The sequence below is a fragment of the Enterobacter cloacae complex sp. I3 genome (genome assembly GCF_014896175.1).
GTDB lineage: Bacteria > Pseudomonadota > Gammaproteobacteria > Enterobacterales > Enterobacteriaceae > Enterobacter > Enterobacter bugandensis.
Genome location: NZ_JADBQZ010000010.1, coordinates 114,803 through 168,128, shown reverse-complemented (window position 1 = coordinate 168,128; position 53,326 = coordinate 114,803). Strand labels below are relative to the sequence as shown.

General features: G+C 56.0%; 55 protein-coding genes (1 of these 55 only partly in view). 22 read left to right on the top strand and 33 right to left on the bottom strand.

From position 1 onward, the window contains the following. The 9 genes from IM271_RS10060 to fkpA all read right to left on the bottom strand — a co-directional run. Positions 1-156 (bottom strand): GTP-binding protein (locus IM271_RS10060; RefSeq protein ID WP_227537769.1); only part of this gene is annotated, 156 nt, incomplete at its 3' end. Between the two features lie 69 nt (positions 157-225). Continuing rightward, complete coding sequence (fusA, locus tag IM271_RS10055) at positions 226-2,340, bottom strand: elongation factor G (RefSeq protein WP_028014637.1); 2,115 nt, start codon at positions 2,338-2,340, stop codon at positions 226-228. 96 nt (positions 2,341-2,436) lie between these two features. After that, positions 2,437-2,907 (bottom strand): 30S ribosomal protein S7, encoded by a 471-nt coding sequence (gene rpsG / locus IM271_RS10050; protein ID WP_003861706.1) that lies wholly within the window; start codon positions 2,905-2,907, stop codon positions 2,437-2,439. A gap of 96 nt (positions 2,908-3,003) precedes the next feature. Continuing rightward, on the bottom strand, positions 3,004-3,378 hold the full coding sequence (gene rpsL / locus IM271_RS10045; protein WP_000246815.1) for a 30S ribosomal protein S12: 375 nt from the start codon (positions 3,376-3,378) through the stop codon (positions 3,004-3,006). 124 nt (positions 3,379-3,502) lie between these two features. Further along, a complete protein-coding gene (gene tusB, locus IM271_RS10040) occupies positions 3,503-3,790 on the bottom strand; it encodes a sulfurtransferase complex subunit TusB (RefSeq protein ID WP_063438502.1) in 288 nt (95 codons plus the stop codon). A gap of 7 nt (positions 3,791-3,797) precedes the next feature. After that, on the bottom strand, positions 3,798-4,157 hold the full coding sequence (gene tusC, locus IM271_RS10035) for a sulfurtransferase complex subunit TusC (protein WP_063438501.1): 360 nt from the start codon (positions 4,155-4,157) through the stop codon (positions 3,798-3,800). Continuing rightward, positions 4,157-4,543, bottom strand: coding sequence for a sulfurtransferase complex subunit TusD (gene tusD / locus IM271_RS10030; protein ID WP_126345927.1), 387 nt, complete (start codon positions 4,541-4,543; stop codon positions 4,157-4,159). The genes tusC and tusD overlap by 1 nt, the downstream gene beginning before the upstream one ends. Then, entirely contained in the window at positions 4,543-5,265 is a 723-nt protein-coding gene (locus IM271_RS10025) for a transcriptional regulator (protein WP_014885489.1), read from the bottom strand. Before IM271_RS10025 ends, tusD begins: the two co-directional genes overlap by 1 nt. A 165-nt stretch (positions 5,266-5,430) precedes the next feature. After that, a complete protein-coding gene (gene fkpA / locus IM271_RS10020; protein WP_193052529.1) occupies positions 5,431-6,252 on the bottom strand; it encodes an FKBP-type peptidyl-prolyl cis-trans isomerase in 822 nt (273 codons plus the stop codon). 238 nt (positions 6,253-6,490) lie between these two features. Between fkpA and IM271_RS10015 the strand changes: the two genes are divergently transcribed. Further along, the gene (locus tag IM271_RS10015; protein WP_028014642.1) at positions 6,491-6,709 is read left to right on the top strand and encodes a protein SlyX; all 219 of its coding nucleotides are present in this window, start codon (positions 6,491-6,493) and stop codon (positions 6,707-6,709) included. A 51-nt stretch (positions 6,710-6,760) separates the two neighbouring features. Here IM271_RS10015 and slyD read toward each other — a convergent pair whose 3' ends face one another. The 4 genes from slyD to kefG form a co-directional block, all read right to left on the bottom strand. Beyond that, positions 6,761-7,351: a peptidylprolyl isomerase gene (gene slyD / locus IM271_RS10010; protein WP_003861691.1), complete on the bottom strand. Its 591-nt coding sequence runs from the start codon at positions 7,349-7,351 to the stop codon at positions 6,761-6,763. A 94-nt stretch (positions 7,352-7,445) separates the two neighbouring features. Further along, the gene (locus tag IM271_RS10005; RefSeq protein WP_003861689.1) at positions 7,446-7,646 is read right to left on the bottom strand and encodes a YheV family putative zinc ribbon protein; all 201 of its coding nucleotides are present in this window, start codon (positions 7,644-7,646) and stop codon (positions 7,446-7,448) included. Positions 7,647-7,659: 13 nt separating this feature from the next. Next, complete coding sequence (gene kefB, locus IM271_RS10000) at positions 7,660-9,465, bottom strand: glutathione-regulated potassium-efflux system protein KefB (RefSeq protein ID WP_193052528.1); 1,806 nt, start codon at positions 9,463-9,465, stop codon at positions 7,660-7,662. Beyond that, entirely contained in the window at positions 9,465-10,016 is a 552-nt protein-coding gene (gene kefG, locus IM271_RS09995) for a glutathione-regulated potassium-efflux system ancillary protein KefG (protein ID WP_006812200.1), read from the bottom strand. The genes kefB and kefG overlap by 1 nt, the downstream gene beginning before the upstream one ends. Before the next feature lie 132 nt (positions 10,017-10,148). Here kefG and IM271_RS09990 point away from each other — a divergent pair, with 132 nt between their 5' ends. The 4 genes from IM271_RS09990 (at position 10,149) to IM271_RS09975 (ending at position 14,302) form a co-directional block, all read left to right on the top strand. Next, a complete protein-coding gene (locus IM271_RS09990; RefSeq protein ID WP_126300763.1) occupies positions 10,149-12,053 on the top strand; it encodes an ABC transporter ATP-binding protein in 1,905 nt (634 codons plus the stop codon). A 111-nt stretch (positions 12,054-12,164) separates the two neighbouring features. Then, on the top strand, positions 12,165-13,187 hold the full coding sequence (locus tag IM271_RS09985; RefSeq protein ID WP_063155645.1) for a hydrolase: 1,023 nt from the start codon (positions 12,165-12,167) through the stop codon (positions 13,185-13,187). After that, positions 13,184-13,402, top strand: coding sequence for a YheU family protein (locus IM271_RS09980; protein ID WP_013099053.1), 219 nt, complete (start codon positions 13,184-13,186; stop codon positions 13,400-13,402). The genes IM271_RS09985 and IM271_RS09980 overlap by 4 nt, the downstream gene beginning before the upstream one ends. Before the next feature lie 30 nt (positions 13,403-13,432). Beyond that, positions 13,433-14,302, top strand: a complete 870-nt coding sequence (locus tag IM271_RS09975) for a phosphoribulokinase (protein WP_028014646.1) — start codon at positions 13,433-13,435, stop codon at positions 14,300-14,302. Positions 14,303-14,368: 66 nt separating this feature from the next. Here the strand turns inward: IM271_RS09975 and IM271_RS09970 are convergent, their stop codons facing one another. Next, positions 14,369-14,773, bottom strand: a complete 405-nt coding sequence (locus tag IM271_RS09970) for an OsmC family protein (RefSeq protein WP_008503018.1) — start codon at positions 14,771-14,773, stop codon at positions 14,369-14,371. Between the two features lie 311 nt (positions 14,774-15,084). Here IM271_RS09970 and crp point away from each other — a divergent pair, with 311 nt between their 5' ends. Together crp and IM271_RS09960 are read left to right on the top strand one after the other, a co-directional pair. After that, positions 15,085-15,717, top strand: a complete 633-nt coding sequence (gene crp, locus IM271_RS09965; RefSeq protein WP_000242758.1) for a cAMP-activated global transcriptional regulator CRP — start codon at positions 15,085-15,087, stop codon at positions 15,715-15,717. Between the two features lie 57 nt (positions 15,718-15,774). Next, positions 15,775-17,862, top strand: coding sequence for a YccS/YhfK family putative transporter (locus IM271_RS09960; RefSeq protein WP_193052532.1), 2,088 nt, complete (start codon positions 15,775-15,777; stop codon positions 17,860-17,862). Here the strand turns inward: IM271_RS09960 and IM271_RS09955 are convergent. The 4 genes from IM271_RS09955 to ppiA form a co-directional block, all read right to left on the bottom strand. Further along, positions 17,859-19,079: an aspartate aminotransferase family protein gene (locus IM271_RS09955; RefSeq protein WP_193052527.1), complete on the bottom strand. Its 1,221-nt coding sequence runs from the start codon at positions 19,077-19,079 to the stop codon at positions 17,859-17,861. The two genes, IM271_RS09960 and IM271_RS09955, sit on opposite strands and share 4 nt — an antisense overlap. Positions 19,080-19,165: 86 nt before the next feature. Then, positions 19,166-19,729 carry an aminodeoxychorismate synthase component 2 gene (pabA, locus tag IM271_RS09950; RefSeq protein ID WP_193052526.1) on the bottom strand — a complete coding sequence of 188 codons (564 nt, stop codon included), beginning with the start codon at positions 19,727-19,729 and terminating at the stop codon, positions 19,166-19,168. A 30-nt stretch (positions 19,730-19,759) separates the two neighbouring features. Continuing rightward, complete coding sequence (locus IM271_RS09945) at positions 19,760-20,344, bottom strand: putative adenosine monophosphate-protein transferase Fic (RefSeq protein WP_193052525.1); 585 nt, start codon at positions 20,342-20,344, stop codon at positions 19,760-19,762. 105 nt (positions 20,345-20,449) lie between these two features. Beyond that, entirely contained in the window at positions 20,450-21,022 is a 573-nt protein-coding gene (gene ppiA / locus IM271_RS09940) for a peptidylprolyl isomerase A (protein ID WP_041911929.1), read from the bottom strand. A gap of 278 nt (positions 21,023-21,300) precedes the next feature. Between ppiA and tsgA the strand changes: the two genes are divergently transcribed. The 5 genes from tsgA (at position 21,301) to IM271_RS09915 (ending at position 27,435) form a co-directional block, all read left to right on the top strand. Then, complete coding sequence (gene tsgA, locus IM271_RS09935) at positions 21,301-22,485, top strand: MFS transporter TsgA (RefSeq protein WP_045259345.1); 1,185 nt, start codon at positions 21,301-21,303, stop codon at positions 22,483-22,485. A 259-nt stretch (positions 22,486-22,744) separates the two neighbouring features. Further along, entirely contained in the window at positions 22,745-25,288 is a 2,544-nt protein-coding gene (gene nirB, locus IM271_RS09930; RefSeq protein ID WP_028014653.1) for a nitrite reductase large subunit NirB, read from the top strand. Next, positions 25,285-25,611 carry a nitrite reductase small subunit NirD gene (gene nirD / locus IM271_RS09925; RefSeq protein WP_045259347.1) on the top strand — a complete coding sequence of 109 codons (327 nt, stop codon included), beginning with the start codon at positions 25,285-25,287 and terminating at the stop codon, positions 25,609-25,611. Before nirB ends, nirD begins: the two co-directional genes overlap by 4 nt. Positions 25,612-25,746: 135 nt before the next feature. Then, the gene (gene cysG, locus IM271_RS09920; RefSeq protein ID WP_193052524.1) at positions 25,747-27,120 is read left to right on the top strand and encodes a siroheme synthase CysG; all 1,374 of its coding nucleotides are present in this window, start codon (positions 25,747-25,749) and stop codon (positions 27,118-27,120) included. A 144-nt stretch (positions 27,121-27,264) separates the two neighbouring features. After that, a complete protein-coding gene (locus IM271_RS09915) occupies positions 27,265-27,435 on the top strand; it encodes a YhfL family protein (RefSeq protein ID WP_008503029.1) in 171 nt (56 codons plus the stop codon). A gap of 71 nt (positions 27,436-27,506) precedes the next feature. Here IM271_RS09915 and trpS read toward each other — a convergent pair whose 3' ends face one another. The 12 genes from trpS to IM271_RS09855 all read right to left on the bottom strand — a co-directional run bounded on the left by trpS (position 27,507) and on the right by IM271_RS09855 (position 37,475). Then, positions 27,507-28,511, bottom strand: coding sequence for a tryptophan--tRNA ligase (trpS, locus tag IM271_RS09910; RefSeq protein WP_028014657.1), 1,005 nt, complete (start codon positions 28,509-28,511; stop codon positions 27,507-27,509). Then, positions 28,504-29,265: a phosphoglycolate phosphatase gene (gph, locus tag IM271_RS09905; protein ID WP_193052523.1), complete on the bottom strand. Its 762-nt coding sequence runs from the start codon at positions 29,263-29,265 to the stop codon at positions 28,504-28,506. Before gph ends, trpS begins: the two co-directional genes overlap by 8 nt. Then, complete coding sequence (rpe, locus tag IM271_RS09900) at positions 29,258-29,935, bottom strand: ribulose-phosphate 3-epimerase (RefSeq protein ID WP_023333698.1); 678 nt, start codon at positions 29,933-29,935, stop codon at positions 29,258-29,260. Before rpe ends, gph begins: the two co-directional genes overlap by 8 nt. Before the next feature lie 41 nt (positions 29,936-29,976). Continuing rightward, on the bottom strand, positions 29,977-30,789 hold the full coding sequence (gene dam / locus IM271_RS09895; RefSeq protein WP_028014659.1) for an adenine-specific DNA-methyltransferase: 813 nt from the start codon (positions 30,787-30,789) through the stop codon (positions 29,977-29,979). A gap of 67 nt (positions 30,790-30,856) precedes the next feature. Beyond that, positions 30,857-32,158 (bottom strand): cell division protein DamX, encoded by a 1,302-nt coding sequence (gene damX, locus IM271_RS09890; RefSeq protein ID WP_193052522.1) that lies wholly within the window; start codon positions 32,156-32,158, stop codon positions 30,857-30,859. A gap of 92 nt (positions 32,159-32,250) precedes the next feature. Then, the gene (aroB, locus tag IM271_RS09885; protein WP_041911921.1) at positions 32,251-33,339 is read right to left on the bottom strand and encodes a 3-dehydroquinate synthase; all 1,089 of its coding nucleotides are present in this window, start codon (positions 33,337-33,339) and stop codon (positions 32,251-32,253) included. Positions 33,340-33,396: 57 nt separating this feature from the next. After that, positions 33,397-33,918 (bottom strand): shikimate kinase AroK, encoded by a 522-nt coding sequence (gene aroK, locus IM271_RS09880; RefSeq protein ID WP_003861630.1) that lies wholly within the window; start codon positions 33,916-33,918, stop codon positions 33,397-33,399. 286 nt (positions 33,919-34,204) lie between these two features. After that, positions 34,205-35,443, bottom strand: coding sequence for a DNA uptake porin HofQ (gene hofQ / locus IM271_RS09875; protein WP_193052521.1), 1,239 nt, complete (start codon positions 35,441-35,443; stop codon positions 34,205-34,207). Next, positions 35,355-35,759, bottom strand: coding sequence for a HofP DNA utilization family protein (locus IM271_RS09870; RefSeq protein WP_193052520.1), 405 nt, complete (start codon positions 35,757-35,759; stop codon positions 35,355-35,357). The genes hofQ and IM271_RS09870 overlap by 89 nt, the downstream gene beginning before the upstream one ends. Then, the gene (locus tag IM271_RS09865) at positions 35,749-36,204 is read right to left on the bottom strand and encodes a HofO (RefSeq protein WP_193052519.1); all 456 of its coding nucleotides are present in this window, start codon (positions 36,202-36,204) and stop codon (positions 35,749-35,751) included. Before IM271_RS09865 ends, IM271_RS09870 begins: the two co-directional genes overlap by 11 nt. A 3-nt stretch (positions 36,205-36,207) precedes the next feature. Next, positions 36,208-36,702, bottom strand: coding sequence for a PilN domain-containing protein (locus IM271_RS09860; RefSeq protein WP_193052518.1), 495 nt, complete (start codon positions 36,700-36,702; stop codon positions 36,208-36,210). Further along, complete coding sequence (locus IM271_RS09855) at positions 36,699-37,475, bottom strand: DNA utilization protein HofM (protein WP_193052517.1); 777 nt, start codon at positions 37,473-37,475, stop codon at positions 36,699-36,701. The genes IM271_RS09860 and IM271_RS09855 overlap by 4 nt, the downstream gene beginning before the upstream one ends. A gap of 120 nt (positions 37,476-37,595) precedes the next feature. Between IM271_RS09855 and mrcA the strand changes: the two genes are divergently transcribed. Next, complete coding sequence (mrcA, locus tag IM271_RS09850) at positions 37,596-40,148, top strand: peptidoglycan glycosyltransferase/peptidoglycan DD-transpeptidase MrcA (RefSeq protein WP_100171214.1); 2,553 nt, start codon at positions 37,596-37,598, stop codon at positions 40,146-40,148. Between the two features lie 79 nt (positions 40,149-40,227). On the opposite strand, the gene nudE is transcribed toward mrcA, so the two are convergent. Then, entirely contained in the window at positions 40,228-40,788 is a 561-nt protein-coding gene (nudE, locus tag IM271_RS09845) for an ADP compounds hydrolase NudE (RefSeq protein WP_028014666.1), read from the bottom strand. Between the two features lie 322 nt (positions 40,789-41,110). On the opposite strand from nudE, the gene IM271_RS09840 reads away from it, so the two are divergent. The 5 genes from IM271_RS09840 to pckA all read left to right on the top strand — a co-directional run bounded on the left by IM271_RS09840 (position 41,111) and on the right by pckA (position 47,274). Then, positions 41,111-43,246, top strand: coding sequence for an intracellular growth attenuator family protein (locus IM271_RS09840; protein WP_028014667.1), 2,136 nt, complete (start codon positions 41,111-41,113; stop codon positions 43,244-43,246). 67 nt (positions 43,247-43,313) lie between these two features. Next, complete coding sequence (gene yrfG / locus IM271_RS09835) at positions 43,314-43,997, top strand: GMP/IMP nucleotidase (protein WP_193052516.1); 684 nt, start codon at positions 43,314-43,316, stop codon at positions 43,995-43,997. Continuing rightward, positions 43,994-44,395: a ribosome-associated heat shock protein Hsp15 gene (gene hslR / locus IM271_RS09830; protein ID WP_028014669.1), complete on the top strand. Its 402-nt coding sequence runs from the start codon at positions 43,994-43,996 to the stop codon at positions 44,393-44,395. The genes yrfG and hslR overlap by 4 nt, the downstream gene beginning before the upstream one ends. A gap of 18 nt (positions 44,396-44,413) precedes the next feature. Beyond that, on the top strand, positions 44,414-45,298 hold the full coding sequence (gene hslO / locus IM271_RS09825) for an Hsp33 family molecular chaperone HslO (protein ID WP_193052515.1): 885 nt from the start codon (positions 44,414-44,416) through the stop codon (positions 45,296-45,298). A 356-nt stretch (positions 45,299-45,654) separates the two neighbouring features. After that, a complete protein-coding gene (gene pckA, locus IM271_RS09820) occupies positions 45,655-47,274 on the top strand; it encodes a phosphoenolpyruvate carboxykinase (ATP) (RefSeq protein WP_045259359.1) in 1,620 nt (539 codons plus the stop codon). A gap of 90 nt (positions 47,275-47,364) precedes the next feature. On the opposite strand, the gene envZ is transcribed toward pckA, so the two are convergent. Continuing rightward, positions 47,365-48,711 carry a two-component system sensor histidine kinase EnvZ gene (envZ, locus tag IM271_RS09815; RefSeq protein ID WP_028014672.1) on the bottom strand — a complete coding sequence of 449 codons (1,347 nt, stop codon included), beginning with the start codon at positions 48,709-48,711 and terminating at the stop codon, positions 47,365-47,367. Continuing rightward, complete coding sequence (gene ompR, locus IM271_RS09810) at positions 48,708-49,427, bottom strand: two-component system response regulator OmpR (RefSeq protein ID WP_001157751.1); 720 nt, start codon at positions 49,425-49,427, stop codon at positions 48,708-48,710. Before ompR ends, envZ begins: the two co-directional genes overlap by 4 nt. Before the next feature lie 228 nt (positions 49,428-49,655). On the opposite strand from ompR, the gene greB reads away from it, so the two are divergent. From greB to feoB, 4 genes are all read left to right on the top strand, one after another. Then, complete coding sequence (gene greB, locus IM271_RS09805; RefSeq protein WP_014885539.1) at positions 49,656-50,129, top strand: transcription elongation factor GreB; 474 nt, start codon at positions 49,656-49,658, stop codon at positions 50,127-50,129. A gap of 86 nt (positions 50,130-50,215) precedes the next feature. Then, positions 50,216-52,546: a Tex family protein gene (locus IM271_RS09800; protein ID WP_045259361.1), complete on the top strand. Its 2,331-nt coding sequence runs from the start codon at positions 50,216-50,218 to the stop codon at positions 52,544-52,546. A gap of 277 nt (positions 52,547-52,823) precedes the next feature. Continuing rightward, positions 52,824-53,051: a ferrous iron transporter A gene (gene feoA, locus IM271_RS09795; protein ID WP_006177893.1), complete on the top strand. Its 228-nt coding sequence runs from the start codon at positions 52,824-52,826 to the stop codon at positions 53,049-53,051. Between the two features lie 30 nt (positions 53,052-53,081). Continuing rightward, on the top strand, positions 53,082-53,326 hold the 5' portion of the coding sequence (gene feoB / locus IM271_RS09790; protein ID WP_028014674.1) for a Fe(2+) transporter permease subunit FeoB. 2,074 nt of this gene lie beyond the right edge of the window; 245 of the gene's 2,319 nt are visible here — the first part of the coding sequence; it begins with the start codon at positions 53,082-53,084; the stop codon falls past the right edge of the window.

Here is a 53,326-nt window from a genome sequence, read left to right as displayed (position 1 = left end):
GTTATCGATCTGGTCGAATGCACGAGCAGAACCACCGTAGGTTTTAGCCAGAACGGTAGTGATTGCAGCGGTCAGGGTAGTTTTACCATGGTCAACGTGGCCGATAGTACCAACGTTGACGTGCGGTTTTGTACGTTCAAATTTTTCTTTAGACACGGCTATATTCCTTACTATAGTGCTCTCCCCTCTGGAGAGAGCACGGGACTTAGGTTTTAATCCTGTGGATTACTTACCACGGGCTTCAATAACGGCCTGAGCAACGTTGTTAGGCGCATCATCATACTTCAGGAATTCCATGGTGTATGATGCACGACCTTTGGTCAGAGAACGCAGCTGAGTTGCATATCCGAACATTTCAGACAGCGGAACTTCAGCGTGGATCTTAACGCCAGTTACTTCGGATTCCTGACCACGCAGCATACCGCGACGACGGCTCAAGTCACCGATAACGTCACCGGTGTTCTCTTCAGGAGTTTCTACTTCAACCTTCATGATTGGCTCAAGCAGAACTGGTTTTGCTTTCTTAAAGCCTTCTTTAAAGGCAATAGACGCAGCCAGTTTAAACGCCAGTTCAGAGGAGTCAACGTCGTGGTAAGAACCGAAGTGCAGACGGATACCCATGTCAACAACCGGATAGCCAGCCAGAGGGCCCGCTTTCAGCTGTTCCTGGATGCCTTTATCAACGGCTGGGATGTATTCGCCAGGAATTACACCACCTTTGATGTCGTTGATGAACTCGTAACCTTTCGGGTTAGAGCCCGGCTCCAGTGGGTACATGTCGATCACAACGTGACCGTACTGACCGCGACCACCAGACTGCTTAGCGTGTTTACCTTCAACATCGGTAACTTTCGCGCGAATCGCTTCGCGGTAAGCAACCTGAGGTTTACCCACGTTCGCTTCAACGTTGAATTCACGCTTCATACGGTCAACGATGATGTCCAGGTGCAGTTCACCCATACCAGCGATGATGGTCTGGTTAGATTCTTCATCAGTCCATACGCGGAATGATGGGTCTTCTTTCGCCAGACGGCCCAGAGCCAGACCCATTTTTTCCTGGTCAGCTTTGGTTTTTGGTTCAACCGCGATGGAGATTACCGGCTCAGGGAATTCCATACGCTCCAGAATGATCGGGTGATCCGGGTCACACAGGGTGTCACCAGTGGTCACGTCTTTCAGACCGATAGCTGCAGCGATGTCGCCCGCACGAACTTCTTTGATCTCTTCACGTTTGTTAGCGTGCATCTGTACGATACGGCCAAAACGTTCACGCGCCGCTTTCACGGAGTTCAGGATGGTGTCACCAGAGTTAACCACACCAGAGTAAACGCGGAAGAAGGTCAGGTTACCCACGAATGGGTCGGTAGCAATTTTGAACGCCAGTGCAGAGAACGGCTCGTCATCACTTGCGTGACGCTCAGCCGGAGTATCTTTACCGTCGTCCAGGATGCCGTTGATCGCAGGAACGTCAACCGGGGATGGCAGGTAGTCAACTACCGCATCCAGCATCGCCTGAACACCTTTGTTCTTGAACGCAGAACCACAGGTTACCAGGATGATTTCGTTGTTCAGAACGCGCTGACGCAGAGCTTTTTTGATCTCTTCTTCAGACAGTTCTTCACCACCCAGGTATTTCTCCATCAGCTCTTCAGAAGCTTCAGCAGCGGATTCGATCAGGTTCTGGTGCCATTCGTCAGCCAGGTCCTGCATCTCAGCCGGGATATCTTCGTATTCGAAGGTAACGCCCTGGTCTGCATCGTTCCAGTTGATGGCTTTCATTTTCACCAGATCGATAACGCCGGTGAAGCCTTCTTCAGCACCAATTGCCAGCTGCAGCGGAACAGGGTTCGCGCCCAGACGGGTTTTGATCTGGCCAACAACTTTCAGGAAGTTAGCACCCATACGGTCCATTTTGTTAACGAACGCGATGCGTGGAACTTTATATTTGTTCGCCTGACGCCATACGGTTTCAGACTGTGGCTGAACACCACCAACTGCGCAATAAACCATTACCGCGCCGTCAAGAACACGCATGGAACGTTCTACTTCGATGGTGAAGTCAACGTGGCCCGGGGTGTCGATGATGTTTACGCGATGCGGTTCGTACTGCTTAGCCATACCTGACCAGAATGCAGTAGTCGCTGCGGAGGTGATGGTAATACCACGCTCCTGCTCCTGTTCCATCCAGTCCATGGTGGCTGCGCCGTCATGAACTTCACCGATTTTATGGTTTACACCGGTGTAGAACAGAATACGTTCGGTAGTAGTGGTCTTACCGGCGTCGATGTGCGCACTGATACCGATGTTACGGTAGCGTGCGATGGGTGTTGTACGAGCCATTTGATTCCTCGTTTGTTTCTTTAGGCGTTCAGTTAAGTTACCCAGAGCGGGCAGCTTCTCTGAAGCGCCCGCCTGGTGACTAATACTCCGAAGGGATTACCAACGGTAGTGTGCGAACGCCTTGTTGGCTTCTGCCATACGGTGAACGTCTTCACGTTTCTTAACTGCAGTACCTTTGTTTTCTGCAGCATCAGAAAGTTCGTTCGCCAGACGCAGAGCCATGGATTTATCACCGCGTTTACGAGCAGCTTCAACGATCCAACGCATTGCCAGGGCATTACGACGAACCGGACGAACTTCAACTGGAACCTGATAAGTAGAACCACCAACGCGGCGGGACTTAACTTCTACAGTTGGGCGAACGTTGTCGAGAGCGACTTCGAAAGCTTCCAGTTCATTTTTACCAGAACGCTGAGCCAGGGTCTCCAGCGCGCTGTATACGATTGCTTCTGCAGTAGATTTTTTACCATCTACCATCAGGATATTTACAAATTTTGCCAGCAGTTCTGATCCGAACTTCGGATCTGGAAGAATTTTACGCTGACCAATGACGCGACGACGTGGCATGGGAATACTCCGTTGTTAATTCAGGATTGTCCAAAACTCTACGAGTTTAGTTTGACATTAAGATAAATCAGTTTGGCCTTACTTAACGGAGAACCATTAAGCCTTAGGACGCTTCACGCCGTACTTGGAGCGAGCCTGCTTACGGTCTTTAACACCTGAGCAGTCCAGCGCACCACGAACGGTGTGGTAACGAACACCCGGAAGGTCTTTAACACGACCGCCACGGATCAGGATCACGGAGTGCTCCTGCAGGTTGTGACCTTCACCACCGATGTAGGAAGTCACTTCGAAACCGTTAGTCAAACGCACACGGCATACTTTACGCAGTGCGGAGTTTGGTTTTTTAGGAGTGGTGGTATATACACGAGTACATACGCCACGTTTCTGCGGGCAGGCTTCCAGCGCAGGCACGTTGCTTTTTGCAACTTTGCGTGCACGTGGTTTGCGTACCAGCTGGTTAACTGTTGCCATTAAATAGCTCCTGGTTTTAGCTTTTGCTTCGTAAACACGTAATAAAACGACCTCATACAATATGAGGACGCGAAATTTTAGGGCTACGTCGAAAAGGTGTCAAGAAATATACAGCGATCTCAAATCACCAGTTCATTTGACTGGCGTGCGTCACAGTAAGATTGACGAAATCAGTATAGCCAACCACGTCAATTTTGGCTGAAATTTGACCAGAAAGACCCCGCGCATCCAGATCGTCCTTCAGCGCAGAGACCGTTATGGGGGCATTCGTGAGAATTTCAACGAAACGTCCACCTTCAAGTGCAGCGAGCACGCCATCCTGAATCAGCAGCAGATCGTCACCTTCGCACAGCATGCTCAACAGCGTGTCGATATCACATTGCCATGGTGAATGGCTGAGAATATGGAGCATGGAAGCCTCAGAAAGTCAGAATGGTGTCGTAGTGGGATAGTTGTTCACGCAGTGCTGCGGCAGGTAAGGTCGTAACATCCAGCACAAAAGGCGTCTGATCGCTTAAACCGCGCGCCGTTAAAGAGTCGGCACAGACATAGCAGGTTTCGATATCGTAAAGCGGCAGCACTTTGAAGGTGGCGATGTAGTCGCGCGCCAGAATGGCCTGCGGCTGTTGGCCCGCCAGAAGCTGAAGCACGCCGTCCCCCAGAAAGAAGACACCGATATCTTCTGTTAACGCCGATGTCGCAAGAAGCGCATCCAGGCCTTCGCGGCCAGAGGTGCTGCCATGCGGCGCAGAAGTAAAAACAAATGCCACACGCTTCATCAGAATTGCACCACTCTGTCGCAGGTTAACGCCGCCTGAGCCAATGCGCCCAGACCACTCAACGTAAAACCAGGCTGCAGGTTAGCGCCTGATAATCCCAGGCGCTCGGCTTCGGCTGCATCCGTCACGCCGCGACGCAGCGCCGCCGCCACGCAGATATGCAGCTCAACGCCCTGCTTTTCATTTAACGCCTGCCAGGCGCGGACCAGATCAAACTCGTCGCTCGCCGGCGACGTAAACTGGTTCGCGTTATACACCCCTTCCCGATAGAAGAAGACGCTCGCCAGTTCGTGTCCGGCCGCCAGCAGCGCATGCGCAAACTGCAGCGCGCTGCTGGCCTGTTGAGTCCCATACGCCGGGCCCGTCACCATTAATGCAAAACGCATTACTTATCCTGCCCCACGAAATCGCCGCTTTTGAACTGACGGATGTAGAGGTAAACTGTATGCTTGGAGATGTTCAGACGATCGGCCACCTGGTTGATGGCATCTTTAATGTCGAAAATCCCTTTCTCGTAGAGATTGAGTACGATCTGGCGATTCTTGGCGTTGTTCGATACGTTGCGGTCAGCATTGACCTCTTCAATGGTGAACTCAAGCGTCTGCGTGACGAGATCTTCAACGGAGGAGGCAAAGTTAACAGAAGAGCCAACGTCTGGCGTTTCTGGCGGAATAAAGGTGCTCATGATCTGCGAGAATGGCACATCAAGGTTCATGTTGATGCACAGCAGCCCAATCACACGATGCTCGCGATTTCGAATCGCGATGGTTTCTGATTTCATCAGCACGCCGCTTTTGGCGCGGGTGAAATAACATTTTGAGACGCTGCTGTCCGCGCCGGTCATGTCATGCAACATACGCAATGCAAGGTCGGTAATTGGCGAACCAATTTTACGGCCGGTATGCTCACCATTAGCAATGCGGATGGCGGAACACTTCAGATCTTGCAGGGAGTGCAATACGATTTCGCAGTGGGAACCAATGAGCATCGCTAACCCGTCCACTACCGCTTCATAGGATTTCAGAATATCGAAGTCGGTCTGGTCAAAAGGACGTTGATCCAGCAAATCAAGTTCACTGGTTTCGTTGGTTAAAAGCGACCTGGACATGAAAAAAACACTCCTTTTCAGGAGCCTGTCGTTAGGTTTTCAGGGCAGGCTCATTATCTACACGGACAACTAAATTAATACAGCGTGCCTAACGCTTTCCAGTGTTAATTATATCTGCCCCACAATAAAAAACCGCCGCCTTAAAAGGCGGCGGTTTGCATCACATTACTTCTTAACGTCTGTCGCAGCTTTCTGATCTGCCTGCGCTTCCGGTTTCGCATCCGCTTTCGGCGCTGGTTTGATGTCCAGCAGCTCTACGTCGAAGACCAGCGTGGAGTTAGCCGGGATACCCGGGACGCCAGTTTTGCCATAGGCCAGATCCGGTGGGATAACCAGCTTGATTTTGCCGCCTTTTTTGATGTTTTTCAGGCCTTCAGTCCAGCCAGGGATCACACCGTCAAGACGGAAGGAAAGAGGTTCACCACGGGTGTAAGAGTTGTCGAACTCTTTACCGTCGATCAGCGTACCTTTGTAGTTCACCACAACGGTGTCGCTGTCTTTAGGCGCATCACCGGTACCTTCTTTCTCAACTTTGTACACCAGACCAGTAGAAGAGGTTTTCACACTCTTCTCTTTAGCAAAGGTGTCGCGGTAGGCTTTGCCTTTCGCTTCGTTGTCTTTAGCGTCCGCTTCCATCTTGGTCTGAGCGGCACCCTTCACGCGCGCTTCGAACGCCTGCAGAGTCTGTTCGATTTCCTGGTCAGACAGTTTGCTCTTATCAGCAAAGGCGTCCTGAACACCCGCGATCAGCTGGGCTTTGTCCAGTTTGATGCCCAGTTTCTCTTGTTCTTTCAGAGAGTTTTCCATGTAGCGGCCCAGAGATGCGCCCAGTGCGTAGGCGGATTTCTGGTCGTCATTTTTGAACGCCGCTTTGCTGTCTGCAGTGGCAGCAGGCTTCGCAGCAGTATCAGCAGCGAATGACAGCGGCGCGTTCAGTGCAACAGCCATCGTCGTCGCCAGCAGCGTTACTTTAAACAGTGATTTCATCCATATCTCCAGGGCCTGGGGACTCTCACCCCAGCGTTAAACGTAAATGAGTGACGTACTATAAAACGTTGCGGAAGAAATCTACAGACAGACACTTCCAATTCTCGCCACTTTTCAGACTATTTTTGTTTAAATAAGTTTCTTGCCAACGGGATAGAGACTGCACTTAAGGATAAACTCAGTTAAACTGCGCCGCCGCTGGGCCAATATGGCGTATCAGATATAAACGAGGTGAATGATGAAGGACACAATGATAGAAGCGAGAATGGCTGAGCTGGAAAGCCGCCTGGCTTTTCAGGACATCACCATCGAAGAGCTTAACCAGACCGTGACCGCGCACGAACTCGAAATGGCGAAACTGCGGGATCATATGCGCCTGCTGACGGAAAAGCTGAAGGCGACGCAGCCGTCAAATATTGCCTCTCAGTCGGAAGAGACGCCACCACCTCATTATTGAGGCGTAAAAAAAGCGGGATTATCCCGCTTTTTTATTTTCCGCATGACGGAATTAGTGGCAACCGCAGCCGCCGTTGCCGCAACCACCTTTACCGTGGCCGTGGTCATGACCATGGTCGTGGCCGTGACCACCGCAGCAGCCGTCGTGGCCGTGATCGTGATCATGGTCGTGACCATGCGCACCGTGAACGTGGCCATGGGCCAGCTCTTCTTCGGTCGCTTCACGGATCGCAACAACTTCTACGTTGAACTTCAGGTTCTGGCCAGCCAGCATGTGGTTGCCGTCAACCACGACGTGGTCGTCTTCAACTTCAGTGATTTCAACAGGAACCGGACCCTGGTCAGTTTCAGCCAGGAAGCGCATGCCAACCTGCAGCTCGTCAACGCCCATGAACACGTCTTTAGGAACGCGCTGAACCAGGTTGTCGTCATACTGACCGTAAGCGTCGTTCGCGCCTACAGCAACGTCGAATTTATCGCCAACTTCATGACCTTCCAGCGCAGTTTCCAGGCCGGAAATCAGGGAACCGTGACCATGCAGGTAGTCCAGCGGCGCACTCACCGGAGACTCATCAACCAACACACCGTCTTCTGTACGTACCTGATAGGCCAGGCTGACCACCAGGTCTTTTGCTACTTTCATGATATCTCCTGAGCGTGGGAAAATTGCTGGCGCAGATTGTAGCGGAAATCTGCACCCGTGTACCCTTAAGCTTAAAAAAACTCAGAGCATATCGCTAGTCTGGATGAAAAATGCCGATCACTTGCTCTTCTTTGCGAACGTGATCGCGCGCTTCTTTGTCGGCCTCACGCATCTGGTGACCGCACTTAACGCACTCAACTATATCAATATTATTTTCGCGCCACATGGCCAGCGTATCTTGAGCCTGGCAAGACGGGCACTTTGCACCCGCGATAAAGCGTTTACGTACAGCCATCTTTCGTTACCTTTTATTCAAATTCATCCCAGCCGTCGAGCTGGCGTCGTTCCTGTTGCATCTCTCGCTGAAAGATCTCCTCCAGCTCGCGCCGCGCTTCCCGCACGCGGGAGATCTGCGCCGTATCGCTATGTACAGGCATTAATTCGCGCAGCATGCGCATATCCAACCGGCGGAAGTGCATCTGGGCGCGCTGCGCCTGGTGAGGATGCATCCCCAAGGAGATTAACGCCTTGCGCCCCAGTTCCAGCGCACTGGAGAACGTCTCACGGGAGAAGTGTTTCACACCTGCCTGCAACAATTCGTGAGCTTCAACACGCCCCCGGGCACGCGCCAGAATATTCAGGTGCGGGAAGTGCTGCTGACATAGCTCCACCAGCTTCATCGTATCTTCCGGATCGTTGCAGGTAATGACGATAGACTCCGCGGCTTCCGCCCCAGCCGAGCGCAGAAGCTCAAGCTGAGTGGCATCGCCGTAATAGACCTTGTAGCCATATTTGCGCATCAGGTTGACCGCGCTGATATCGCGCTCCAGCACCGTAATGCGCATTTTGTTCGCCATCAACAGGCGTCCAATCACCTGCCCGAAGCGGCCGAAGCCCACGACGATCACCTGCGGCTTATCGTCTTCTACCCACGGCGCTTCATCTTCATTGTCTGCCGGATTCAGGCGGCGCGACAGGAGTTTATCCACCATCTTCATCAGCAGAGGCGTGGTCATCATCGACAGCGTTACCGTCACCAGCAGCAGCGCCATCTGGTCATCTTTAAACAGCTTCTGGGAGGAGGCGGTGGAGAACAGCACAAACGCAAACTCTCCACCCTGGCTCAACACGCTGGCAAACTGCATGCGTTCCGAACTGCGCAACCCGTAGATACGCGCCATGACGTACAGCACCAGCATTTTCACCGCCACCAGGATCGCAACACTCACCGCAACCCAGAGCAGATGGGTATAAAGCACGCCAAGATTGAGCGCCATTCCCACCGAAATAAAGAACAGGCCTAACAGCAGCCCTTTGAAGGGATCGATGGCAATTTCCAGTTCGTGCCGATATTCACTCTCCGCCAGCAGCACGCCGGCAATAAAGGTGCCCAGCGCCATCGACAGCCCCAGCGCGTCCATAAACAGCGCCGAGCCGAGCACCAGCAGCAGCGTAGCGGCGGTAAACACCTCGCGCACGCCCGAGGCGGCAATAAAGCGGAACACCGGACGTAGCAGGAAACGTCCGCCAATCAGCATGCCCGCGAAGGCCAGCACCTTCATGGAAATTTTTGCCCAGTCGAAGTGATCGTCGCCCGAGCCCGCCAGCAGCGGCACCAGCGCCAGCGCCGGGATCACCGCTAAATCCTGGAACAACAGCACCGAAAAGCCCAGCTGTCCGGCCTCATTGCGGTTCATCCCCTTGTCGCGCATCAGCTGCAGCGCCATCGCCGTCGACGACATTGCGAGACCAATCCCGCCAATCACCGCCGCCTGCCAGGAAAAGTTGGTCAGCATTAACAGGCCAGCCAGAATCGCGGCGCTAAACAGCACCTGCGCGGCGCCCACGCCAAAGATAGAGCGTCGAAGCTGCCACAGCTTCGAGGGGTTCAGTTCGAGGCCGATGATGAACATCAGGAACACCACGCCGAGCTCCGAGAAGTGGAGAATTTCATCCACGTCGCTGATGAAACCCAGTCCCCATGGGCCAATGGCGATCCCCGCGAGCAAATACCCCAGCACCGCCCCGATGCCGATACGGGCGGCAAGCGGCACCGCGACGACGGCGGCAAATAAAAACAGCACCCCGGCGAGGAGTAAATTCGATCCTTCCATTAACGACCTCCTGCCGGAATCGGTGATGCCAGCCATTCACCGTAGGCTCTGGCGTGGCTTGCCAGCGCTTTCGGGTCCTGACGCCGCGCCCAGTAAACAATAATCGGGCTCATCCAGTGCATGCGGCACATGGCCGCCGTCAGCTCGAATGGCCTCAGGATGTCGCTCATGGGGTAGCGGTTCAGCCCGTCGTGACGGTAAGCGCTTTCGGGTTCACCGGTGGTGATCACACTGCGCCAGTACTTTCCCGCCAGCTGGTTGCCCCCCACCCCGCTGGAGAAGCCCCGGCTCAGCACGCGGTCCAGCCACTCTTTCAGCAGCGCCGGACAGCTGTATGTATAAAGCGGATGCTGGAACACAATCACGTCGTGCTGACGCAGCAGTTCCTGCTCGTAAGGAATATCGATAAAGAAATCAGGATAGTGCGCGTAGAGATCGTGCACCGTGACGTTACTGAGCTGTGTGGCCGGCTTAAGCAGCACCCGGTTCGCCACCGAGTCCTGAGATTCCGGATGGGCATACAGCAGCAGCACTTTCGCTGTCTGAGACATCACTCCCCTCCCGGTTCTGTTTTTGTGTATTGTTGTCGTTTTGGGCTACCATGGCGGCCCGGTGGGGAAAATGGCCCACACCTTACATTATCATAATGACAAATTAACATAGTCGGAACATACGGCGCTTCTATGATTGTTTTCTCCTCGTTACAAATTCGTCGCGGCGTGCGCGTCCTGCTGGATAACGCCACTGCTACCATCAACCCGGGCCAGAAAGTGGGTCTGGTCGGCAAAAACGGCTGCGGTAAATCCACCCTGCTGGCGCTGCTGAAAAACGAGATTAGCGCGGATGGTGGTAACTTTACCTTCCCGGGGAACTGGCAGCTCGCGTGGGTAAACCAGGAGACGCCAGCCCTGAGCGAACCGGCGCTCGACTATGTTATCGACGGCGATCGCGAATACCGTAAGCTCGAAGCGGAACTCAACGCGGCCAACGAGCGCAACGACGGTCACGCCATCGCTACCGTTCACGGCAAGCTGGACGCCATCGACGCGTGGACCATTCGCTCCCGCGCCTCCAGCCTGCTGCACGGCCTGGGCTTCAGCAATGAACAGCTTGAACGCCCGGTCAGCGACTTCTCCGGCGGCTGGCGCATGCGCCTCAACCTGGCGCAGGCGCTGATCTGCCGCTCAGACCTGCTCCTGCTCGATGAACCGACCAACCACCTCGATCTCGATGCGGTTATTTGGCTCGAGAAGTGGCTCAAGAGCTATCAGGGCACTCTGATTCTCATCTCCCACGACCGCGACTTCCTCGACCCGGTGGTGGATAAAATCATTCATATCGAACAGCAAACCATGTTCGAGTACACCGGTAACTACAGCTCTTTCGAGCGCCAGCGCGCAACGCGCCTTGCCCAGCAGCAGTCGATGTATGAAAGCCAACAGCAGCGCGTGGCGCACCTGCAGAGCTTCGTGGATCGCTTCAAAGCTAAAGCGTCAAAAGCCAAGCAGGCCCAGAGCCGCATTAAAATGCTGGAACGCATGGAGATGATCGCCCCGGCACACGTGGATAACCCGTTCCACTTCAGCTTCCGCGCGCCGGAAAGCCTGCCGAACCCGCTTCTGAAGATGGAAAAGGTCAGCGCGGGTTATGGGGATCGCATCATCCTCGACTCTATCAAGCTTAACCTGGTGCCGGGTTCGCGCATTGGCCTGCTGGGGCGCAACGGCGCCGGTAAATCAACGTTAATTAAGCTGCTCGCGGGCGAGCTTAACCCAACCAGCGGTGAAATCGGCCTGGCGAAGGGCATTAAGCTTGGCTATTTCGCCCAGCATCAGCTGGAATTTTTACGCGCGGATGAATCCCCGATTCAGCATCTGGCGCGTCTTGCGCCGCAGGAAATGGAGCAGAAACTGCGCGACTACCTCGGCGGCTTCGGCTTCCAGGGCGATAAGGTGACCGAAAACACCGGGCGTTTCTCGGGCGGCGAAAAAGCCCGTCTGGTGCTGGCGCTGATTGTCTGGCAGAGACCCAACCTGCTGCTGCTCGATGAACCGACCAACCACCTGGATCTCGACATGCGTCAGGCGCTGACCGAAGCGCTGATTGAGTTCGAAGGCGCACTGGTTGTCGTGTCGCACGATCGCCACCTGATCCGCTCCACCACCGACGATCTCTACCTGGTACACGGCGGCAAAGTCGAACCGTTCGACGGCGATCTGGAAGACTACCAGCAGTGGCTGACGGACGTACAAAAGCAGGAAAACCAGCCGGAAGAGTCAGCGAAAGACAACGTCAACAGCGCACAGTCGCGTAAAGACCAGAAGCGCCGCGAAGCGGAACTGCGCACCCAGACCCAGCCGCTGCGTAAAGAGATTGCCCGTCTTGAAAAAGAGATGGAAAAGCTCAACGCCACGCTTGCCGCCGTCGAAGAGAAGCTGGGCGACAGCGACCTGTACGATCAGAGCCGTAAAGCGGAGCTAACGGATTGTCTGCAAACGCAGGCGAAAGCTAAATCCAGCCTCGAAGAGTGCGAAATGGCATGGCTGGATGCCCAGGAACAGCTGGAAGCGATGCTGCAGGCAGACTGAATTTTTACCCCGTTGTGCGAACGGAATCTATCTCTGGTTCGGAAATCCAGGCTAAACGGGGTACAATTCGGAAAGTATAGTGAATTTCTGACAAGAATCAGCATCGTCCTTATGACCCAAATCATTCCATCAGACTTCGACATTACAGCCGAAGACAGCACCGAGTTCGTGCCCATGCGCGGCGTGGCCAACTGCCATTTGCAGACCATGCTGCCGCGGCTGATCCGCCGCAAGGTCCAGTTCACTCCGCACTGGCAACGGCTCGATCTGCCGGACGGTGATTTTCTGGATCTCGCCTGGAGCGAAGCGCCGGAACAGGCTCTTCATAAGCCGCGTCTGGTGGTTTTTCACGGTTTAGAAGGCAGCCTGCACAGTCCGTATGCGCATGGGTTAATTGAGGCCGCCAAAGCGCGCGGCTGGCTCGGCGTGGTGATGCATTTTCGCGGCTGTAGCGGCGAGCCGAATCGTCAGAAACGCATTTATCACTCGGGTGAAACCGAAGATGGCACGTGGTTTCTGCACTGGCTGCGGGAAAATTATGGCGCCGCGCCAACGGCCGCCGTGGGCTACTCGCTGGGCGGTAATATGCTCGCCTGTCTGCTGGCCAAAGAGGGCGACAGCGTACCGCTGAATGCTGCAGTGATTGTCTCCGCACCGTTTATGCTGGAGCAGTGCAGCTACCACATGGAAAAAGGCTTTTCTCGCGTCTATCAGCGCTATCTGCTCAACCTGCTGAAAGCCAACGCGGCGCGAAAGCTGAAGGCCTATCCGGATACCCTGCCGGTAAGCCTGCGCCAGCTGAAAAAGGTACGCTGCATCCGCGAATTCGACGATCTGATCACCGCCAAAATTCACGGCTTCGCCGATGCTATCGACTATTACCGACAGTGCAGCGCCATGCCGCTGCTCAGCAAAATCACGCAGCCGACGCTGATTATTCACGCCAAAGATGACCCGTTCATGGATCATCACTCTATTCCCGCGCAGGAATTCCTGCCTGACAACGTTCACTACCAGCTGACCGAACATGGTGGCCACGTGGGGTTCATCGGCGGCACGCTGCGCAGGCCGAAAATGTGGCTGGAAGCGCGCATTCCTGACTGGCTGACTCCTTATCTGGATGGTGCAAAATGATCATTCCCTGGCAGGATCTGGCTCCCGAAACGCTCGATAATCTGATTGAAAGCTTTGTATTACGCGAAGGCACCGATTATGGTGAACATGAGCGTTCGCTTGAGCAAAAGGTCAACGATGTAAAACGCCAGCTGAAAAGCGGCGACGTGGTGCTGGTGTGGTCAGAACTGCATGAGACAGTCAATATCATGCCCCGCAACGCGTTTCACGGCTGATCTTCCAACCTTTTCCGTCAGGGAGTTGCTATGTCTGCCAGACATCCCATTATTGCCGTTACGGGGTCGAGTGGTGCGGGAACCACCACCACCAGCCTCGCTTTTCGCAAGATTTTCGCCCAGCTGAATCTCCGTTCTGCGGAGGTCGAAGGCGACAGCTTTCACCGCTATACGCGGCCTGAGATGGACATGGCGATCCGCAAGGCGCGCGATCTGGGTAAACACATCAGCTACTTTGGCCCGGAAGCCAATGATTTCGGCCTGCTGGAGCAAACCTTCCGCGAATACGGTCAGAGCGGTACCGGGCAGTCCCGTAAGTATCTGCACACCTACGACGAAGCCGTACCCTGGAACCAGGTGCCGGGCACCTTTACCCCCTGGCAACCGCTGCCGGAACCCACCGACGTGCTGTTTTATGAAGGATTGCACGGCGGCGTTGTCACACCTCAGCACGACGTGGCGCGCCATGTGGATCTGCTGGTCGGGGTGGTGCCGATCGTTAACCTGGAGTGGATCCAGAAGCTGACGCGCGACATGAGCGAGCGCGGCCATTCGCGCGAGGCGGTAATGGACTCGGTGGTGCGCTCCATGGAAGATTACATCAACTATCTCACGCCGCAGTTCTCCCGCACGCACATTAACTTCCAGCGCGTGCCGACGGTGGACACTTCCAATCCGTTCGCGGCGAAAAGCATCCCGTCGCTGGATGAGAGCTTTGTGGTGATCCACTTCCGCAATCTTGAAGGCATTGATTACCCCTGGCTGCTGGCGATGCTGCAGGGCTCGTTTATTTCCCACATGAATACGTTAGTGGTTCCCGGTGGAAAAATGGGGCTAGCAATGGAGCTGATCATGACGCCGCTGGTGGAGCGACTGATGGAAGGGAAGCAGATCGCGTGAACATGTTCCCTCTCCCCGTGGGAGAGGGTTAGGGTGAGGGCATCAACACGCACGATGCCCCAATAATTAAGCCTCGATCACTTCATACGAATGGGTGATTTTTACCGCTTTCTCCAGCATTAACGCCACAGAGCAGTATTTCTCCGCAGAGAGATCCACCGCGCGTGAGACCGCCGCGTCTTTCAGTTCTTTCCCGGTGACAACAAAGTGCAGATTAATGTGGGTGAACAGGCGTGGCGCCTCTTCGCGACGCTCTGAGGTGAGTTTAACCTCGCAATCCGTCACGTCATGACGACCTTTTTGCAGAATCGACACCACGTCAATCGCGCTGCATCCGCCTGCCGCCATCAGCACCATTTCCATTGGGCTTGGAGCTTTATCGCCGGAGTTACCATCCATCAAAATCTGGTGTCCTGATGCGGACTCGCCCAGGAACGTTAAACCTTCAACCCACTTCACGCGCGCTTGCATATTCATTAACTCCAACGTTGCATTTTTGGTGACAGATTACGCGTGCGTTACATTTCTCGCAATGGAAGGCGACCTGCATCATGCTGAAGCGAGACACCAGGAGACACGCGGCAAAAGCTATGCTAAAACACTCAGGATGCTACAGTAATACATTGACGTTACACATGTATGCAGAGGACATCAAACTTTACTGGCTGCGAAACGTTACGACAGCCGACTTCCCAGGGTATGGGTAAGAATTCGATTGCAACCCCAGAGTCCGGATGCATCTGATGACTCTGGTGACAGCTTATAACAGAGGATAACAGCGCATGGTGCTTGGCAAACCGCAAACAGACCCGACTCTCGAATGGTTCTTGTCTCATTGCCACATTCATAAGTACCCATCGAAGAGCACGCTGATTCACCAGGGTGAAAAAGCGGAAACGTTGTATTACATCGTCAAAGGCTCGGTGGCAGTGCTGATCAAAGATGAGGAAGGCAAAGAGATGATCCTTTCCTATCTGAACCAGGGCGATTTTATCGGTGAACTGGGCCTGTTTGAAGAAGGCCAGGAACGTAGCGCCTGGGTTCGTGCAAAGACAGCATGTGAAGTGGCTGAAATTTCTTATAAGAAATTCCGTCAGTTGATTCAGGTAAACCCTGACATCCTGATGCGTCTTTCTTCCCAGATGGCGCGCCGTCTGCAGGTGACGTCAGAGAAAGTGGGTAACCTCGCCTTCCTGGACGTGACTGGCCGTATTGCGCAGACTCTGCTGAACCTGGCGAAACAGCCAGACGCGATGACCCACCCGGACGGCATGCAAATTAAAATTACCCGTCAGGAAATCGGTCAGATCGTCGGTTGCTCCCGCGAAACGGTGGGCCGTATTCTGAAAATGCTGGAAGATCAAAACCTGATCTCCGCCCACGGTAAAACCATCGTGGTTTACGGAACCCGTTAATCCTGCCTAAACGGCGTGCCATCGCGAGGTGTCACGCCGTTTTTGTCTCTTTTCCCCATGTGGCGCAGGCTGATCTATCACCCGGAAGTTAACTACGCACTACGACAAACGCTGGTGCTGTGTCTTCCCGTGGCCGTGGGCCTGATCCTGGGACATCTTCAGCAGGGCCTGCTGTTTTCTCTCGTCCCCGCCTGCTGCAACATTGCCGGTCTGGACACGCCCCATAAACGCTTTTTCAAACGTCTGATAATTGGCGGCTCGCTGTTTGCTGGCTGTAGCCTCGCGGTGCAGCTTCTGCTGGCTCGCGATATTCCCCTGCCGCTGATCCTGACCGTGCTGGCGATGACCCTCGGCGTCACCGCCGAAATCAGCTCGCTCCATGCCCGTCTGCTTCCCGCGTCACTCATTGCGGCCATCTTCACCCTGAGCCTCGCCGGTAATATGCCCGTGTGGGAGCCGCTGTTGATCTACGCCCTCGGCACGCTGTGGTACGGGCTGTTTAACTGGTTCTGGTTCTGGCTGTGGCGGGAGCAGCCGCTGCGCGAATCTCTGAGCCTGCTCTACGTGCAGCTTGCGGATTACTGTGAAGCCAAATACACCCTGCTCACCCAGCATACGGATCCGGAAAAATCCTTACCGCCGCTGCTGACGCGCCAGCAAAAGGTGGTAGATCTGATAAGCCAGTGCTATCAGCAGCTGCATATGCTCGCCGCCAACAAGAACCACGAATATAAACGGCTGTTGCGCACCTTTCAGGTGGGGCTGGATCTTCAGGAGCATATCTCCGTTAGCCTTCACCACCCGCAGGAGGTGCAAAAGCTGGTTGAGCGCAGCCATGCCGAAGCGGTGATCCGCTGGAACGCACAAACCGTCTCCGCGCGCCTGCGGGTGCTGGCCGATGATATTCTCTACCACCGCTACCCCACGCGCTTTAACATGGACAAACAGCTCGGCGCGCTGGAGAAAATCGCCCGTCAGCACTCGGATAACCCGGTCGGCCAGTTTGCCGCCTGGCACTTCAGCCGCATCGCCCGCGTGCTGCGCACCCAGCGCCCGCTTTATTCCCGTGACCTGATGGCGGATAAACAGAAACGTCTGCCGCTGCTGCCGGCGCTGAGAAGCTACCTGTCTCTGAAATCTTCCGCTCTGCGCAACGCTGCAAGGATTAGCGTCATGCTCAGTATCGCCAGCCTGATGGGCATGGCGCTGCATCTGCCGAAGCCCTACTGGATCTTAATGACCGTGCTGTTTGTCACCCAGAACGGCTACGGCGCCACGCGGGTGCGTATTCTGCATCGGGCAGGCGGCACGATGGCGGGGCTGATTATTGCGGGCGTGACGCTGCATTTTCACGTGCCCGAAGGCTATACCCTGGCGGGCATGCTGGCGATCACCCTGGTAAGCTATCTAATCATTCGCAAAAACTACGGCTGGGCGATGGTGGGCTTTACGGTGACGGCGGTATATACCCTGCAGCTACTGACGCTTAACGGCGAACAGTTCATCGTTGCCCGCCTGATCGACACGCTGATCGGCTGCCTGATTGCCTTCGGCGGCATGGTCTGGCTGTGGCCGCAGTGGCAGAGCGGGCTGCTGAGGCAGAACGCCCACGACGCGCTGGAGGCCGATCAGCAGGCCATTCGTCTGATCCTGAGCGACGATCCGCAGCCCTCCCCGCTGGCGTATCAGCGGATGAAGGTCAACCAGGCGCACAACGCCCTGTTTAACTCGCTCAACCAGGCGATGCAGGAGCCGGGCTTTAACTCACACTATCTTGCCGATATGAAGCTGTGGGTCACGCACAGCCAGTTTATCGTCGAGCACATTAACGCCATGACCACGCTGGCGCGCGAGCACACGATGCTGACTCCGGATCTGGCGCAGCGCTATTTGCAGTCGTGTGAAATTGCGTTGCAGCGCTGTCAGCAGCGTCTGGAGTATGACGCGCCGGGCGAGTCGGGGGATTCGAACATTCTGGAGGCACCGGAGACGCTGACCCACGGCCCGATGAGCACCCTGGAGCAGCATTTGCAGCGCGTGCTGGGACATCTGAACACCATGCACACCATTTCGTCGGTGGCATGGCGTCAGCGTCCGCATCACGGCATTTGGTTAACGCGGCGGTTAAAGCGAACCGAGTATTAGTCTTTTACGATCTTCTCGACCGCCGCGGCAAAGCGGGTTAACCCGTCTTCAATATCCTTATCTTCCACCACCAGCGACGGCGCAAAGCGCATCACGTCCGGGCCGGCATTCAGCACCATCACCCCTTCGCGGGCAGCGGCGTGCAGGAAATCGCGCGCGCGGCCTTTGTACTGCGGCTTAAGCTCCGCACCAATCAGCAGCCCCATGCCGCGGATCTCGCTGAACACGTCGTACTGCTCGTCAATCTGCTTCAGGTACTTCACAAACAGCTCGCGCTTCGCGCTAACGCCGTTCAGCACCTCTGGCGTGTTGATGATGTCGAACGCGGCACCTGCCACGGCGCTCGCCAGCGGGTTACCGCCATAGGTCGAGCCGTGAGACCCGACGTGGAACGCAGAGGCAATCTCCTGCGTCGTCAGTACCGCACTCACCGGAAAACCGCCGCCGAGCGCTTTCGCGCTGGTCAGAATATCCGGCGTCACGCCGTAGTGCATGTAGGCAAACAGCTCTCCGGTACGCCCCATCCCGCACTGCACTTCATCAAACACCAGTAGCGCCTGATGTTCGTCGCACAGTTCGCGCAGCCCTTTCAGGAATTCCAGGGTTGCCGCGGTCACGCCGCCTTCGCCCTGAATCGGCTCCACCACCACTGCGCAGGTGTGGTCGTCCATCACCGCTTTCACCGCGTGCAGATCGTTAAACGGCACGTGGATAATGTCGGCTGGTTTCGGACCGAAGCCGTCGGAATACTTCGGCTGGCCGCCAACGGAGACGGTAAAGAAAGAGCGTCCGTGGAAGGCGTTATGGAAGGCGATGATTTTAGTTTTGTACGGGCTGTGGCGCGTGGTGGCGTAGTAGCGCGCCAGCTTAAAGGCGGTTTCGTTAGCTTCGGTGCCGGAGTTCATAAACAGCACGCGCTCGGCAAACGTGGCATCAATGATCTTGCGGCCCAGGCGCAGCGCAGGTTCGTTGGTGAACACGTTGCTGGTGTGCCACAGGGTTTCGCCCTGGGTTTTCAGCGCGTCCACCAGCGCAGGATGGCAGTGGCCCAGCGCCGTGACCGCAATACCGCCCGCGAAATCCACATACTCCTTGCCCTGCTGATCCCAGACGCGGCTGCCTTTCCCCTTCACCGGGATAAATTCAGCCGGTGCATAAATCGGCAGAATCACTTCATCGAATGTCGCGCGGGTAATTGCTGGTTGTTCAGTTGCCATGTCATGCCCATCCATTTTATGTCACATTCATTGTGAAAATATAATCACAAAATATGCATAAAAACTCACAACAAGGCAACAGATATTCAGCGATTGAGGAAATTTGCCAGCAGTGCGTGCCCCTGCTCGCTGAGGATACTTTCAGGGTGGAACTGGACGCCTTCGAGATCCCACTCGCGGTGTCGAATCCCCATGATCTCCTGCGTATCGCTCCAGGCGGTCACGTCAAAGCAGTCGGGCAGCGTCGGTGGGTCAATCACCAGCGAATGGTAGCGCGTCACGGTTAGAGAGTTATTGAGCCCGGTGAATACGCCCGTGCCGGTGTGGGTGACCGGCGAGGTTTTGCCGTGCATCACTTTCGCGGCACGCACGATGGTAGCCCCAAATGCCTGGGCAATCGCCTGATGACCGAGACAGACGCCCAGGATCGGCAGCCTGCCGGCATAGTGGTGAATAACCTCCAGAGAAATGCCCGATTCCGACGGCGTACACGGTCCCGGCGAAATGACGATTTTCTGCGGAGCCAGCGTCTCAATATCAGACAGGCTGAGTTCGTCGTTGCGGCGGACAACCACCTCTGCACCCAGTTCACAAAAATACTGGTAAAGGTTCCAGGTGAAGGAATCGTAGTTATCAATCAGCAGAATCATGGCGGCTCCCGAAAAAAATGCCGCCCTATTCTACTCAGATTCCCGCGCTTCGCTCACTACTTTGGCAAAGATAGCGCTCAGCGCGGTCAAATCGCCCGTGGCACCGCTTCGGTTCGCCGCTACCCACTGCTCGAGATCAATATCCCGCCAGTCCAGCGCGTAATTCGCGTGGATGGCCAGTTGCTCAAAGAAGACGCGCTGAGCAATGCCATTACCGCGCATAAAGGGATGCAGCATGTTGATTTCACAATAGTAATGGCTCACTTTTTCAACAAACGCCGCTTTTTCAAGACCCACAAGATACTTATCACTTTCCAGCGCCGCCATCAGTTCGTTACCCATCGTCTCGATGTACTCAAAATGGCAGAAGGGAATGTCACCCTTAAAAATATCGTCGGTACGGAATTCGCCTGCCTGCTTCATCTCTCTGTGATACAGATGGCGATGAATGAGGCACAGATGCGGTAGCCCGGGCGCTGAAGGCCCAAGCTCCAGCGTCTCAATGCCGGGCTCTGAAGGACCATTACCTTTTTCAAGGAGACAACTGGCCTGAAAATTGACGTTACGCTGTTGCTCCCAGAGACGGGATTTTTGCTTATCGGTGAGTTTTTTCACTTAACGCCTCCCTGAATAGTCCGTTTGCCACAAGTATAAGCAGCAAAACGCGCTTTCGCAGGGAGGGGTCACAACACGGGCGAGGATCGCCCGTGTCAAAGAGGATTACGGCAGAACTTTTGCAGAGATGATAACGACAGGTTTAGACGGCACATTCTGGTATGGACCGACATCGTGGGTCTGAACCTGAGAGATTTTGTCCGCCACGTCCATCCCTTTCACAATTTTACCGAAGACCGCATAGCCGAAGTCGCGCTGGCCGTGGTCGAGGAAAGCGTTATCCGCCACGTTGAGGAAGAACTGGCTGGTGGCGCTGTCTTTATCCGCCGTGCGCGCCATGGAGATGGTGCCGCGCTTGTTCAGCAGGCCGTTATCCGCTTCGTTTTTGATGGGTGGGTTAGGCTGTTTCTGCTGCATCTGCTCGTTGAAGCCGCCGCCCTGAATCATGAAGCCCGGGATCACGCGGTGAAAGGTGGTGTTGTTGTAGAAGCCGCTGTTCACATAGTCGAGGAAGTTTTTCACAGAAACCGGAGCTTTCTGGCTATTCAGTTCCAGCTCAATATTCCCGGCGGAGGTGGTCAGCAGAACGTGAGGGTCCCCTTTGGCTGCCAGCGCAGCAGGGGAAACGGCAGAAAGAGCAAACACAGCTGCGACAGCCGCCAGTGTTGATTTGAGCATGAGAATTCCTTAACAAAGCGCAGTAAAAAAAGCGAATGGCTTGATTCTAAAGAGCAGTATGAACCGAGACCAGCCTTTTACCTAATTTTACGAAATTGAAACAATTATTACTGCGCAAACGATTGGTTATACCGCCATTTAGTGTGACTTAGATCACACTAAAACCTGCAATGGCATATTCATTTCCCTTAAAAGATAGGAATAGATCACTTTAGCGACTAAAATCTGCCCGCTCTCAGCGCCCTCCCGGCGCTTTTCTTTTTCTGAACAGGCCAGACATGACTAACAGCAATCGCATCAAGCTCACATGGATAAGCTTCTTCTCCTACGCCCTGACCGGCGCGTTGGTGATCGTCACCGGGATGGTGATGGGAAATATCGCAGACTACTTCCAGCTGCCCGTTTCCAGCATGAGTAACACCTTCACCTTCCTCAACGCGGGGATCCTGATCTCAATTTTCCTGAATGCCTGGCTGATGGAAATCGTCCCGCTGAAAACCCAGCTGCGCTTCGGCTTCGTGCTGATGGTTGCCGCCGTGGCGGGCCTGATGTTGAGCCACAGCATCGCCCTGTTCTCCGCCGCCATGTTCGTGCTGGGCCTTGTCAGCGGGATCACGATGTCGATCGGTACGTTCCTTATTACGCACATGTATGAAGGCCGCCAGCGCGGCGCGCGCCTGCTGTTTACCGACTCCTTCTTCAGCATGGCCGGGATGATTTTCCCGATGGTCGCCGCGTATCTGCTCGCGCGCAGCATTGAATGGTACTGGGTATACGCCTGTATCGGTCTGGTCTATGTCGCGATCTTCATTCTGACCTTCGGCTGTGACTTCCCGGTGCTGGGCAAAAAAGCGCAGACCACCTCAGAGCCGGTGGCGAAGGAAAAATGGGGTATCGGCGTGCTGTTCCTCTCCATTGCCGCCCTGTGCTACATCCTCGGTCAGTTGGGCTTTATTTCGTGGGTACCTGAATACGCCAAAGGTCTGGGCATGAGCCTGAACGACGCGGGCAAACTGGTGAGCGATTTCTGGATGTCTTACATGTTCGGCATGTGGGCCTTTAGCTTCATCCTGCGCTTCTTCGACCTGCAACGTATTCTGACCGTCCTGGCGGGTCTGGCGACCGTGCTGATGTATCTGTTCATCAACGGTGCCCCGGAGCATATGCCATGGTTCATCCTGACCCTGGGCTTCTTCTCCAGCGCGATTTACACCTCAATCATCACCCTGGGCTCCCTGCAGACCAAAGTGGCTTCGCCAAAGCTGGTGAACTTCGTGCTGACCTGCGGCACCATCGGCACCATGCTGACCTTCGTGGTCACGGGCCCGATTGTGGCGCACAGCGGCCCGCTGGCCGCGCTGCACACCGCTAACGGTCTGTATGCCGTGGTGTTTATCATGTGTTTCATTCTGGGCTTTGTGACCCGTCACCGCCAGCACAATACGGCAACGGCTACCCACTAATCGTCAAAACCCCTTTGCGTTCTGCAAAGGGGTTTTACCCTGCTTACCCGCTCTGACTGCCGATTCGTAAAAACCCCGTCAAATATGTGCGAAAAACAAGCAAGCACAAAAATCAAACAATATCCGTTACTTATAAAAAACCTGACAAATCATAGATATACCCACTAAGGGGTAGGTGAAGGCGTATTTGATTTGCATCAATAAGTGCCCCTGCTGAATCGTTAAGGTAGGCAGTAATAGAAAAGAAATCGAGGCAAAAATGAGCAAAGTCAGACTCGCTATCATCGGTAACGGCATGGTCGGCCACCGCTTTATTGAGGATCTTCTCGATAAAGCCGATGCTGACCAGTTCGATATTACCGTGTTCTGTGAAGAACCCCGCAAGGCGTACGACCGTGTGCACTTGTCTTCCTACTTCTCTCACCATACCGCCGAAGAGCTTTCTCTGGTGCGCGAAGGGTTCTACGAGAAGCATGGCGTAAAAGTGCTGGTGGGCGAACGCGCTATCACCATCAACCGTCAGGAGAAAGTGATCCACTCCAGCGCCGGGCGTACGGTTTTTTACGATAAGCTGATCATGGCGACTGGCTCGTATCCGTGGATCCCGCCGATTAAAGGGTCGGAAACCCAGGATTGCTTCGTTTACCGTACCATTGAAGACCTCAACGCCATTGAATCCTGCGCACGTCGAAGCAAACGCGGTGCGGTTGTTGGCGGTGGCCTGCTGGGCCTGGAAGCGGCAGGCGCGCTGAAAAACCTCGGCGTTGAAACCCACGTTATCGAATTTGCCCCGATGCTGATGGCGGAACAGCTGGACCACATGGGCGGCGACCAGCTGCGTCGTAAAATCGAAAGCATGGGTGTGAAGGTTCACACCAGCAAGAACACCAAAGAGATCGTGCAGGAAGGCACAGAGGCGCGTAAAACCATGCGCTTTGCCGACGGCAGCGAGCTGGAAGTGGACTTCATCGTCTTCTCCACCGGTATTCGTCCGCGCGACAAGCTCGCCACGCAGTGCGGCCTGGCCGTAGCCCAGCGCGGCGGGATCATGATTAACGATACCTGCCAGACCTCCGATCCGGATATCTACGCCATTGGCGAGTGCGCCAGCTGGAATAACCGGGTATACGGTCTGGTGGCACCAGGATACAAAATGGCGCAGGTCGCCGTGGACCATATCCTCGGCAGCGAAAACGCCTTCACCGGCGCAGACATGAGCGCCAAGCTGAAGCTGCTGGGCGTGGACGTAGGCGGTATCGGCGATGCGCATGGCCGCACCCCGAACTCCCGCAGCTACGTCTATCTGGACGAAAGCAAAGAGGTCTACAAACGCCTTATCGTCAGCCAGGACAACAAAACCCTGCTCGGTGCGGTGCTGGTGGGCGATACCAGCGACTTCGGTAACCTGCTCCAGCTGGTGCTGAACGCCATTGAGCTGCCGGAAAACCCGGACGCGCTGATCCTGCCGGCGCACGCCTCCAGCGGTAAACCCTCTATCGGCGTAGATAAACTGCCGGACAGCGCGCAGATTTGCTCCTGCTTCGACGTCACCAAAGGCATGCTGATCTCCGCCATCAACAAAGGCTGCCACACCGTTGCGGCGCTGAAGGCCGAAACCAAAGCCGGTACCGGCTGCGGCGGCTGTATTCCACTGGTGACTCAGGTACTGAACGCTGAACTGGCGAAACAGGGCATCGAAGTGAACAACAACCTGTGCGAGCACTTCGCTTACTCTCGCCAGGAGCTGTACCATCTGATCCGTGTGGAAGGCATCAAGTCCTTCGACGAGCTGCTGGAGAAACACGGTCAGGGTTACGGCTGTGAAGTGTGTAAACCGACCGTCGGCTCCCTGCTGGCGTCCTGCTGGAATGAGTACGTGCTCAAACCAGAACATACGCCGCTGCAGGATACCAACGATAACTTCCTGGCGAACATCCAGAAAGACGGTACTTACTCCGTCATTCCGCGTTCCGCCGGTGGCGAAATCACCCCGGAAGGGCTGGTCGCCGTGGGCCGTATCGCCCGTGAGTTTAATCTGTACACCAAAATCACCGGTTCCCAGCGTATCGGCCTGTTTGGCGCGCAGAAGGATGATCTGCCGGAAATCTGGCGTCAGTTGATTGAAGCGGGCTTCGAAACCGGTCACGCGTATGCCAAAGCGCTGCGCATGGCGAAAACCTGCGTGGGCAGCACCTGGTGCCGCTACGGCGTGGGCGACAGCGTGGGATTCGGCGTCGAGCTGGAAAACCGCTACAAAGGCATCCGTACCCCGCACAAAATGAAGTTCGGCGTCTCCGGCTGTACCCGTGAATGTGCGGAAGCGCAGGGTAAAGACGTAGGGATCATCGCCACCGAGAAAGGCTGGAACCTGTACGTGTGCGGCAATGGCGGGATGAAACCACGCCACGCGGACCTGCTGGCGGCGGATCTCGATCGCGACACGCTGATCCAGTATCTCGACCGCTTCATGATGTTCTACATTCGTACCGCCGATAAGCTGACCCGTACCGCTTCCTGGCTGGATAATCTCGAAGGCGGTATCGACTATCTGAAGTCGGTCATCATTGATGACAAGCTGGGTCTGAACGAACAGCTGGAATCCGAGATGGCTCGCCTGCGCGAGGCGGTGATCTGCGAGTGGACCGAAACCGTCAACACCCCGGCGGCGCAGACGCGCTTCAAACATTTTATCAACAGCACCCAGCGCGACCCGAACGTGCAGGTGGTGCCGGAGCGCGAACAGCATCGTCCTGCAACCCCGTATGAACGCATTCCGGTGATGCTGGTGGAGGAAAACGCATGAGCCAGTGGGTGAACATCTGCAACATTAACGACATTCTGCCAGCAACCGGCGTCTGTGCTTTGCTGGGTAACGAGCAGGTGGCGATTTTTCGCCCTCGCCACGATGAACAGGTCTTTGCCATCAGCAATATCGATCCGTTCTTTGAGGCCAGCGTGCTCTCCCGCGGTCTGATTGCTGAACACCAGGGTGAGCTGTGGGTCGCCAGCCCGCTGAAAAAGCAGCGTTTCCGCTTAACCGACGGGCACTGCATGGAAGATGAAAGCTTCTCCGTGAAGCACTACGACGCCCGCGTGAAGGACGGCAAGGTGCAGCTCAAAGCGTAACCCTCCGCCTTTCCAATAGGAAAGGCTTATGACCCCTTATGGGTAACGGCAGGAAAAACCGTATGTTCTGTACGATTCCTGCTGTTATCCTGACGTCAATTCTTACCCCCTCCTTGAATGCTGTGAGGTAACGTCGTGGACCACCTGCCGATTTTCTGTCAATTACGCCATCGCGACTGCCTGCTTGTAGGCGGCGGCGATGTGGCTGAACGCAAAGCGCGCCTGTTGCTGGATGCTGGAGCCCGACTGACCGTCAATGCCCTCACCTTCGCTCCGCAGTTTGACGTCTGGGCGCAGGAAGGGATGCTCACGCTGATGCAGGGGGAGTTTGATGAGTCCCTGCTGGATACCTGCTGGCTGACGATTGCCGCGACGGATGACGATGAAGTGAACCAGCGCGTCAGCGACGCCTGCGAAGCGCGCCGGATCTTCTGTAACGTGGTGGATGCGCCGAAAGAGGCGAGCTTTATCATGCCGTCGATTATCGACCGTTCACCGCTGATGATCGCGGTGTCTTCCGGCGGCCGCTCGCCCGTACTTGCCCGCCTGCTGCGGGAAAAACTGGAAGCTATTTTGCCGCAGCATCTCGGCCAGATAGCCCACTACGCCGGGCAACTTCGCTCCCGCGTGAAGCAAACCTTCTCAACCGTGGGTGAGCGTCGTCGCTTCTGGGAGAAATTTTTCGTTAACGACAGGCTGGCGCAGTCGCTGGCGAATCAGGACGCGAAAGCGGTTGAAGAGACGACCGAGCAGCTGCTGAGCGAGCCGCTGGATCACCGAGGTGAAGTGGTGCTGGTCGGTGCTGGTCCGGGAGATGCGGGTTTACTGACCCTGAAAGGGCTCCAGCAGATCCAGCAGGCGGATATCGTGGTGTATGACCGCCTGGTCTCCGATGACATCATGAACCTGGTGCGCCGCGACGCCGACCGCGTCTTCGTCGGTAAACGGGCAGGCTACCACTGCGTGCCGCAGGAGGAGATTAATCAGATCCTGCTGCGTGAAGCGCAAAAGGGAAAACGCGTGGTGCGCCTTAAGGGCGGCGATCCGTTTATCTTTGGCCGCGGCGGCGAGGAGCTGGAAACCCTGTGCAATGCAGGCATTCCGTTCTCCGTGGTGCCGGGCATAACGGCGGCATCCGGCTGTTCAGCCTACTCTGGCATTCCGTTGACCCATCGCGACTACGCCCAGAGCGTGCGTCTGGTCACGGGCCACCTGAAAACCGGCAGCGAACTGGACTGGCATAACCTGGCCGCTGAAAAGCAGACGCTGGTGTTCTACATGGGGCTGAACCAGGCCGCCACCATCCAGGCGAAACTGCTGGAACACGGCATGGAGGCTGATATGCCCGTTGCGCTGGTGGAAAACGGGACGTCAATCAAGCAGCGCGTGGTGAATGGCGCGCTGACGCAGCTCGGTGAGCTGGCGCAGCAGGTCGAAAGCCCGGCGCTGATTGTGGTGGGTCGCGTGGTTGAACTGCGCGATAAGCTGAACTGGTTCTCGAATCACTAACGCATATTCTCCCTCCTTCGAGTAGTCCTTAAGCGGACTACTCCCTTCATACCTCAGTCGATAACATACCGCTCGCATAGTGGAACTTTTCCATTTATTCCCTCGTGTTACATCCAATTTAAGATTTTTTGACAAGGAATGCGTATGTTCAAGCTGGCAAAAGCCGCCGTTCTGGTTGGCCTGTTATCGACTCTGACCGCCTGCACCGGTCACGTTCAAAATACTAAAAATAACTGCAGCTACGATTACCTACTGCACCCGGCGATCTCCATTTCGAAGATCATCGGCGGTTGCGGCCCGGCGGCACAGCAGTAAGCGTTTTTCAGGCGTAAAAAAACCGGGGATTTCCCGGTTTTTTATTGAGTCCGTATTTGTCGGGTGGCGGCTTAAGGTTTCGCCACAAACCCAATCGCCTCGTACACCGCTTTCAGGGTTTCGGACGCGCGCGCGCTGGCTTTTTCCGCGCCGTCTTTCATCACCTTCTGCAGGAAAGCTTCGTCGTTACGGTAGCGATTGTAGCGCTCCTGCAGCTCGGTCAGCATGCCGGAAACGGCCTCTGCCACTTCACCCTTCAGGTGGCCGTACATCTTGCCTTCGAAGTGTTTTTCCAGCTCGGGAATGCTCTGGCCGGTCACGCCGGAGAGAATGTCCAGCAGGTTGGAGACGCCCGCTTTGTTCTGCACGTCGTAGCGCACCACAGGCGGCTCGTCGGAGTCGGTGACCGCGCGCTTGAGCTTTTTCACCACCGATTTCGGATCCTCCAGCAGGCCGATAACGTTGTTGCGGTTATCGTCAGACTTGGACATCTTCTTGGTTGGCTCCAGCAGCGACATCACGCGCGCGCCGGATTTCGGAATAAACGGCTCTGGCACTTTGAATACGTCGCCGTAAAGCGCGTTAAAGCGCTGGGCGATATCACGGCTCAGCTCCAGGTGCTGCTTCTGGTCTTCACCCACCGGCACCTGGTTGGTCTGGTACAGCAGGATGTCGGCCGCCATCAGCACCGGATAGTCGAACAGGCCAGCGTTGATGTTTTCAGAGTAGCGGGCAGACTTATCCTTGAACTGGGTCATGCGGCTCAGCTCGCCGAAATAGGTGTAGCAGTTCAGCGCCCAGCCCAGCTGCGCATGCTCCGGCACGTGAGACTGAACGAAAATGGTGCTCTTTTCAGGATCGATACCGCAGGCCAGATAGAGGGCCAGGGTGTCCAGGGTGGCTTTGCGCAGCTTCTCAGGATCCTGACGCGCGGTGATAGCATGCAAATCCACGATGCAATAAATGCAGTGGTAGTCATCCTGCATGCTCACCCACTGACGTAACGCACCCATGTAGTTACCAATGGTCAGTTCACCTGAAGGCTGTGCGCCACTAAAAACGATGGGCTTAGTCATTATTCAATTCCTGATGTTCACTGTGCGAAAGCCCGAGTGCGGGCAACAAATCTTTGAAGTGGTCGAACACAACATCCGGCTCACTCAGCGTAATGGCCTCACCGTAGTTGTAGCCATAGGTTAAACCGACGGAAGGACACCCCGCCGCTCGGGCAGCCAGAATATCATTACGCGAATCCCCGACAAAGAGCAGCTCCGCAGGCGTTAAGGATAATTTTCCTGCCACCAGCAACAGCGGCTCCGGATGCGGCTTTTTATTCTGCACGTCATCCCCGCCTACAATCACGGAGAAATATTTCGCGATATTGAGCGCCTCCAGCAGCGGCGCAACAAACGGCGTCGGCTTGTTGGTCACCAGTCCCAGCGGGATGCCTTTCGCGTGCAGCGCGCTCAGGGTTTCCTGGACGTCCGGGAACAGGAAGCTCCCCTCCTCGACGGCCTCTTCGTAGGAACGATCGAACAGCTTGCGCAGAATACGCAGCTGCTCATCCTGCGGGATATCGGCGTGATCGACGCTTGGTTTCCCCTGCGCGGAACGCTGCGACGCGCGTTCCTGACGAGCCCACGTCAACGCACGCTCCATCAGGACATCGGCACCGTTGCCAATCCACGTAATCACACGATCTTCGCCCGCAACGGGCAGTTCCAGTGCATACAGCGCCTGATCGACGGCGCTCGTTAAGCCCGGCGCGCTGTCCACCAGCGTGCCGTCGAGGTCGAATGCCACACCCCGAATTGCCTGCAATTTATCCATGACTTACCTTCGCCAGCTCGCGGCGCATTTCATCAATGACTTTTTTGTAATCCGGTTGGTCGAAAATTGCCGAACCTGCAACGAACATATCCGCGCCCGCTGCCGCAATTTCGCCAATATTATTCACTTTCACACCGCCGTCCACTTCCAGACGAATATCATAGCCAGACTCGTCAATGCGACGGCGCACTTCGCGCAGCTTATCCAGCGTGTGAGGGATAAACGACTGACCGCCAAAGCCCGGGTTGACGGACATCAGCAAAATCACGTCCAGCTTGTCCATCACGTAATCGAGATAGCTCAACGGTGTTGCCGGGTTAAACACCAGCCCCGCCTTACAGCCGTTCTCTTTGATCAGCTGCAGCGTGCGGTCAACGTGCTCGGAGGCTTCCGGATGGAAAGTGATAATGCTGGCGCCCGCTGCGGCGAAGTCAGGCACGATGCGGTCGACAGGCTTCACCATCAGGTGAACGTCGATCGGTGCGGTAATGCCGTAGTTACGCAGGGCTTTGAGCACCATCGGACCGATGGTCAGATTGGGAACGTAGTGGTTATCCATAACGTCGAAATGGACGACATCTGCGCCAGCTGCGAGAGCTTCCGCCGTGTCTTCACCCAGGCGGGCAAAATCGGCCGACAGAATTGAGGGGGCAATCAAAAACTGTTTCATCCGCATCTCCTTGAAATGTGTTTACCGGCGGGCAAAACGGCTCAGGGGCGATAAAGAGCCAGGAGTTCGTCCACCTTTTTACGTGTGCCGCCGTTGCTGCTAATGCTACGCCGCACCTTAACCTGAAAATGCTTCGCGGCTTTGTACCATTCGCGCGTATCAGGGGTATCGTGATTTGAAATTAACACCGGAATTCTTTTGCTGACCAGTTTTTCCGCCATCTCCGCCAGGCGGGCCTGTTCGGCCGGGCTGAAGCTATTGGTATGGTAGGCGGTGAAGTTCGCCGTCGCAGACAGCGGCGCATAAGGCGGATCGCAGTAAACCACCGAGTTTACGCCCGCCAGTTCCATGCACTCTTCATAGGAGAGGCAGTGGAACTCTGCATTCTGCGCTTTCTTCGCAAAATGATACAGCTCGTCCTGCGGGAAGTACGGGCGCTTATAACGACCAAACGGCACGTTAAATTCGCCGCGCAGATTATACCGGCACAGGCCGTTGTAACCATGACGGTTGAGGTAAAGGAACAGCAGCGCGCGGCGGAACGGATCCTGGCTCTGATTAAATTCCGTGCGGAACTGATAGTAAACGTCAGGGCTGTTGTTCTCTGGCGTAAACAGCTTGCGCGCCTCTTCCACATACTCATCGGTACGCAGCTTAACGATGTTATAGAGGCTGATAAGGTCGCTGTTGATATCCGCCAGGATATAACGAGAAAAATCGGTGTTCAGGAACACCGATCCCGCACCCACGAAGGGCTCGATAAGACACTCGCCTTTTGGCAGGTGCTTTTTAATATCATCGAGCAGGGGGTATTTCCCCCCTGCCCATTTCAGAAAAGCGCGATTTTTTTTCATGCTGACTAACTGATTACACCTTCTCCGGCTGTGGAGAAAGCTCCGACAGCATCCTGCGCTTTAAACATTACTTCAGATCGGCCTGCACCTGATGAATCGGCTTCGCCCACGGGTTTTTCGCCTGAACGTCTGCTGGCAGTGTCGCCACGGCGCGCTTCGCTTCATCTTTGGAAGCATACACACCGCTCACCAGCACGTACCACGGCTGTCCGTTACGGGTTGTCTGATAAACCACGTAGTTTTTCAGATTCGATTTCTTCGCCCAGCCGTTGAGGTTGTCATAGTTAGACGAACTGCTCAACTGCAGCGTGTAGTTGCTGGACGGTGCAGATTTCAGCGAACCGACGTTGCCAGCTGATTTACCTGCTGCAGCACTGGATGCCGTCGCCGTTGCGGCAGGCGCAGCGGTGGCAGCAGGTGCCGTTGTGGTTGCCGTCGCTTTCGGCGCAGTCTGCGTGACTGGCGCTTTGGCCGGCTCGCTCACGGCAGCCGTTTCAGAGCGTTTCGGCTGTGCCGGTGCGGCTTTCACTTCAGGCGCTTTTACCACGGCCTGAGGCTTGGTTTCACGCTTCGGCTCAATGACCGCCTGCTTACGTTCAGGACGCGTCGCAGTTTGCGTCTGGCGCGGTTTAGTTTCCGTTGCTGCCGTCTGCGGCTGCGCGGTAGCACCGTGGATCGGCGCGACGGTTGCAGGTTCAGTTGGCAGCGTAGAGTTAACCACAACGTTATCAACCTGCTGCTGGTTTTGCGGCTGCAACAGCGCATTGTTCAGGTCTCCCTGAACTTCAACACGCTGCTGGCCTTCGGGCGTGACAGGTGCCTGGCCCTGAGCAGGCGTTGATGAAACGGGCGGCAGAGAAACATCCTGCGGCGTCGTTGTGTTGCTGGCAGTCTGCTCAGCGGAAGTGGTGCCCGGCGCTGGCTGTGCACCATTCGCCTGATCCGTCGCATCATTACCGGAGAGGTTGATGCTCTTCTCTGCGGAGGCGGTTTGTTCGGTTGAGTTGGTGGACGGTGCTTTCAGCGCAGAGCCAATGCCAACAATCAGCAGCACAAGCACCAGAACGCCTAGTCCCATCATGATGTACTGACGGGAGGCCGGTTTCTGCGCAGCGGCTTTTTTACGTTTACGCGGGCGACGCTCTACAGGCTGTTCGTCCATTGAATCTTCTTCGGACTCATAATCCTCTTCTTCTCGCTCATCACGCGCGTTGCGGCTGCGCGAAGGGCGACGATCGTCTGCATCCAGATCAACATCGTCAAAGTTGATCTGCGGCTCGTTATCACGTTCTGAAGATTGACGAGAACGACCAGTACGACGATCGCTGGGATCGGGTTTCAGCTCGTCTTCTGGTTTGAATTCATCCATTTAACACCCCACTCAAAGGCTTATGCCTACGTCTTTGCATTTCGCCTGAAGCTAAACGACCACCGATAACAGTGGCCTGACCTTTCTAGTTGTTACGCCTGCTGGCAATCAGCAATGGCGCCAAGAACGACATCGTGCGACACTCCGCCGCGCACTTCACTCTTCCCTATTGCAAGCGGGAGTACAAGACGCATCTCACCTGCCAATACTTTTTTATCGCGCATCATGTGGGGTAAATACGCCTGCGCCGACATCTCCTGCGGCCCGGTTACCGGCAAACCTGCACGTTCAAGTAGCGCAATGATACGTGCCGTCTCTTCCGGTTTAAACTGCCCAAGACGTTCAGAGGTGCGGGCTGCCATGACCATGCCAGCCGCGACGGCTTCACCGTGCAGCCAGTTGCCGTAACCCATTTCGGCTTCAATGGCGTGGCCAAACGTATGCCCAAGATTCAGTAAAGCACGTAAGCCGGTTTCACGCTCGTCTGCCGCGACAACTTCTGCTTTCAGCTCACAACAACGACGAATGCAGTATGCCAGTTTCGCCTCATCCAGGCGCAGCAGCGCATCCATATTCTCTTCAAGCCAGTTAAAGAACTCGCCATCCAGAATAATGCCGTATTTGATCACTTCAGCCAGGCCAGAGGCCAGCTCGCGTTTCGGCAGGGTTTTCAGACAGTCGAGATCCACCACCACCGACGCAGGCTGGTAGAACGCGCCAATCATGTTTTTGCCGAGGGGATGGTTGACTGCCGTTTTGCCACCGACAGAGGAGTCGACCTGAGACAGCAACGTGGTCGGGATTTGAATAAAACGGACGCCACGCTGATAGCTTGCGGCCGCAAAGCCGGTCAGATCGCCCACAACACCGCCGCCCAGGGCAAGCAGTGTTGTATCGCGACCGTGCGGTTTTTGCAGCAATGCGGTAAAGACGGTATCGAGTACCGTCAGGCTTTTATACTGCTCGCCATCGGGCAGAATCACACTGTCGACTTTTACGCCTGCCTGCTCAAGCAGGTGACGCACGCGGTCGAGATAAAGCGGAGCCAGCGTCTCATTGGTGACCAGCATCGCCTGATCACCCGCTTTTAGTGGTAAAAATGAAGCTGGGTCGTTAAACAAACCAGCCGCGATGGTGATAGGGTAACTACGTTCCCCGAGAGTAACTGTAATCCTCTCCATGACGCGACATCCACCTTTAATGCTTTTACCCGCAGGCGAGTGTATATAAAGCCAGAATCAGTTGCTTTCCAGCATATGAATAATCTGGTTTGCAACCACTTTAGCGCTCTGATCGTCAGTACGAATGGTCACATCGGCAATCTCTTCATACAGCGGATTGCGTTCGTCGGCCAACGCTTCCAGAACTTCGCGTGGTGGCGTTTCAACCTGCAGCAGCGGGCGCTTTTTATCGCGCTGCGTACGTGCCAGCTGTTTCTCAATGGTCGTCTCAAGATAGACCACTACGCCACGGGCGGAGAGACGGTTGCGGGTTTCGCGAGATTTCACAGAGCCGCCGCCTGTTGCCAGTACGATGCCCTGTTTTTCCGTGAGTTCGTTGATCACTTTTTCTTCTCGGTCACGGAAACCTTCTTCGCCTTCTACATCGAAAACCCAGCCCACATCAGCTCCGGTTCGTTTCTCAATCTCTTGATCAGAATCGTAAAATTCCATATTGAGTTGTTGAGCTAACTGACGCCCAATAGTGCTTTTGCCGGCACCCATAGGCCCAACCAGAAAGATATTGCGTTTCTCTGCCATTTTATCGGTACTACTAAGACTATTCGTTAATGGTAATCCCCGCTTCGCAGACACCCGGCGTAGCAGGACATGAACTGAAACCTCATATGCAATAGAGCGAGAGTCAGACTAAAAATTATCTCAATACTCCGGCTTGTTTGGCAACTGATTAAATCACCGCGCCGGACGCATAAGGTAATAAGACGTAAGTCCAACTCAAATCGGTACTCCTTGTATGCTAATTCATGCCCCACGTCAAACATCTGCAACAAACTGAATGCAAAATCATTGCGGGGATCGTTACCCGTTAGTGAATACCGACCAGACGTGGCGTAATAAACACCACTAACTCACGCCGCTCATTATCTTTTCCATCATGGCGAAAAAGGTGTCCCAACCAGGGGATGCTCCCAAGCCCGGGCACGCTGTCACTGCCGGTTTTGTTCTTTTGCGAGAAAATTCCCCCCAGCGCCAGCGTTTCTCCACTTTTTACCTCCACCTGGGTTTCTATCTCCTGCTTATCGATGGCAAGCGTTTCGCCATCGGCCTGCTGCAGCACCTGTCCCGGCATGTTTTCACTGATGTGTAGTTTCAGGCGCACGCGCCCACCGGGCAATACTACCGGCGTGACCTCCATTCCGAGTACCGCCTCTTTGAACTCCACCGAGGTCGCCCCGCTTTCACCGCTTGAAACCTGATACGGGATCTCACTCCCCTGCTTAATGCTGGCCGGTTGCATGTGCGAGGCCAGCAGCCGCGGGCTGGCAATGATATCGACCTGCTGTTTTTGCTCCAGCGCAGAGAGCTCCAGATCCAGCAGCCTGCCGTTAATCCGCCCGATATTAAACCCCACATGCGTGGTAGCACTGGCCACGGAAAGATCGCTGCCAAGCGTCGTGAGCTGTCCAACCTTGCCCGCCTCAGTGGCCTCGGCAAGATTCCACTTCACCCCCAACTCTCGCAGGCTTTTTTCATTAATGGTGACAATGTGCGCCGCCAGTTCGACCTGCTCGACGGGAATATCCATCTGCGTCGCCCACTGCTGCAGCGCCTCCAGCACCGCCTGGTTATCCCTGATGAGCAGACGGTTGGTGCGTTTGTCGACAGATAAACTCCCCTTTGGGCTCAGGAGCTTTTCAGCCGCTTTTTGCAGTTCTCCGGCATCCGCATAAGAAAATGGGATGCTGTGCGAGACCAGCGGAGCATCAAGCTGTCGACGCGCTCGCTCCTGCTCTAAACGTTCCCGCTGTTCACGCTGCCAGGCCGCGGTATGGACATAATAAATACCGCCCTCCTCTCGTAAAACGAGTCCGGCGCTGGTGACTACCGTCTGTAACGCCTGCCGCCAGGGAACGCGCGTCAGGTTAAGCGAGAGCGTGCCGCCGACATCCGGCGATACCACCAGATTACGGTTCTCCTGCGCAACCAGCGCCTGTAGCACCTGAACCACCGGCACGTCATCCACCACCAGCGTGACCGGCTTTGGCGCGGCGGCCCACAGCGGGCGGCTGAACGCCAGCAGCAACAGCACTATCCTTAACTTCATTTTTATCCTTTCCTTCTCGTTGCCACGCCCATTCTTCGGGATCGCATGTGTCACCCACATCAACAACCAGTTCCGTTTCATTGATGGCCGTTATCCGCCAGCCCGCCGGGAAACGATCGTGCTCTTTCAGACGATGCCAGCGCTGTTGCCCATCCAGCAAAATACCAACGCGCTGCTGCCCTCCCACCATTCCGCGGTAGTGCCACTGTGCCAGTTCGGCTGTGGCGCAGGGGTCGTCCGGCGGGCGAAACGGATCGCGCATGCCGGTCAACAGCAGCGCCGAGCAAACCAGCAGGTATCTCGCGCTATTTCGCATGTTCCAGCTCCAGCTTCAGGCGTAACGCCGTACTTTGTGGCGCAAGCGTAAAAGCAGCGACCCGCACATCCCGCTGCGCCAGCCGGGAAAAAAGAGGCGGGATCGCCTGCCACTCCGCCTCCAGCGCCAGTTCACCACCGTTTTGCAACGGCTTCCAGTGAAGGAGCCTTGTGCCCTTCCCCTGAAAATCGAGCGGTGAAAAGGACTTTATCTCCAGTGCCGTCCGGGTTTGCGGGCTAAACGGCACCTGACTGGCGGTGGGCCACAGCGACGCGTTAGTCCGCGCCGCCTGGCTCAACTGCTGCCGCTGATCCGCACACTGCCTCTCTGCTGGCCGGAGCAATACACCCCATGCTGTCAGGCCCATCAGGAGAATACCCAGCCCCCCGCAGACCAGCCGACACCAGGGACGACTTTCACACCAGCGTTCTAACAAGGTCTCCACGCATTACCCCTCGCTTTTCAGGTGCAGAGTGAACATCCAGCGCCCCTGGCTATCCTGCCGGAGTTCCCCCTCAGAGCCGGGCGTAAAGCCGTCTATGTGCTCCAGCCCATTACGCAAGGCAGAAAGCGCCTGCAGGGTAGTGGCATATCCGATCAACATCAGAGCAGGAGGCTGATAACGCAGCTCTGTCAGCCATACCTGCGCAGGCATGGCCTCAGAAAGTGACTCCAGCACCGGTTGCCATGCGCGGCGCGGCGGCGTGCCCGCAGGGTTCTGCACCTCTGCGGTGGGTCGCTGGCGAGACACAAGACCACGCTGCACGGACTGCGTACCCGCCAGTTGGGCCTGCAGCGCGCGCAGCGTTACCAGATAATTCATCCTTACGCTAAAAACGGTCACCAGCATGAGCAGCAATGCGCCGAAAAACACGGTTCCCCAGAAACGCAGGCATCGCGCGCGCCGCTGCTGACGCCAGGGCAGGAAGTTGGTCACGTTCATTCAGGCGCCTCGCTCATGGCCAGCGCCAGCGCGACGGTATAGTCAGCCCCGCATTCGGGAAGAGGCGCATGCCAGCGCTGCAGCGTTTCCCATGGGGACCGTTCGGCATCAAAGAGCGCGATGTCATTCTGGTTGAGGGCCAGCAGCGCCGCCAGCTCAGCGACGTTTTCTGCTTCAGTGGTATAACGACGCCCCCACTGATGGCGCATAGCCCACAGCCAGTGATGCGCATCCCGCCAGGCGACGCACTGCGTCGGCGCTAACGCAGGCAGCAGGTTCGCCAGCGCGCTGGCATCCGGGGTGATGGTCGCCAGCCGCAAACGTAGCGTTTTCGCCAGGTCAAGAAGCGTTTCAACCTCTTTGTTTTGTGCAGCAGTCACGTGAAACGTATTGCTGAAGGTGTCCTGGGTGTAGTCGAAACAGAGGGACTCTGTCGACATCTCCAGTTCGCGCGAAAGCGCCGCCCCCATCCACGAGAGCTGCTCGCTGTCGCGCAATGCAAGAGCCGGTCGGGGCAACGTTTTTTGCAGAGTCCGTGCAGCAGGAAAAGAGAGAAATACCCGGTGGTAGTGCGGGAGCGCTTTTCGCCAGCCGCGTAAGGCATCGGCCAGCGCTTCTGGCTGACAAATTTTGCCGTCACGAATGATGCCTTCGGCCAGAGAAATGGCCCACCAGCGGCGTAAACACCAGCCGCCTCTCTCCCGGACCAGTGCCGTAATCAGGACCTTATCCTGTTGAATATGAACGCCCGTTTGCCATGTTTTGAAAGCCATGCTTCACGATCTCCTTATCGCCCGTCGCCTTGACGGCTATATCAATGAATCAGGCTTGCCTTTATACTACCGCGCGATTGTTTAGAAACTGCCCAAGTGAAACCAAATGGGAAATCTCCGGTGAAGTTCGTAAAGTATTTATTCATCCTTGCAGTCTGTTGCATTCTGCTGGGAGCAGGCTCGATTTACGGTTTGTACAAATATATTGAGCCACAGCTACCTGATGTCGCCACGCTCCGCGATGTGCGTCTCCAGATCCCAATGCAGGTCTATAGCGCCGATGGCGAGCTGATGGCGCAGTATGGCGAGAAGCGTCGTATCCCGCTGACCTTAAAACAAATTCCCCCCGTGATGGTGAAAGCTTTTATCGCCACGGAGGACAGCCGTTTCTACGAGCACCACGGTGTCGATCCGGTCGGGATTTTCCGTGCCGCAAGCATTGCGTTGTTCTCCGGTCACGCCTCCCAGGGGGCGAGCACCATTACGCAACAGCTGGCGCGTAACTTCTTCCTCAGCCCTGAAAAGACGCTGACGCGTAAGATCAAAGAGGTGTTCCTGGCGATCCGTATTGAGCAACTGCTGAACAAGGACGAGATCCTTGAGCTGTACCTCAATAAAATCTACCTGGGCTACCGTGCCTATGGCGTGGGGGCAGCCGCGCAGGTGTACTTCGGTAAGCCTGTTGAACAGCTCACCTTAAGCGAAATGGCAACCATTGCCGGTCTGCCAAAAGCGCCGTCCACGTTTAACCCGCTTTACTCGCTCGATCGCGCTACCTCACGCCGTAATGTCGTCCTGTCACGTATGCTGAGCGAAGGCTATATCAGCCAGAGCGAGTACGACCAGGCGCGTAACGACGTCATTGACGCCAATTATCACGCCCCTGAGATCGCCTTCTCAGCCCCTTATCTGACCGAAATGGTGCGCCAGGAGATGGTGAGTCGTTATGGCGACAAGGCCTATGAAGATGGCTATCGCGTATACACCACCGTTACCCGTAAAGTGCAGCAGGCGGCTCAGGACGCGGTGCGCAATAACGTGATGGACTACGATATGCGTCACGGTTATCGCGGACCGTCGAACGTGCTCTGGAAAGTGGGCGAAAGCGCATGGGACAGCAAAAAAATCACCAGCACGCTGAAAGCGCTGCCAACCTATGGTCCGCTCCTTCCAGCCGTAGTGACGCAGGCCGATCCTCAGGAAGCCGTTGCGACGCTGGCGGACGGCACGTCCGTCTCCCTGCGCATGGACGGTATTCGCTGGGCGCGTCCATACCGTTCGGACACCCTGCAGGGGCCAACGCCGCGCAAGGTGACCGACGTGGTACAGGCCGGGCAGCAGATTTGGGTGCGCAAGTCAGGCGATGCCTGGTGGCTGGCGCAGGTACCGGATGTGAACTCGGCTCTGGTCTCTATCAACCCACAGAACGGGGCGGTAATGGCGCTGGTCGGCGGGTTCGATTTCAACCAGAGCAAATTTAACCGCGCCACGCAGGCGCTGCGTCAGGTGGGTTCCAACATCAAGCCATTCCTCTACACGGCTGCGATGGATAAGGGGCTGACCCTTGCCAGCATCCTAAACGACGTGCCGATCTCCCGCTGGGATGCCGGTGCCGGTTCCGACTGGCAGCCGAAGAACTCTCCTGCGGAGTATGCCGGTCCTATTCGTCTTCGCCAGGGTCTGGGGCAGTCGAAAAACGTGGTGATGGTGCGTGCTATGCGCGCGATGGGCGTCGACTATGCGGCAGAGTACCTGCAGCGCTTCGGCTTCCCGGCTCAGAACATCGTTCGCACCGAGTCGCTGGCGCTGGGCTCAGCCTCCTTTACGCCGCTTCAGGTCGCCCGCGGATACTCGGTGATGGCCAACGGCGGCTTCCTGGTTGACCCGTACTTCATCAGCAAAATCGAGAACGACCAGGGCGGCGTGCTGTTTGAAGCGAAGCCGAAAATTGCCTGCCCTGAGTGTGATATTCCGGTCATTTACGGCAATACGCCGAAATCCGAGGTGCTCGAAAACAAGGACATGGAAGACCCTGCCGTTTCTCAGGAGCAGCCAAATATCGTCTTGCCGCAGCCGCAGCTGGAGCAGGCTAACCAGTCGCTGGTGGCGCAGACCGGCGCGCAGGAGTACGCCCCGCATGTGATCAACACGCCGCTGGCGTTCCTGATCAAGAGCGCGCTGAACACCAACATCTTCGGTGAACCCGGCTGGCAGGGTACCGGCTGGCGAGCAGGGCGCGATCTGCAGCGCCATGATATCGGCGGTAAAACCGGGACAACTAACAGCTCGAAGGATGCGTGGTTCTCCGGTTATGGGCCGGGCGTAGTGACGTCAGTCTGGATCGGTTTCGACGATCATCGCCGTGATTTAGGCCGTACCACGGCATCCGGCGCGATTAAAGATCAGATTTCCGGCTACGAAGGCGGCGCCAAAAGCGCGCAGCCGGCCTGGGATGCCTACATGAAATCCGTTCTTGAAGGCGTGCCGGAGCAGCCGCTGACGCCGCCACCGGGCGTGGTGACGGTCAATATTGACCGCAGCACCGGCCAGCTCGCTAACGGCGGTAATAGCCGTGCCGAGTATTTCATCGAAGGTACGCAGCCAACCACACAGGCGGTGCATGAGGTGGGAACAGAGATTATTGATAACGGCGAGACGCACGAGCTGTTTTAAGCATAAAAATGCCCGGTAAAAACCGGGCAAAGAATTGCAGGCCGGGTAAGGCGAAGCCGCCACCCGGCTTTTTTATGGCCTACAGCCGCCCTTGCCCTTTCAGCCACTCGCGAACCAAGAACAGTGCGCTCACGTTGCGAGCCTCGTTAAAGTCAGGGTCTTCAAGCAGATCCATCAGATGCGCCAGCGGCCAGCGAACCTGCGGCAGCGGCTCTGGTTCATCTCCCTCCAGCGATTCAGGATAGAGATCTTCAGCCACCACAATGTTCATTTTGCTGGAAAAATAGGACGGCGCCATGCTCAGTTTTTTCAGGAACGACAGTTCGTTCGCGCCAAAACCCACCTCTTCTTTCAGCTCGCGGTTTGCTGCTTCAAAGACCGTTTCACCCGGATCGATGAGCCCTTTCGAGAACCCAAGCTCGTAAGATTCCGTCCCCACGGCGTATTCGCGGATCAAAATCAGATGATCGTCGACGATAGGGACAATCATCACCGCTTCGCGCGAAGAGGGGCGCATACGCTCATAAACACGACGCACACCGTTGCTGAACTCCAGATCCACACTCTCGACGTTAAACAGGCGCGATTTGGCGACAGTTTCAACGTGCAGAATGGTGGGTTTTTGTAGTGGTTTGCTCATCTTGATGGGGTCTTAGCAGTGTGAACTGACGTTATTGTGCGATATGCCGCACGGTTTCGGCAATGTCAATTGTTCTTTATTTACATTTATGCAACGTAGCAGGAATCAATCCTCAATTCAAAACAAATGTCAAGAGGTTGAAATGTTTCCAGGAATTTGCTGATATCGCGCCATGACAGGCTTTGCTATCATCACCGGTCACTGGGATGCGCTTTAGAATGCTCAAGTTCGACTCCATACTTGCAGATAGCCAGCCACAGACTCTCATTCAATGTAAAGGTGCTACTGACTACACCTGTAAGATAAGTAAGATGGGGAAAGCATGAGCACCATTTTGATTGTTCTCGCTGCTATGCTGGTCAGCGCATTGATTGCAGGGTGGCTGTATAGGCGACGCATACAGCGCCGTTACCGGCTGCCCTTTTTAAATGCCTTCGCGGGTGCGACAACGCGTAAACTCACGCAAGACGAGCGCGATGCAGTTGAAAACTATCTCGAAACGCTGAACCGTTCTCAGTTAACGCCTGGGCCGACGGGAGCCACGACTGCACCTGTCGCGCTTAAGCTTAACGCGCAAAGTGACACCGTGCTCTGCGTGACGCGCTCCATCACGCGCTACGGCATTACGACTGACGACCCCAACAAGTGGCGCTACTACCTGGATTCGGTTGAGGTGCATCTGCCCCCGTCCTGGGAGCAGTACATTAACGACGAAAACAGCGTTGAGCTGATTCACACCGATTCGCTGCCGCTGGTAATCTCGCTCAACGGCCATACCCTGAATGACTATCTTCACGAAGCCCCGCGCTTTGCGCTGGAACGCGCGAGTTCAACGCAGGCCTCTATTCGTGGTGAAGAGACCGAGCAGATTGAGCTGCTGAATATTCGTCAGGAGACGCATGAAGAGTACGCCCTGAGCCGTCCGGACGGTATTCGTGAAGCCATCCTGATCGTTGCCGCTTTCCTGCTCTTTTTTGTCTGCCTGCTGACGCCGGACGTCTTTGTCCCATGGCTGGCGGGTGGCGCGGTGTTGCTTCTTGCGGCCGGGCTGTGGGGGCTCTTTGCCCCACCGGCCAAAACCTCGCTGCGGGAGATCCACTGCCTGCGCGGCACGCCAAAGCGCTGGGGCCTGTTCGGTGAGAACGATCAGGAGCATCTCAACAATATCTCACTCGGGATTATTGACCTGATCTACCCGCGCCACTGGCAACCGTGGATTGCGCAGGATTTAGGGCAGAAAACCGATATTGATATCTATCTTGACCGCCACGTTGTGCGACAGGGGCGCTTCCTGTCTCTGCATGATGAAGTGAAAAATTTCCCGCTTCAGCACTGGCTGCGCAGCACGGTCATCGCAGCCGGCGCCGGGCTGGTGTTTATCATGCTGCTGCTTTTCGTGCCGCTGGATATGCCCATCAAATTTACCCTGTCGTGGATCAAAGGCGCGCAGACCATCGAGGCGACCAGCGTCAACCAGCTCGATGAAGCGGGTGTACGGGTGGGCGATACGCTGCGCCTGAAAGGCACCGGAATGTGTAATATCCATACCCCGGGGGCGTGGAACACGCGCCAGAATTCACCGTTCACGCCGTTCGACTGTTCGCAAATTATCTGGAACGACGCCCCGCCGCTGCCGCTGCCGGAATCCGAAGTGGTGAATAAAGCCACGGCGCTGACCCAGACGGTCAACCGCCAGCTGCACCCGAAACCGGACGATGATTCACGCGTCAGCCCCGCGCTGCGTTCCGCCATCCAGAAATCAGGCATGATTCTGCTGGATGATTTTGGCGACATTGTCCTGAAAACCCAGGACTTATGCTCCTCGCAGGATGAGTGCATACGCCTCAAGAACGCGCTGGTTAACCTCGGGAACAGTAAAGACTGGGACTCGCTGGTGAAACGCGCCGAGGCGGGACGACTGGATGGCGTCAACGTGCTGCTGCGTCCGGTCAGCGCGGAATCGCTTGATAACCTGGTCGCCACCTCGACATCGCCGTTTATGATGCGCGAAACCACCCGTGCGGCTCAGGCGCTCAACAGTCCGGCACCGGGCGGCTTTGTGATTGCCAGCGATGAAGGCAGCGACCTGGTCGATCAGCCTTACCCGCAGGTAGCGCTTTATGACTACCCGGCCCAGGAGCAGTGGAGCCAGTTCCAGCGTCTGGCGCAGATGCTGATGCAAACGCCGTTCAGTGCCGAAGGGATTGTCACAAGCATCTACACCGACGCCAACGGCACGCGCCATATCGGCCTGCACCGGATGCCGGACAGCGCAGGATTGTGGCGTTACATTGGCACCTCTCTGCTGATGATCGCCATGCTTATCGCTATTTTCTGGAACGGTTTTATGGCCCTGCGCCGCTACCAGCGCTCCCGCACGCGTCTGGCGGAGATCCAGCAATATTATGAGAATTGCCTCAATCCTAAGCTGATCCCCTCCTCTGAGAGCCTGATCTGATAACGTCGTTGCGCGACAAGATGTGCTACCCTGTCGCGCACGTTTCTTCTGGCTGGAGTTCCCCCCTATGCATCTTGATATCGACTGGCAGCAGGTCGACACCGTTCTGCTGGATATGGACGGCACGCTGCTCGATCTCGCCTTTGATAACTATTTCTGGCAAAAGCTGGTGCCGGAAATCTATGGTGAGCAGCAGGGTATCTCCCCGGCAGAAGCGCAGGCGTTCATTCGTTCGCAATATAGCGCGGTGCAACATACGCTAAACTGGTACTGTCTGGACTACTGGAGCGAGCGCCTCGGTTTGGATATTTGTGCCATGACCACTGCCCAGGGACCACGCGCCGTGCTGCGCGAAGATACGGTTCCCTTCCTGGACGCGCTGAAAGCAAGCGGCAAGCGCCGTATTTTGCTGACTAACGCGCATCCACATAACCTGGCCGTGAAGCTGGAGCATACGGGACTGGCGTCGCACCTTGATTTATTACTTTCCACCCACACATTTGGTTATCCGAAAGAGGATCAGCGGTTGTGGCATGCGGTGAAGGAAGAGACCGGCCTGCAGCCGGAGCGCACGCTATTCATTGACGACAGCGAGCCTATTCTGGATTCTGCGGCAACGTTTGGCATTCGCTACTGTCTGGGCGTCACGAATCCTGACTCTGGCCTGGCTGAAAAAAGCTATCTGCGCCATCCGGGACTGAACGACTACCGCCAGATGATCCCCTCACTGACCGTGAAGGAGACGCCATGAAAGAAAAGCCCTCAGATGGGGTAAGACTGGATAAATGGCTGTGGGCAGCCCGTTTTTATAAAACGCGCGCCCTTGCCCGTGAAATGGTTGACGGCGGTAAAGTGCATTACAACGGCCAGCGCAGCAAGCCGAGCAAGCTGGTTGAGCTGAACGCCACCTTAACGCTGCGCCAGGGCAACGACGAACGTACGGTAGTGATTAAAGCCATTACCGAACAGCGGCGGCCCGCATCGGAAGCCGTACTGCTTTACGAAGAGACGGCTGAAAGCGTTGAAAAGCGCGAGAAGACCGCGCTGGCGCGCAAAATGAATGCGCTGACCATGCCCCACCCGGACCGGCGACCGGATAAAAAAGAGCGCCGCGATCTGATGAAATTTAAACACGGTGAGAGCGAGTAACCCTCACCCGCACGAGAGATGAAAATGGCCCAACACGACCAATTACACCGCTATCTGTTTGAACAATTCGCCGTGCGCGGCGAGCTGGTCACCGTATCCGAAACCTGGAAACAGATTCTGGAAAACCACAACTACCCGCTGCCGGTGAAGACCCTGTTGGGCGAACTGCTGGTTGCCACCAGCCTGCTGACGGCGACGCTGAAGTTTGCCGGTGATATCACCGTGCAGCTGCAGGGTGACGGCCCGATGACGCTGGCGGTCATCAACGGCAATAACCAGCAGCAGATGCGCGGCGTGGCGCGCGTTCAGGGCGACGTGCCTGAAAATGCGGACCTCAAAACGCTGGTGGGCAATGGCTACCTGGTGATCACCATCTCCCCGGAGGAAGGTGAACGCTATCAGGGCGTGGTCGGTCTGGAAGGCGATACCCTGGCAGCCTGCCTGGAAGATTACTTCATGCGCTCCGAACAGCTGCCGACGCGTCTGTTCATCCGTACCGGTGAAGTGGACGGCCAGCCTGCTGCGGGCGGCATGCTGCTGCAGGTTCTGCCAGCGCAGGACGCGCAGACCAATGACTTTGAGCATCTGGCGACGCTGACCGAAACCATCAAGGCGGAAGAGCTGTTCAACCTGTCGGCGACCGACGTGCTGTGGCGTCTGTACCACGAAGAAGAAGTGACCGTGTACGATCCGCAGTCCGTAGAGTTTAAGTGTACCTGCTCGCGCGAGCGCTGCGCTGGCGCACTGAAAACTCTGCCGGGTGAAGAGATCGACAGCATCATGGCTGAAGACGGCGAAATTGATATGCACTGTGACTACTGCGGTACGCACTACGTGTTCAATTCAATGGATATCGCTGAAATCCGCAATAATGCCTCTCCGGCAGATCCGCAAGTTCATTAATACGCTACCCCTCACCCTGCCCTTTCCCCTTTGCGGAGAGGGTTAGGGTGAGGGGCAAAAATCTCCCAAAAGCTGAATCGTTTTCCCTGTGTAACTCTTACGTAATTTTCTTACATGTATGCGATTACATTCACATTCTTTCCGATAAAATCACCACCTCTTAACCTTTTCGGAACATTTTCCCCAACCAAAAAGCGATTCCTGCGATAATCCGCCTGCACTGTGACTGGAGTCGCAGCGTTTTCCGTTAGTAAGGGTTTTATCCAGATGCACAAATCTATGAGCCCCGTCGCGGTTAACATCCCCAGAAAAACCCTACAATTTCAGGCAGTACATATTGGCTAAGGAGCAGTGATATGCGTGTTACTGGTTTAACCCCGCAAGATCTCAAGGCTTATGGTATTCACGACGTCCAGGAAGTGGTCTACAACCCCGATTACGATACGCTGTATCAGGAAGAGCTCAATCCAGCACTGGAAGGATACGAGCGCGGTGTGTTGACGAACCTTGGTGCTATCGCCGTCGATACCGGTATCTTTACCGGTCGTTCGCCGAAAGATAAGTATATCGTCCGAGACGAAACTACCCGCGATACGCTGTGGTGGGCTGACAAGGGCAAAGGGAAGAACGACAACAAACCGCTCTCCCCGGAAACCTGGCAGCATCTGAAAGGGCTCGTCACCCATCAACTTTCCGGTAAGCGTCTGTTCATTGTCGACGCTTTCTGCGGCGCTAACGCCGATACCCGCCTTTCCGTGCGTTTCATTACCGAAGTGGCCTGGCAGGCGCATTTCGTTAAGAATATGTTTATTCGTCCGACCGACGAAGAGCTGCAGGACTTCACACCTGACTTCATCGTGATGAACGGTGCGAAATGCACTAACCCACAGTGGAAAGAGCAGGGACTGAACTCCGAAAACTTCATTGCCTTCAACCTGACCGAACGTATTCAGCTGATCGGTGGTACCTGGTATGGCGGCGAAATGAAGAAAGGGATGTTCTCGGTCATGAACTACCTGCTGCCGCTGCGCGGTATTGCCTCTATGCACTGCTCGGCGAACGTCGGCGAGAAAGGCGACGTAGCGGTGTTCTTCGGTCTTTCCGGCACCGGGAAAACCACGCTCTCCACCGATCCAAAACGCCGTCTGATTGGCGATGACGAACACGGCTGGGACGATGACGGGGTGTTTAACTTCGAAGGCGGCTGCTACGCGAAGACCATTCGCCTGTCTGAAGAGGCCGAGCCGGATATCTTCCACGCGATCCGCCGCGACGCGCTGCTGGAAAACGTCACCGTACGTGCCGACGGCTCTATCGACTTCGACGATGCGTCAAAAACCGAAAACACCCGCGTCTCTTACCCGATCTACCACATCGACAACATCGTGAAGCCGGTGTCAAAAGCGGGCCATGCCACGAAGGTGATTTTCCTGACGGCGGATGCGTTCGGCGTGCTGCCACCGGTTTCCCGCCTGACCGCCAGCCAGACGCAGTACCACTTCCTCTCTGGCTTTACCGCCAAGCTGGCGGGTACCGAGCGTGGCGTCACGGAGCCAACCCCAACCTTCTCCGCCTGCTTCGGTGCAGCCTTCCTGTCGCTTCACCCGACGCAGTACGCTGAGGTGCTGGTGAAACGCATGCAGGCATCCGGCGCGCAGGCCTACCTGGTGAATACCGGCTGGAACGGTACCGGCAAGCGTATCTCCATCAAAGATACCCGCGCCATTATCGACGCCATTCTGGATGGTTCTCTGGATAATGCCGAAACCTTCACGCTGCCGATGTTCGATCTGGCCATTCCGACGGAACTGCCGGGTGTGGATACGCGTATCCTCGACCCGCGCAATACCTACGGATCGCCGGAACAGTGGCGCGAGAAGGCGGAATCGCTGGCGAAGCTGTTTATCGAGAACTTCGAGAAGTACACCGATACCCCGGCAGGTGAAGCGCTGGTGAGCGCGGGTCCGAAGCTGTAGGTAAAAGCAAAAAGGCAACGAAAGTTGCCTTTTTTAATGTTTTCTCCCTCTCCCCGTGGGAGAGGGCCGGGGTGAGGGCATCAGACCGCACTATCCCTCTTTCACCTGCCCCCGCGTCACCGGAACCGGCAACCAGGCGCGAATGCTCAACCCGCCCCGCTCGCTGGTGCCGATCTCCAGCAATCCGTTATGGTTATCCACAATACGCTGCACAATCGCCAGGCCTAAGCCCGTACCGCTGGTGCTGCGCGCGCTATCGCCGCGCACAAATGGCTGGAACAGATGCTTACGCTGCTCGGGCTTAATGCCCGGGCCGTCGTCTTCCACCTGGAACCAGGCGCGGTTGAGTTCAGACCCGCTGCTAACCTTAATCCAGCCGTTACCGTAGCGCGCCGCGTTAACCACCATATTGGCCACCGCACGCTTAATGGAAAGCGGGTGCATACGAACCTGAATTTCACCGTCCTGAAGGTCAGTATCAATTTCACGCTCATAACCACTTTCTGCGGCCACCACTTCGCCCAGCACCGCGTTCAGATCGGCCATTTCCATCGGCATCTCCTGACCGGTGCGCAGGTAATCGATGAACTGCTCGATGATGGCGTTACACTCTTCGATGTCCTTGTTAATAGACTCGGCGAGATAACCGTCCTCTTCACCCATCATCTCCGTCGCCAGACGAATACGCGTTAGCGGGGTGCGCAGGTCATGACTGACGCCGGCCATCAGCAGCGTACGGTCATCCGCCAGCTGCTTAACGCCTGCCGCCATGTGGTTAAACGCGCGCGTTACTGAACGCACTTCAGAGGCACCATATTCACGCAGTGGAGGAGGAATAATGCCTTTACCGACCTGCAGCGCCGCGTGCTCCAGGTCGACCAGCGGTCGGTTCTGGATACGGATAAACAGCCACGCGCCGCCTATCGCCAGCAGCATAATGGCAAGGGTGTAGCGGAACAGCGGCGAGAAATCGCCCTGATGGATTTCAGTCAGCGGAACGCGTACCCAGATGTTGGGTGACAGCCAGGTTTTCAGCCAGACGACGGGCGAGCTTTTGTTGACCTCAACGCGCACTTCCGTCGGGCCCCCCAGCTGTTGCGCCATCTGCTGGCTGAGGAATTCATAGTGCTGCGCCCAGCGCAGGCCAGCATCTTCCGCCGCTTCATTTGAGTAAAGCGAAATGCCCAGTTCACGGTAGATTTCACGGCGAAATGCCGGGGGAACAACCAGCTGCGTGCCGTCCTCCAGCTGCAGCTTATCGGTCATCAGCATACGCACTTCGTAGGCCAGAACCTTATTAAACTGCTGGAGGCTCGGCAGAATCGCAAAGTTCAACACCACCAGGTAGGTCGTCACCAGGCTGACGAACAGCAGGGTGACGATCAGTAAGAGGGTGCGGGCAAACGAGCTTCGCGGCGAGAAGCGCATTCGCCTCATGCTTTAGAGCCGTCCGGAACGAACACGTAGCCCAGACCCCATACGGTCTGAATATAACGAGGATGCGCCGGATCTTCTTCCACCATGCGGCGCAGGCGGGAGATCTGCACGTCGATGGAGCGTTCCATTGCGGAGTATTCGCGACCGCGCGCCAGGTTCATCAGCTTGTCGCGGGAAAGCGGCTCGCGCGGGTGGCTGACCAGCGCTTTCAGTACGGCAAACTCGCCGCTGGTGAGCGGCATTGGCTCATCTTCACGGAACATCTCGCGCGTGCCGAGGTTCAGCTTGAACTTGCCGAAGGCAATGACGGCTTCTTCCTGGGACGGCGCGCCCGGCAGTTCGTTCGCCTGACGGCGCAGCACGGCACGAATACGCGCCAGCAGCTCGCGCGGGTTAAACGGTTTTGGAATGTAGTCGTCGGCGCCGATTTCGAGGCCCACGATACGGTCAACTTCTTCGCCCTTCGCCGTCACCATGATGATCGGCATCGGGTTGCTCTGGCTGCGCAGACGGCGGCAGATAGAAAGCCCGTCTTCACCCGGCAGCATCAGGTCGAGAACCATCAGATGGAAAGATTCGCGGGTCAGCAGACGGTCCATCTGCTCAGCGTTCGCGACGCTACGAACCTGGAAGCCCTGCTCGGTCAGATAACGCTCAAGCAGCGCGCGCAGGCGCATGTCGTCATCCACGACCAGAATTTTGTAGTTTTCTTGCATTGTGTGTACTCCCAAAGGTTCGGATAGTCTTTGTAACAGCGTATTCTAAAAAAGTGCACGTATTCGACCAGTTAATTCTGGTATAAATTCTAGTCGAAATTGTTACAAAGCATATTTAACAGCAGCTTATCTGTTCATTTCATCACATAAATCATTATTAATCCTGTCTGTTACACTGTGTGGTACGTATTGTGCGCAAAACAGAGAACCGGCAGCAAAGGCAGCACCATGAAAACGCCCCTGATCACCCGCGAAGGGTACGAAAAGCTCAAAAAAGAGATGGATTACCTGTGGCGCGAAGAGCGTCCTGAAGTAACCAAAAAGGTGACCTGGGCGGCAAGCCTGGGCGATCGCAGCGAAAATGCTGATTATCAGTACAACAAGAAGCGGCTGCGCGAAATTGACCGCCGGGTACGCTATCTGACGAAGTGTCTTGAGAATCTAAAAATCGTCGATTACTCCCCGCAGCAGGAGGGCAAAGTGTTCTTCGGCGCGTGGGTGGAGATTGAAAACGACGATGGTGACACCCTGCGTTTTCGCATCGTCGGTTACGATGAAATTTTTGGTCGTAAAGATTACATTTCTATCGACTCCCCTATGGCCCGCGCGCTGCTGAAAAAGGAAGTGGGCGATTTAGCCGTCGTGCAGACCCCAGCCGGTGAAGCCAGTTGGTACGTCAATGAGATCGTCTACGTAAAATAGTCCGAGAGCGCCCTCCCCGGCTGGCATTTTGCCGTGTCAGCCCGTATAACTATCCCCTGATTTTTGACCCACAAGATGATAAAGCCATGATGAAAGATTCGCTCTGCCGCATTATTGCGGGTGAACTTCAGGCCAGAGCCGAACAGGTAGAAGCTGCCGTTCGCCTGCTTGATGAAGGGAACACCGTGCCGTTTATTGCACGTTATCGTAAGGAAGTCACAGGCGGTCTGGATGACACGCAGCTGCGTAACCTGGAGACCCGTCTGGGCTATCTGCGCGAGCTGGAAGAACGTCGTCAGGCGATCCTCAAATCCATCGGCGAACAGGGCAAGCTGACCAGCGAGCTGGAAAGCGCCATCAATGGCACCCTGAGCAAAACCGAACTCGAAGACCTCTATCTCCCGTACAAACCGAAGCGCCGTACCCGCGGGCAGATTGCGATTGAAGCGGGTCTTGAGCCGCTGGCCGACCTGCTGTGGAACGAGCCGTCTCACGACCCGGAAACCGAAGCGGCGAAATTCATCGACGCCGACAAAGGCGTAGCGGACACCAAGGCCGCCCTCGACGGCGCGCGCTACATTCTGATGGAGCGCTTCGCGGAAGACGCCGCCCTGCTGGCCAAAGTGCGTGATTATCTGTGGAAGAACGCCCATATCGTCTCTACCGTCGTCGCGGGTAAAGAGGAAGAAGGCGCGAAGTTCCGCGACTACTTCGATCACCACGAACCAATTTCGACCACCCCTTCCCACCGCGCGCTGGCAATGTTCCGCGGCCGCAACGAAGGCGTGCTCCAGCTCTCCCTGAACGCCGACCCGCAGTTTGACGAGCCGCCGAAAGAGAGCCACTGCGAGCAGATTATCATCGACCATCTCGGCCTGCGCCTGAACAACGCCCCGGCGGACAGCTGGCGCAAAGGCGTGGTGAGCTGGACCTGGCGCATCAAGGTGCTGATGCACCTGGAAACCGAGCTGATGGGCACCGTGCGCGAGCGTGCCGAAGATGAAGCGATCAACGTCTTCGCCCGTAACCTGCACGACCTGCTGATGGCCGCTCCTGCGGGCCTGCGCGCCACCATGGGGCTCGATCCGGGCCTGCGTACCGGCGTGAAGGTGGCGGTCGTTGACGGCACCGGCAAGCTGGTCGCCACCGATACCATTTACCCGCACACCGGCCAGGCAGCGAAAGCCGCCGTCGTGGTGGCGGCGCTGTGCGAGAAGTACAACGTGGAGCTGGTTGCCATCGGTAACGGCACCGCATCACGCGAAACCGAGCGTTTCTACCTCGACGTGCAGAAGCAGTTCCCGAAAGTGACGGCACAGAAAGTGATCGTCAGCGAAGCGGGCGCATCGGTCTATTCCGCCTCTGAGCTGGCGGCGCAGGAATTCCCTGACCTGGACGTTTCCCTGCGCGGCGCGGTCTCCATCGCCCGTCGTCTGCAGGATCCGCTGGCGGAGCTGGTGAAGATCGATCCGAAATCCATCGGCGTGGGCCAGTATCAGCACGACGTGAGCCAGACGCAGCTGGCGCGCAAGCTGGACGCGGTCGTGGAAGACTGCGTAAACGCCGTCGGCGTGGACCTGAACACCGCCTCCGTTCCCCTGCTGACCCGCGTGGCGGGGTTAACCCGCATGATGGCGCAGAACATCGTCGCCTGGCGCGATGAGAATGGCCAGTTCCAGAACCGTCAGCAGCTGCTGAAAGTGAGCCGTCTTGGGCCGAAAGCGTTTGAGCAGTGCGCGGGCTTCCTGCGCATCAACCACGGCGATAACCCGCTGGATGCATCTACCGTTCACCCGGAAGCGTATCCAGTGGTGGAACGCATCCTGGCCGCCACCCAGCAGGCGCTGAAGGATCTCATGGGCGACAGCAGCGCTCTGCGCAACCTGAAAGCCGTTGATTTCACCGACGAAAAATTTGGTGTACCAACCGTTACCGACATTATCAAAGAGCTGGAAAAACCGGGCCGCGATCCGCGTCCTGAGTTCAAAACGGCGACCTTTGCTGACGGCATCGAGACCATGAACGATCTCCTGCCGGGCATGGTGCTGGAAGGTGCGGTGACCAACGTCACCAACTTCGGCGCGTTTGTGGATATCGGCGTGCACCAGGACGGTCTGGTGCATATCTCTTCCCTTGCCGACAAGTTCGTTGAAGACCCGCACACCGTGGTCAAAGCGGGCGACATCGTGAAGGTGAAAGTGCTGGAGGTGGATCTGCAGCGCAAGCGTATCGCCCTGACCATGCGTCTGGATGAGCAGCCGGGCGACACCAGCGCGCGCCGTGGCGGCAACGGCGGAGGCCGCGAGCAGCAGCGTCCGGCCACGAAAGCCACAAAACCGCGCGGGCGTGACGCGCAGCCTGCGGGCAACAGCGCGATGATGGACGCGCTGGCGGCGGCGATGGGTAAGAAACGCTAAGGTAACCCCCCTCTCCCCAAAAGGGAGAGGGGAATAAAATCCTCTCGAAATATATGAAACCGATTGCACACCCATATTTAAACCGCTATTTATCACTCCATTAACAAATACGCTTTTTATTCCTTCCCGGGTAATTCTGCAAATATTGAGCAAGGTCAATCAGACCGCAAATTAATACGATTAACAACATCCCGTCACATTTTTATTATTGCTGATAAAAACTATTCTCATTATCATCGCAGTGTAGATTATTTAACCTCTCGTGGAATCAGGCATTATGCAATTCACTCCAGACAGTGCATGGAAAATTACCGGTTTTACCCGCGAAATTAGCCCGGCCTATCGGCAGAAGCTGCTGTCACTTGGCATGCTGCCCGGATCATCATTCCAGGTCGTGCGTGTGGCGCCGTTGGGCGATCCAGTTCATATCGAAACCCGGCGCGTAAATCTGGTTCTGCGCAAAAAAGACCTCGCATTAATTGAAGTTGAATCTTTATCCCGTTAACAAGCCAGCGGTTTCGGTGGGTCTAATACAATGAAAAAATTAACTATTGGCTTAATTGGCAATCCTAATTCCGGCAAGACAACCTTATTTAATCAGTTAACCGGCGCGCGCCAGCGCGTGGGAAATTGGGCAGGCGTAACGGTTGAACGTAAAGAAGGCCAGTTCGCGACAACGGACAATCAGGTCACCCTGGTTGACCTTCCCGGCACCTACTCCTTAACCACGATTTCATCCCAGACTTCGCTCGATGAGCAAATTGCCTGCCACTACATTCT

Coding starts and splice junctions, on each gene's coding strand:
- fusA (WP_028014637.1), bottom strand. CDS start 2,340: ATGGCTCGTACAACACCCATCGCACGCTACCGTAACATCGGTATCAGT.
- rpsG (WP_003861706.1), bottom strand. CDS start 2,907: ATGCCACGTCGTCGCGTCATTGGTCAGCGTAAAATTCTTCCAGATCCG.
- rpsL (WP_000246815.1), bottom strand. CDS start 3,378: ATGGCAACAGTTAACCAGCTGGTACGCAAACCACGTGCACGCAAAGTT.
- tusB (WP_063438502.1), bottom strand. CDS start 3,790: ATGCTCCATATTCTCAGCCATTCACCATGGCAATGTGATATCGACACG.
- tusC (WP_063438501.1), bottom strand. CDS start 4,157: ATGAAGCGTGTGGCATTTGTTTTTACTTCTGCGCCGCATGGCAGCACC.
- tusD (WP_126345927.1), bottom strand. CDS start 4,543: ATGCGTTTTGCATTAATGGTGACGGGCCCGGCGTATGGGACTCAACAG.
- IM271_RS10025 (WP_014885489.1), bottom strand. CDS start 5,265: ATGTCCAGGTCGCTTTTAACCAACGAAACCAGTGAACTTGATTTGCTG.
- fkpA (WP_193052529.1), bottom strand. CDS start 6,252: ATGAAATCACTGTTTAAAGTAACGCTGCTGGCGACGACGATGGCTGTT.
- IM271_RS10015 (WP_028014642.1), top strand. CDS start 6,491: ATGAAGGACACAATGATAGAAGCGAGAATGGCTGAGCTGGAAAGCCGC.
- slyD (WP_003861691.1), bottom strand. CDS start 7,351: ATGAAAGTAGCAAAAGACCTGGTGGTCAGCCTGGCCTATCAGGTACGT.
- IM271_RS10005 (WP_003861689.1), bottom strand. CDS start 7,646: ATGGCTGTACGTAAACGCTTTATCGCGGGTGCAAAGTGCCCGTCTTGC.
- kefB (WP_193052528.1), bottom strand. CDS start 9,465: ATGGAAGGATCGAATTTACTCCTCGCCGGGGTGCTGTTTTTATTTGCC.
- kefG (WP_006812200.1), bottom strand. CDS start 10,016: ATGTCTCAGACAGCGAAAGTGCTGCTGCTGTATGCCCATCCGGAATCT.
- IM271_RS09990 (WP_126300763.1), top strand. CDS start 10,149: ATGATTGTTTTCTCCTCGTTACAAATTCGTCGCGGCGTGCGCGTCCTG.
- IM271_RS09985 (WP_063155645.1), top strand. CDS start 12,165: ATGACCCAAATCATTCCATCAGACTTCGACATTACAGCCGAAGACAGC.
- IM271_RS09980 (WP_013099053.1), top strand. CDS start 13,184: ATGATCATTCCCTGGCAGGATCTGGCTCCCGAAACGCTCGATAATCTG.
- IM271_RS09975 (WP_028014646.1), top strand. CDS start 13,433: ATGTCTGCCAGACATCCCATTATTGCCGTTACGGGGTCGAGTGGTGCG.
- IM271_RS09970 (WP_008503018.1), bottom strand. CDS start 14,773: ATGCAAGCGCGCGTGAAGTGGGTTGAAGGTTTAACGTTCCTGGGCGAG.
- crp (WP_000242758.1), top strand. CDS start 15,085: ATGGTGCTTGGCAAACCGCAAACAGACCCGACTCTCGAATGGTTCTTG.
- IM271_RS09960 (WP_193052532.1), top strand. CDS start 15,775: ATGTGGCGCAGGCTGATCTATCACCCGGAAGTTAACTACGCACTACGA.
- IM271_RS09955 (WP_193052527.1), bottom strand. CDS start 19,079: ATGGCAACTGAACAACCAGCAATTACCCGCGCGACATTCGATGAAGTG.
- pabA (WP_193052526.1), bottom strand. CDS start 19,729: ATGATTCTGCTGATTGATAACTACGATTCCTTCACCTGGAACCTTTAC.
- ppiA (WP_041911929.1), bottom strand. CDS start 21,022: ATGCTCAAATCAACACTGGCGGCTGTCGCAGCTGTGTTTGCTCTTTCT.
- tsgA (WP_045259345.1), top strand. CDS start 21,301: ATGACTAACAGCAATCGCATCAAGCTCACATGGATAAGCTTCTTCTCC.
- nirB (WP_028014653.1), top strand. CDS start 22,745: ATGAGCAAAGTCAGACTCGCTATCATCGGTAACGGCATGGTCGGCCAC.
- nirD (WP_045259347.1), top strand. CDS start 25,285: ATGAGCCAGTGGGTGAACATCTGCAACATTAACGACATTCTGCCAGCA.
- IM271_RS09915 (WP_008503029.1), top strand. CDS start 27,265: ATGTTCAAGCTGGCAAAAGCCGCCGTTCTGGTTGGCCTGTTATCGACT.
- trpS (WP_028014657.1), bottom strand. CDS start 28,511: ATGACTAAGCCCATCGTTTTTAGTGGCGCACAGCCTTCAGGTGAACTG.
- gph (WP_193052523.1), bottom strand. CDS start 29,265: ATGGATAAATTGCAGGCAATTCGGGGTGTGGCATTCGACCTCGACGGC.
- rpe (WP_023333698.1), bottom strand. CDS start 29,935: ATGAAACAGTTTTTGATTGCCCCCTCAATTCTGTCGGCCGATTTTGCC.
- dam (WP_028014659.1), bottom strand. CDS start 30,789: ATGAAAAAAAATCGCGCTTTTCTGAAATGGGCAGGGGGGAAATACCCC.
- damX (WP_193052522.1), bottom strand. CDS start 32,158: ATGGATGAATTCAAACCAGAAGACGAGCTGAAACCCGATCCCAGCGAT.
- aroB (WP_041911921.1), bottom strand. CDS start 33,339: ATGGAGAGGATTACAGTTACTCTCGGGGAACGTAGTTACCCTATCACC.
- aroK (WP_003861630.1), bottom strand. CDS start 33,918: ATGGCAGAGAAACGCAATATCTTTCTGGTTGGGCCTATGGGTGCCGGC.
- hofQ (WP_193052521.1), bottom strand. CDS start 35,443: ATGAAGTTAAGGATAGTGCTGTTGCTGCTGGCGTTCAGCCGCCCGCTG.
- IM271_RS09870 (WP_193052520.1), bottom strand. CDS start 35,759: ATGCGAAATAGCGCGAGATACCTGCTGGTTTGCTCGGCGCTGCTGTTG.
- IM271_RS09860 (WP_193052518.1), bottom strand. CDS start 36,702: ATGAACGTGACCAACTTCCTGCCCTGGCGTCAGCAGCGGCGCGCGCGA.
- IM271_RS09855 (WP_193052517.1), bottom strand. CDS start 37,475: ATGGCTTTCAAAACATGGCAAACGGGCGTTCATATTCAACAGGATAAG.
- nudE (WP_028014666.1), bottom strand. CDS start 40,788: ATGAGCAAACCACTACAAAAACCCACCATTCTGCACGTTGAAACTGTC.
- IM271_RS09840 (WP_028014667.1), top strand. CDS start 41,111: ATGAGCACCATTTTGATTGTTCTCGCTGCTATGCTGGTCAGCGCATTG.
- yrfG (WP_193052516.1), top strand. CDS start 43,314: ATGCATCTTGATATCGACTGGCAGCAGGTCGACACCGTTCTGCTGGAT.
- hslR (WP_028014669.1), top strand. CDS start 43,994: ATGAAAGAAAAGCCCTCAGATGGGGTAAGACTGGATAAATGGCTGTGG.
- hslO (WP_193052515.1), top strand. CDS start 44,414: ATGAAAATGGCCCAACACGACCAATTACACCGCTATCTGTTTGAACAA.
- pckA (WP_045259359.1), top strand. CDS start 45,655: ATGCGTGTTACTGGTTTAACCCCGCAAGATCTCAAGGCTTATGGTATT.
- envZ (WP_028014672.1), bottom strand. CDS start 48,711: ATGAGGCGAATGCGCTTCTCGCCGCGAAGCTCGTTTGCCCGCACCCTC.
- ompR (WP_001157751.1), bottom strand. CDS start 49,427: ATGCAAGAAAACTACAAAATTCTGGTCGTGGATGACGACATGCGCCTG.
- greB (WP_014885539.1), top strand. CDS start 49,656: ATGAAAACGCCCCTGATCACCCGCGAAGGGTACGAAAAGCTCAAAAAA.
- IM271_RS09800 (WP_045259361.1), top strand. CDS start 50,216: ATGATGAAAGATTCGCTCTGCCGCATTATTGCGGGTGAACTTCAGGCC.
- feoA (WP_006177893.1), top strand. CDS start 52,824: ATGCAATTCACTCCAGACAGTGCATGGAAAATTACCGGTTTTACCCGC.